This is a genomic window from Pseudomonas sp. W5-36 (assembly GCF_046540455.1).
Classification (GTDB): domain Bacteria; phylum Pseudomonadota; class Gammaproteobacteria; order Pseudomonadales; family Pseudomonadaceae; genus Aquipseudomonas; species Aquipseudomonas graminis_B.
The window spans coordinates 1-57,671 of record NZ_JAXCIQ010000012.1 but is presented as its reverse complement, the minus strand read 5'-3'; the positions used below and the strand labels follow the sequence as shown (position 1 = coordinate 57,671).

Sequence of the window (57,671 nt, the reverse complement as noted above, 5' to 3'; positions counted from 1 at the left end):
TGCCGCCCTTTACGTCTCGTTCAAAGCCTTGATGCTGAACAGCGCTCTGGTCAGTGACTTCTACGGCACCGAATCTTTCTTCACGTGGAGCTTGCCGTTTGTGCTCGGCATGTCCTTCTACCGCTATCGTCAGCACATCGAGCATCGATTTATCGGCCTCCTGCCTTTTGTCGTATTAGCCGCCTGCACGTGGCGCACAGGATATTTCTTCGAGTGCTTTGTGCTGGCCTGGACGTATCTGATCTTCTACCTCGGGTATGCAGCCCAGCCCGCGATAGACCGTTACAACCAGCTGGGCGATTACTCGTACGGGGTTTATATCTATGCCTTCCCGATTCAGGAAATAATTGCCCACCTGTTCAAAGGTCTCGGCCCTGGCAGTCTGATGCTGCTCGCCTTCCCACTGGTGTTACTGGCGGCCATATTCTCTTGGCACTTCATCGAAAGGCCATCCATGGCCCGGCGCCGTGAGCTTGCCAAGCGCTTAAGCAGTCGCTTGGACCACATGAAAACTCGTTGGAACACGACCGGGAAAGGTAACGCATGATGACCTACGCCCAGAGGGCGGATCTAAACGCATTCAGCATGGATTCAACAGGGAGTTCGCGATGAAGAGATTTCAAGTGCTGGACGGATTCAGGGGCATCTGTGCACTCAGCGTTGCGGTCTATCACATCCACATGCCACTGAGCTTTGGCGAATGGGCGTTCTTCAGAAATGCTCATTACCTGGTGAGCTTCTTCTTCGTCCTGAGCGGCTTTGTCATGGTCCACACCTACGGCCAGCGACTGGCCACGACCGATCAGTTCAGGCAGTTCTTCATTACTCGCACCTTCCGGCTGTATCCACTGCACGTCTTCGTGCTCCTGTTTGCCATCGCATTGGAGGTCGTGAAGATGGGCGCCGAGCATGCCGGTATAACGTTCAATCAAGCCAGCTTCACCGGGCAGCGAGCGCCTCAGGAAATCATCCCCAATCTGCTGCTGTTGCAATCCTGGTGGCCGGGATTCAACCCTCAGTCGTTCAACTTTCCGGCGTGGAGCATCAGTGTCGAGTACTACATCTACATGATATTCGCGGGGATACTTCTGTGTACCCCGCGCTTCGCCATGGCGATATTTCTCATGACTTCATTGATCGCTAGTGTGTGCTTGTCGTTGGGACTTGACTATCTGATGGAGCCCGCACTGCAGGGGCTGTCTTGTTTCTTTGCAGGTGTGATGACTTACCAGCTCTATCAAGTTATCCACAACAAAACCATGGCGCGCTGGCTGCACACCGTCCTGGAACTTGTCGGCATCTGTTTGGCAGTGAGCTTGCTGGTGAGTGACATTGATCATAAGCAGATCATCCTGATGGTAGTGTTCTGCGTGCTTATGTTGATTTTCTCCTTTGAGGGAGGGGTGATCTCGACGTTGCTGAAGGCTAGCCCATTCGAGAAATTGGGCACGCTGTCGTACTCGATCTACATGACTCATGCGATGGTCCTCTTCGCCTTCACCCTCGCCATGCTTCTAATAGGGAAAGTCACCGGCTTCACGATCGTGACTTATGCTGCTGCCGCCCCAGGTCCATTGCTTTCCTTTCACAATGCAGCAGCTGACCACTCCGTGCTCATCGGTCTGTTAATCGTCATCGTGGGTATATCCGCTATCAGCCATCGGTTCATTGAACTGCGCGGTATCGAATGGGGCAAACGGTTGAGCAGGAGAGGGCGGAACCCAGCGCCGAGCAGTCCGATTAAAACAGTGAGCTGAATGCCTAAACGAAAACAGCCCCAATCGATTCACATCGTTGGGGCTGTTTTATTTACGGGTGAACCTTAGAAGTCCAGGTTCGACACTGCCAGTGCGTTGGCTTCGATGAAGTCACGGCGCGGTTCGACGGCGTCACCCATCAGTGTGTTGAAAATCTGATCAGCGCCGATGGCGTCTTCGATCGTCACCTTGAGCATGCGTCGCACGCTTGGGTCCATCGTGGTTTCCCACAACTGATCAGGGTTCATCTCACCGAGACCTTTATAGCGCTGAATGGTATGGCGCTTGGTGCTCTCTGCCATTAACCAGGCCAGTGCTTCCTTGAACTCGGTAACCGCTTTCTTGCGTTCACCACGTTGAACGTAAGCGCCTTCTTCCAGCAACGTGCTGATCTGAGCACCGAGTGCAGTGACTGTCTTGTAGTCATTGCTGCCGAAGAAATCGCGGTTGAACGTCACGTAGTTGGACAGGCCGTGGGAGATCAGCTCGACCTCTGGCAGCCATACGTTACGCTCGCGGTCTTCACGCAAGCTGGCCTTGTAGACCAACCCGGACTTCTCACCCACCCGCAGGCGCTCATCAAACTTCGCCAGCCACTCTTGCATGGCCGCATGATCCGACAACTGCTCCATTGGCACAGCCGGCAGATAAACGAAGTGCTCGGTCAGCTCTTGCGGGTACAAACGGGACAGACGCTTCAAGGTCTTCATGACCATGCGGAAGTCGTGAACCAGTTTCTCCAACGCTGCGCCGGAAATGCCAGGCGCCGATTCGTTCAGGTGCAGGCTCGCATCTTCAAGGGCCGACTGAGTCATGTACTCTTCCATGGCATCGTCGTCTTTGATGTACTGCTCTTGCTTGCCTTTCTTCACCTTGTACAACGGCGGTTGAGCAATGTAGATGTAACCGCGTTCAACCAGCTCCGGCAACTGACGGAAGAAGAAAGTCAGCAACAGGGTACGGATGTGCGAACCGTCGACGTCAGCATCGGTCATGATGATGATGTTGTGGTAGCGCAGCTTTTCGATGTTGTACTCGTCACGGCCAATACCGCAGCCCAGCGCCGTGATCAACGTGCCCACTTCCTGAGACGAGATCATCTTGTCGAAGCGCGCCTTCTCCACGTTCAGGATCTTGCCCTTGAGTGGCAGGATGGCCTGGGTCTTACGGTTACGTCCCTGCTTGGCGGAACCGCCAGCAGAGTCACCTTCCACGAGGTACAACTCGGAAAGGGCAGGGTCCTTTTCCTGGCAGTCGGCCAGTTTGCCGGGCAAGCCTGCGATATCCAGCGCGCCCTTGCGACGGGTCATTTCACGTGCTTTACGGGCAGCTTCACGGGCACGCGCTGCATCGATCATCTTGCCGACGACGGCTTTTGCTTCGTTCGGGTTCTCGAGCAAGAAGTCAGAGAAATACTTGCCCATCTCCTGCTCAACCGCAGTCTTCACTTCTGAAGACACCAGCTTGTCTTTCGTTTGGGAGCTGAACTTAGGGTCGGGGACTTTGACGGAAATGATCGCTGTCAGGCCTTCACGCGCATCGTCACCGGTGGTGGCGACCTTATGCTTCTTGGCCAGACCTTCCTGCTCAATGTAGTTGTTCAGGTTCCGAGTCAGCGCAGAGCGGAAGCCGACGAGGTGGGTACCACCGTCGCGCTGTGGAATGTTGTTGGTGAAGCACAACAGGTTCTCGTTGAAGCTGTCATTCCACTGCAGGGCAATTTCAACGCCTATGCCATCTTCACGCTGGATGTTGAAGTGGAAGACCTGATTCACAGGCGTCTTGTTGGTATTCAGGTACTCGACGAATGCGCGCAGACCGCCTTCATACTTGAACAGCTCTTCTTTGCCGCTGCGCTCGTCTTTAAGAACGATACCCACACCGGAGTTGAGGAACGACAGCTCACGAATGCGCTTGGCGAGAATGTCCCAGCTAAAGTGAATGTTCTTGAAGGTTTCAGAGGAGGGCTTGAAGTGAATCTCTGTCCCCGTGGTATCACTTTCACCAACGATTTGCATTGGCTCTTGTGGAACACCGTGGACGTACGTCTGTTCCCAGACTTTTCCACTGCGGCGAACAGTCAGGTTCAACACCTCAGACAGCGCGTTCACCACTGAAACGCCCACACCGTGCAGACCGCCGGATACTTTGTAGGAGTTATCGTCAAACTTACCGCCGGCGTGCAACACAGTCATGATGACTTCGGCTGCGGAAACGCCTTCTTCTTTGTGCACATCGACCGGAATGCCACGACCGTTATCGCGAACAGTGATCGATTCATCCGGGTGAATAATGATGCTGATGTCGTCACAGTGACCGGCCAATGCCTCATCGATCGAGTTGTCTACAACCTCAAACACCATATGGTGGAGGCCGCTGCCATCGTCTGTGTCGCCGATATACATACCAGGACGCTTGCGTACGGCATCGAGCCCTTTCAGCACTTTGATGCTGGTCGAGTCGTACGTTTGGTTTTCGCTCATGCCTTCACTCCCGGTGGTCGTGGGTCTGGGTGATATTGCCGTGTTCCACGTGGAACAAAGCAACTGGCGTTTCCGTCTGCCAGCCTTCCCTCAACAATTCATGATCTACGCAGGTGATAAATACCTGGCAGCGTAATTCTTCCAGCAGGCGACATAGCGCACCGCGGTGATTCTCATCGAGCTCCGATGGCAGATCGTCGACGAGGTAAATACATTGGCCACGACGGGCCGTGCTGACTAAATGTCCCTGCGCAATGCGAAGGGCGCAGACCACGAGTTTCTGCTGCCCACGGGAAAGGATATCCGCCGCGTTGTGTCCGCCTAGCCGCAAGCGTAGATCTGCACGTTGGGGTCCCGCTTGCGTGTGACCCATCTGCTGATCGCGGTAAAGCGAAGATGCCAGCACGTCACTCAGGTTTTTTTCCTTGTCCCATCCTCGATAGTAACTAAGCGTCAGCCCATCGATCTGAACAAGCTCACTCAGGGTTTGCTCGAACACAGGTTTCAACGCTTTGATATAAGCGCGCCGAAACTCATCAATTTCATCGCTAGCAAGACACAGCTCACGGTCCCAAGCGGCCTGCGAAGCGGCGTCAAGTGTACCATGCCGAAGCCACGAGTTCCGCTGCCTCAGGGCCTTCTGGAGCCGCTGCCAAGTCGACATGAAACGAGGTTCCACGTGGAACACTCCCCAATCCAGGAACTGACGACGAATTTTAGGAGCGCCTTCAAGGAGCCGAAAGCTGTCGGGGTTGATCAGTTGCAGCGGCAGAGTTTCGGCAAGTTGCGCGGCGCTTTTGGCGTTTTGGCCGTCGATACGAATCTGGAAATCTCCTTGGCGATCGCGGGAAATGCCAAGGCTGCTGTGGCCGCCTTCGGCGAGTTCTACCTGGCCAAAGACTGTACACGCAGGTTGCTCATATTGAATGACCGGCTGCAGCCGTACACTGCGGAATGAGCGCGCCAAGCCGAGAAGATAAATCGCTTCAAGGACACTGGTTTTCCCACTGCCGTTAGCGCCATACAGGATGTTGATGCGGGGAGAAGGAGAGAAGGTCACCGGGTGCAGATTGCGCACCCCGGTGACCGAGACGCGGCTAAGAGACATTGATCAACTGCTGTTACAGACGCATCGGCATAACGACATAGGCCGAGTCGTCATTACCGGATTCCTGCACCAAAGCACTGCTGTTGGAATCAGAGAGGATCAGACGGACTTGCTCCGTGGTCATGACACCTAGTACGTCGAGCAGATAGCTCACGTTGAATCCGATCTCCAGAGAGCTGCCATTGTAGTCGACGCTGATTTCTTCCTCGGCCTCTTCCTGCTCAGGGTTATTGGCTTGAATCTTCAACTGACCGTTGGCCAGTTGAAGGCGAATGCCCCGGTACTTCTCGTTCGAGAGAATCGCGGTACGGCTGAACGCTTCCCGCAGCGCCTGACGATCACCCACGACGAGCTTGTCGCCGCCCTTGGGAAGCACTCGCTCATAGTCCGGGAATTTACCGTCGACCAGCTTGGACGTGAACGTGAACTCACCCGTGGTTGCACGAATGTGATGTTGACCCAATACGATACTGACCAGGCCATCTTGCTCGGTCAGTAACCGGGCCAATTCCAGGATACCCTTACGCGGCACGATCACTTGATGACGGTCAGCCTGCTCGATCTCGGCGGCCATGGAACACATCGCAAGACGGTGCCCGTCGGTTGCAACCGCGCGCAGAATGCCCGACTGAACCTCAAGCAGCATACCGTTAAGGTAGTAGCGAACGTCCTGCTGGGCCATTGCAAAGCTGGTGCGCTCGATTAACCGGCGCAATTTGCTTTGAACGAGGCTGAATGTAAGCGAACCCGGGCCTTCTTCGACGGTAGGAAAGTCGTTGGCAGGCAGGGTCGAAAGCGTGAAACGGCTGCGGCCCGCTTTGACGATCAGCTTCTGCTCGTCGAGCTTGATGTCGATGAGCGCATCATTCGGAATACTTTTGCAGATGTCCATCAGCTTGCGCGCAGGAACCGTGATCTCGCCATGCTCTGCAGGCTCTTCCAACTGCACGCGGCCGACCAGCTCGACTTCGAGGTCAGTACCAGTCAAAGACAGCTGCTGGCCCTCCACGACCAGTAGCACGTTCGACAGAACCGGCAAGGTCTGACGGCGTTCAACGACGCCCGCGACCAGTTGCAGGGGTTTCAACAGGGCTTCGCGTTGAATGGTGAAATGCATGGTCTAGTCCCTTGCCTTGATAAGCTGCGTCGGCATCACGTTGTCAAAGTCCGCAGCAGGTTCTTGTAGTCCTCGCGGATGTCCGCATCGGATTCTTTAAGCTCATTGATCTTCCGGCACGCGTGCAAGACCGTTGTGTGGTCCCGGCCGCCAAACACATCGCCGATTTCAGGAAGGCTGTGATTGGTCAGCTCCTTTGACAATGCCATCGCCACTTGCCGCGGTCGCGCAACAGACCTGGAGCGGCGTTTGGAAAGCAGGTCGGAGATCTTTATCTTGTAGTACTCAGCAACAGTCCGCTGAATGTTATCCACACTCACCAGTTTGTCCTGCAGCGCGAGCAAATCTTTCAGCGATTCACGGATCAGCTCGATCGTGATGTCCCGACCCATGAAGTGTGAGTGAGCGATGACGCGCTTCAGCGCACCCTCAAGCTCACGCACATTGGAGCGGATTCGCTGCGCGATAAAAAATGCGGCGTCGTGAGGCAGATCGACTTTCGCCTGATCCGCCTTCTTCATCAAAATCGCCACGCGTGTTTCAAGTTCCGGTGGCTCGACTGCCACCGTCAGACCCCAGCCGAAGCGTGACTTGAGCCGCTCTTCAAGGCCTTCGATTTCCTTGGGGTAGCGGTCACTCGTGAGAATAACCTGCTGACCGCCTTCGAGAAGGGCGTTGAAGGTGTGGAAAAACTCTTCCTGAGAACGTTCCTTGCGCGCAAAAAATTGAATGTCATCAATCAATAGTGCGTCGACGGAGCGATAGAAGCGTTTGAACTCATTAATGGCATTGAGCTGTAGCGCCTTGACCATATCCGCCACGAATCGCTCGGAGTGCAGATACACGACTTTGGCGTTCGGATTCTTCTTGAGCAGGTGGTTACCCACAGCATGCATCAAGTGGGTTTTACCCAGACCCACACCTCCGTAAAGGAAGAGCGGGTTGTACCCATGCTTGGGATTGTCAGCTACCTGCCAGGCAGCAGCCCGCGCCAGTTGGTTCGATTTACCTTCGACAAAGTTCTCGAACGTGAAGGTCCTGTTCAGATAGCTGGTGTGCTTCAGCGCTCCCTCAACCTGAACATTACGCTGCTCGGCGCGCGCAGGAGCTTGCTGAGAACTGGCGCCAGCCATCGGATCGAAGCTCGCCCTGGAAGGCTCATCCTCGACATTCAATGAGGTCTGAATCATCGGAGCAGGCGTCGCCACGGACTGCGGCGCTCGTGCTACAGCCGGTGCTTCGCTGGTGGCTGCCAACTCGGCGGCCTGAGAAGCGGCAGCCGCTGCTGCAAGCGGAGCGTTCGGAGCGGCGCGTGGAGCAGAGCTGCGCTTGCTGCCTATTAATAAGGACAGCGCCGGCGCAATTCCCTGGCCATGCTCGCCCAGCAACTCGAGCAATCGACCCAGGTACTTCTCATTCACCCAGTCCAGCACAAACCGGTTGGGCGCATACACGCGCAATTCGTCGCCTTCGGCTTCAACTTGTAAAGGTCGGATCCAGGTGTTGAATTGCTGGGCAGGCAGCTCATCGCGCAAAAGCTCAACGCATTGCTGCCAAAGTTCCACTGACACAAATATCCCCTAGATTCTGAAGCCGGCGTGGCAAAAACAAGCGGCCATTGTAACCACCCGTAGCTGACTTATCCACACGAAGGTAGAGCGCCAGCGCACGAAAGCCTGCACAAAGCGCCTAAAAAGACGACAGCCGGTGGATAGTTAAGCTCTGTGGATAACCGAGGGTTAGCTCTCTGCATAACGATGGGTTGAAGTCTGTGGATAAATCAGCTGTGGATAAGTAACGCTTCTATGCACAGCTTGTCGCCAGCCGTCGCACAGCTGCGGCACTGCTAGTGGACAGACTTTCATTCCTCTGTACATCAAGCAGTACGTGGTCTGCAGCGGTTTATCCACAGAAATCCTCTCCCTAAGCTTTTATAAGCTTTACAAAGAAGCTTTAAATACCTTCCTTCTTTATTTCTATATCTACGTCCCAAGAATGTACCGACGGATAGATCGCTGTCGACGAAATGGACCCAGGAACTAAATGCAAGAAACATTGGTTGGAAATTGACCTGCGGGCCCGCTTTCTCTAGAATCCCCGGTCTCTTAAAACGGGGGCCATTCCGGCCCGTTGTGGACGAACCAGGTAACACGCCATGAAACGTACTTTCCAACCCAGCACTATCAAGCGCGCTCGCACCCACGGTTTCCGTGCTCGTATGGCCACCAAAAACGGTCGCGCAGTTCTGTCGCGTCGTCGCGCCAAAGGCCGTAAGCGTCTGGCAGTTTGATTAATCGGCACAGGTGGTGAGTCAGGACTTCAGTCGGGAAAAGCGTTTGCTGACACCCCGGCATTTCAAGGCAGTCTTTGACTCCCCCACCGGCAAGGTTCCGGGAAAAAATCTCCTGCTCCTTGTGCGCAACAACGACCTTGATCATCCCCGTCTAGGGCTGGTGATCGGAAAGAAGAGCGTGAAGCTCTCCGTCGAGCGCAACCGTTTGAAACGCCTGATGCGTGAGTCGTTTCGCCTTCACCAGGACAACCTGGTCGGATGGGATATCGTCGTCGTTGCACGCAAAGGCTTGGGTGATATTGAAAACCCCGAATTGATTCAGCATTTCGGCAAGCTCTGGAAACGTCTGGCGCGCAGCCGGCCCGATCCCGAACTTAAAACCGAAACTGCGGGGGTAGACAGTACTGATGCGTAAACTGGCGCTCGTTCCGATCCAGTTTTACCGCTATGCCATCAGTCCTCTGATGGCCAGTCACTGTCGTTTCTACCCCAGTTGCTCCTGCTACGCGTACGAGGCCATTGAAAATTATGGTCTGGTGCGCGGTGGCTGGCTGACCTTACGTCGCTTAGGTCGGTGTCATCCGTGGAATCCCGGTGGTTATGACCCGGTTCCACCTGCTCCCACCTCCCGTTCCTCTTCGATGGCCGAGTAATCATGGATATTAAACGCACGATCCTGATCGTCGCCCTGGCAATCGTGACCTATGTCGGTGTCCTGAAATGGAACCAGGACTACGGTCAGGCTGCCTTGCCGACTCAGAATGTTGCTGCCAACACCAATACATCCGCTATTCCTGATGCTCCGCAAGGTTCAGCGGCTGCCAATGCAGACGTTCCTAGCGCTACCGGCGAAGTGGCTGCGCCGGCGGAAATGCCGGTGGCTACCAGCAAAGATCTGATCCAGGTGAAGACAGACGTCCTTAATCTGGAAATCGATCCGGTCGGCGGCGACGTGGTGCAGCTTCGTTTGCCACTTTATCCACGCCGTCAGGATCATCCCGAGATTCCTTTCCAGCTGTTCGATAACGGCGGCGAACGGATCTTTCTCGCTCAGAGCGGTCTGACTGGCGCAAACGGCCCTGATGCCCGAGCCACTGGTCGCCCGGTCTACTCGGCTACGCAGAAAAGCTACCAGTTGACTGATGGTCAGAACGACTTGGTCGTCGACCTGAAATTCAGCGACGGCGGCGTCAACTACATCAAGCGCTTTACGTTCAAACGCGGTCTGTATGACCTGACCGTTTCTTACGTGATTGACAACCAGAGCGCCCAGCCTTGGAACGGTAACCTGTTCGCACAGCTGAAACGTGATTCGAGCGCTGACCCATCCTCGACGACTGCCACTGGCACGGCCACCTATCTGGGGGCTGCGATGTGGACTCCTTCGGAGCCTTACAAAAAGGTTTCCATGAAGGACATCGACAAAGGTTCGGTGAAGGACACCGTTCAGGGTGGTTGGGTTGCCTGGTTGCAGCATTACTTCGTGACCGCCTGGATTCCGAACAAAACTGATAGCAACACCGTCACCACCCGTAAGGACAGTGCCGGCAATTACATCATCGGTTTCACAGGCCCGGCACTGACAGTCGCACCGGGCGCAAAAGCCGAGACCACTACAACGCTTTACGCCGGGCCGAAGAGTCAGGCAGTCCTGAAGGAGTTGTCCCCAGGTCTGGAATTGACGGTGGATTACGGGATTCTGTGGTTTATTGCCCAGCCTATTTTCTGGCTTCTGCAACATATCCACAGCATCGTGGGCAACTGGGGCTGGTCGATCATCTTCCTGACCATGCTGATCAAAGGGCTTTTCTTCCCTCTGTCGGCGGCCAGTTACAAGTCGATGGCACGCATGCGTGCAGTCGCTCCGCGCCTTGCCGCGCTGAAAGAGCAACATGGCGACGATCGTCAGAAGCTGTCTCAGTCGATGATGGAGCTGTACAAGAAAGAGAAGATCAACCCGTTGGGTGGATGCTTGCCGATTCTGGTACAGATGCCGGTGTTCCTGTCGCTGTACTGGGTACTGCTTGAAAGCGTCGAGATGCGCCAGGCGCCTTGGCTGCTGTGGATAACCGACCTGTCGATCAAAGATCCGTTCTTTATCCTGCCGATCATCATGGGCGCTACCATGTTCATCCAGCAGCGTTTGAACCCGACACCTCCGGACCCGATGCAGGCCAAGGTCATGAAGCTGATGCCAATCATCTTCACGTTCTTCTTCCTGTGGTTCCCGGCTGGTCTGGTGCTGTACTGGGTTGTGAACAACACCTTGTCCATTACCCAACAGTGGTACATCACCCGCAGCATCGAAGCGAAAGCCAAGAAAGCTGAAGCCTGATCTACCCTGTTAACAAGTTATTCAAAACGCCCCCTAGTGGGGCGTTTTGCTATCCGTCGGTTGTCCAGGAGTCGGTCCATGAATGTTCTGTCAGAAACCATTGCGGCCATTGCAACGGCTCCAGGACGAGGAGGCGTGGGTATCGTCCGTATTTCCGGCCCGAAAGCTTGCAAATGCGCCGAGGTGATTCTTGGCAAATTGCCAAAGCCTCGTTACGCACATTACGGCGCTTTCAAGGGAGAAAGCGGCGAAGTGATTGACGAGGGTATTGGTCTTTATTTTTCAGGACCCCACTCGTTCACCGGGGAGGATGTGCTCGAGCTTCAGGGGCATGGTGGGCCTGTGGTTCTGGATATGTTGCTGCAGCGTTGTGTGCAGCTGGGGTGCCGCCTGGCACGGCCGGGTGAATTCAGCGAACGCGCATTTCTCAATGACAAGCTTGACCTGGCCCAAGCCGAGGCGATTGCGGACCTCATTGAGGCGAGTTCTGCGCAAGCTGCGCGTAACGCCTTGAGGTCGCTGCAGGGTGCATTTTCCCAGCGAGTGCATGAGCTCACTGAGAAACTCATCAGCCTGCGCATTTACGTTGAAGCGGCCATCGACTTTCCAGAGGAGGAAATCGACTTTCTCGCGGACGGTCACGTGCTGACCATGTTGGATAACGTACGCAATCAGTTATCCACAGTGTTGCATGAGGCCAATCAGGGAGCGTTACTCAGGGATGGCATGAATGTGGTTATCGCCGGCAGGCCAAATGCCGGTAAATCCAGTCTCCTGAATGCACTGGCGGGTAAAGAAGCGGCGATCGTAACTGAGATTGCCGGCACAACCCGGGATGTCCTCCGTGAACATATCCACATTGACGGGATGCCACTTCATGTTGTGGACACTGCCGGTCTGCGTGATACCGACGATCAGGTGGAAAAGATAGGCGTTCAACGCGCGCTTCAGGCGATAGGCCAGGCAGATCGCATTTTGTTGGTGGTCGATGCAACGGCGCCCGAGGCCTGCGATCCCTTTGCACTGTGGCCAGAGTTCCTCGATCAACGGCCTGACCCGGCCCATGTCACCCTGATTCGTAACAAGGTGGACTTGAGCGACGAACCAGTGGAACTGGTGACCAGCGTCGATGGCCACGTGACCATCAGCCTGAGTGCAAAGGCCGGTGGGGAAGGTGTGGAGCTTTTGCGCGAGCATCTGAAGGCGTGCATGGGGTATCAGCAAACAGCCGAGGGAAGCTTCAGTGCACGCCGGCGCCATCTTGAGGCGTTGCACACGGCAAGTGCTTCTCTCGAGCATGGACGCTCGCAGCTGACCTTAGCCGGCGCGGGTGAGCTACTTGCCGAGGACCTGCGCCAAGCCCAGCAGTCCCTTGGCGAAATTACCGGCGCCTTCAGCTCGGACGACTTATTGGGGCGGATTTTCTCCAGCTTTTGCATCGGCAAATAGCACCACGCCCTATCCCCAGGCAGGTCAATCTCTCCGGACCTGCCTCATATCGATTCACTCATCCCATTTTTCGTGACTTCCGATCAGCGCGCCGGCGGATAAGTGCACCTCGAATTTAACCGTTCAGCACCTGAATGCTCGGATAAGCCCTGTGCATAACCGCGACTGAGCTCGGTTGATAAACAGGCGTCTGACCTGAGGACAATCGTGCCTGTGGACAACTGGTCATTTAATCCACAGGCTTAGACCCGTTATCCAAGGGGCTCTTGGTCACATGGACACAGGGTTTTGATTCTCTGTACAGCACGTAGATAAAGGCCCTCATGACTTTATCCACAGAAAGGGTGCTCAGTAGAAATAAACATAAAAACAAAGATCTTATAAATTTCTTTCTTTTTAATTTCTATAACCGCTATTCATCCACAGCTGGTTAGATTTTGCGCAACGGGTTTCTTAAGGGGGGGTAAGTCCCTATACTTGCCGCCATTCCTATTCCCCCCAATCAACAGGCACGAGGTGCGTGGTGGATTTCCCTTCCCGTTTTCAAGTGATCGTCATCGGCGGCGGTCATGCCGGTACCGAGGCAGCACTGGCGTCCGCACGTATGGGTGCTACCACCCTGCTGCTTACGCACAACGTGGAAACCCTCGGCCAAATGAGTTGCAACCCGGCCATTGGTGGCATCGGGAAGAGTCATCTGGTCAAAGAGATCGATGCGCTTGGCGGAGCAATGGCAACGGCCACTGACAAAAGTGGTATCCAGTTCCGCGTGCTCAATAGCCGCAAAGGCCCAGCTGTCCGGGCAACGCGTGCCCAGGCTGACCGGGTGTTGTACAAGGCGGCGGTCAGGGAAATTATTGAAAACCAGCCCAACCTCTGGGTATTCCAGCAGGCATGCGACGACCTGATCGTTGAGCAAGACCAGGTGCGCGGCGTAGTGACTCAGATGGGCCTGCGATTTATGGCCGACTCCGTGGTTCTCACCACGGGTACCTTTCTGGGCGGACTTATCCACATTGGTCTACAGAACTATTCAGGCGGTCGCGCCGGTGATCCGCCATCCATTGCGCTTGCACGCAGGCTCCGTGAGCTCCCGCTGAGAGTGGGCCGTCTGAAAACGGGCACACCTCCGCGCATCGATGGCCGATCTGTGGATTTCTCGGTGATGACAGAACAGCCGGGCGATACGCCGATCCCCGTGATGTCGTTCATGGGCTCCCAGGCCCAGCACCCGAGCCAGGTCAGTTGCTGGATTACTCACACCAATGCCCAGACCCACGAAATCATTGCGGCCAATCTGGATCGGTCGCCGATGTATTCTGCTGCCGGGGAGATCGAAGGGGTCGGCCCGCGCTATTGCCCGTCGATTGAGGACAAGATCCATCGTTTTGCCGACAAGGAAAGCCATCAGGTGTTTATCGAACCGGAAGGTTTGACGACCCATGAGCTTTATCCAAACGGTATATCGACCTCGCTGCCGTTCGATGTACAGCTCCAGATCGTCCGGTCTATTCGCGGGATGGAAAACGCCCACATTGTTCGGCCTGGCTATGCCATCGAGTACGACTACTTCGACCCGCGCGACCTGAAGTACAGCCTGGAAACCAAGGTTATCGGTGGTTTGTTCTTTGCAGGCCAGATCAACGGCACGACCGGTTACGAAGAAGCCGGTGCGCAAGGTTTGCTCGCCGGTGCCAACGCGGCCCTCAGGGCTCAAGGCAAGGACAGCTGGTGTCCGCGTCGCGATGAAGCTTACATCGGCGTGCTGGTGGATGACCTGATTACGCTGGGCACACAAGAGCCGTACCGGATGTTCACCTCGCGCGCCGAATACCGGCTGATTTTGCGCGAAGACAACGCGGACTTGCGTCTGACTGAACAGGGTCGGGCGCTGGGGTTGGTCGACGACGCCCGCTGGGCGGCGTTCTGTGCCAAGCGTGAGGGCATCGAGCTGGAAGAACAACGCCTGAAGTCCACCTGGATTCGTCCGGGTACCGAGCAGGGCGATGCGGTCTCGGCGCACTTCGGCACGCCATTGACCCACGAATACAATCTGCTGAATCTGCTGAGCCGCCCCGAAGTGGATTACGCCAGCCTGGTTGCGCTGACCGGCCACGGCTCGCCTGACCCGCAGGTCGCTGAACAGGTCGAAATCAAGACCAAGTACGCCGGTTACATCGACCGTCAGCAAGATGAAATCACTCGTCTGCGTGCCAGCGAAAATACTCGACTCCCTGCTGACATCGACTACACCGGGATTTCCGGTCTGTCCAAAGAAATCCAGAGCAAGCTGGGGATAACTCGTCCGGAAACCCTAGGCCAAGCCTCGCGGATTCCCGGCGTTACCCCGGCGGCGATTTCTCTGTTGATGATTCATTTGAAAAAACGCGGCGCGGGCCGTCAGTTGGAGCAAAGCGCTTGAATTCGATGGTTTCCCCGCAGCACGCAGAAGAGCTGACGCTCGGCGCTCGAGAGCTCGGCGTCGATTTGAGCGAGAGCCAACATAGTCAGTTGCTGGCGTATCTGGCCTTGCTGATCAAGTGGAACAAGGCCTACAACCTGACCGCAGTTCGTGATCCGGATGAGATGGTCTCTCGCCATCTGCTGGACAGCTTGAGCGTGGTGCGTTTCATCGAAGGTGAGCGTCAGCTGGATGTCGGCAGTGGCGGCGGGATGCCGGGTATCCCGCTGGCCATCCTGTTTCCAGAGATGAAAGTCACCGTGCTGGACAGCAACGGCAAAAAGACTCGGTTTCTGACGCAGGTCAAACTCGAGCTGGCGCTGGCCAATCTTGAAGTTATCCACAGCCGTGCCGAAGCATTCCAGCCTGAGCTGCCGTTCAACGGGATTATCTCCCGCGCTTTCAGCAGCCTGGAAGACTTTACCCAGTGGACTCGGCACATGGGCGACGGTGAAACGCGCTGGTTGGCAATGAAGGGTCTGCATCCGGTGGATGAACTGGTAGCATTGCCCGCAGATTTTCATCTGGAAAGCGCGCAAGCCTTGGCCGTACCCGGTTGCCAAGGTCAACGGCATCTGCTGATACTGCGCCGCACGGCATGACAGGGAACACACGCAAGAATGGCTAAGGTATTCGCGATAGCGAACCAAAAAGGGGGGGTGGGTAAGACCACAACCTGCATCAACCTCGCGGCTTCGCTGGTGGCTACCAAGCGTCGGGTGCTGTTGATCGATCTCGATCCGCAAGGCAATGCCACCATGGGCAGCGGTGTGGATAAGCATGCGCTCGAGCATTCGGTCTACGATTTGCTGATTGGCGAATGCGACCTGAATCAGGCCATGCACTTTTCCGAACACGGGGGCTATCAGCTGCTGCCGGCAAACCGTGATTTGACGGCTGCCGAGGTGGTCCTGCTCGAAATGCAGATGAAGGAATCGCGTCTGCGTTCGGCACTGGCGCCCATCCGCGAGAATTACGATTACATCCTCATCGACTGCCCTCCATCGCTTTCGATGCTGACGCTGAATGCGCTGGTTGCGGCCGATGGCGTCATTATCCCCATGCAGTGCGAGTATTTCGCGCTCGAAGGTTTGAGCGACCTTGTGGATAACATCAAGCGCATCGGTGAGTTACTCAACCCTCAACTCAAGATCGAAGGCTTGCTGCGGACCATGTACGACCCGCGGCTCAGCCTGATCAACGATGTTTCGGCGCAGCTAAAAGAGCACTTTGGCGACCAGCTCTACGACACCGTTATCCCGCGCAATATTCGACTGGCTGAGGCGCCCAGCTTCGGCATGCCGGCGTTGGCGTACGACAAGACATCTCGCGGCGCGCTGGCTTACCTGGCGCTTGCGGGCGAGATGGTCCGTCGCCAACGTCGCGGCAGTCGTGCCGCGGCCCAGCCCACTTAAGGAAATTCCATGGCCGTCAAGAAACGTGGACTCGGACGTGGGCTGGACGCACTGCTGAGCAGCCCCACCGTCACCGCCCTGGAAGAACAGGCGGTGAAGGCCAGTGAGCGCGAGCTTCAGCACATTCCGCTGGACCTTATTCAACGAGGCAAATATCAGCCACGTCGTGATATGGATCCCCAGGCATTGGAAGAACTGGCGAACTCGATCAAGGCGCAAGGGGTGATGCAGCCGATCGTGGTCCGTCCGATTGCTGACAACCGCTTCGAAATCATCGCAGGAGAGCGCCGCTGGCGCGCGAGCCAGCAGGCAGGGATCGAAACCATCCCTGCCATGGTGCGCGACGTGCCTGATGAAGCGGCCATCGCGATGGCGCTGATCGAGAACATTCAGCGCGAGGACTTGAATCCGATCGAGGAAGCGATTGCACTGCAGCGTCTGCAGCAGGAATTTCAGCTGACCCAACAGCAAGTGGCCGAGGCGGTGGGTAAATCGCGAGTCAGCGTCGCGAATCTGCTGCGACTGATCGCATTGCCGGAAGCGATCAAGACAATGCTTTCCCATGGTGATCTGGAGATGGGCCACGCCCGTGCGCTGCTGGGTCTACCCGAAGATCAGCAGGTTGATGGGGCGCGACACGTTGTCGCACGCGGTCTGACTGTGCGTCAGACCGAGGCACTGGTTCGCCAGTGGCTCAGCGGGAAGCAGGACGCTGCGGAGCCAGTGAAGGCCGATCCTGACATCACACGTCTGGAGCAGCGCCTCGCCGAGCGGCTGGGCTCCGCGGTGCAAATCCGCCATGGACAGAAGGGCAAAGGTCAGTTGGTTATCCGTTATAACTCTCTGGATGAGCTGCAGGGTGTGCTCGCCCACATTCGCTGAAACAAATCATGCGTAGCGCGTAGTCGGAAATCACTACCTGGCAGTTGAATAGGGGCTGAACCGCCCCTATACTCTGCGCGCATTTTGTCGGCACAATTTATGCCAAGTTATTGATTTTGGCGGCCGGCTCACGAGGAGCCCATGTGATGGAGACACGCACGCCAAACCGCTTGCCATTCCATCGCCTGGCTGTTTTCCCGATCTTGCTGGCTCAGTTGATTGTCCTTCTCGGGGCTGCGCTGGCGCTTTGGCAGTGGCATGGTGTCGTGGCCGGGTATTCGGGGCTTTGCGGAGGCCTGATAGCCTGGCTGCCGAATTTGTATTTTGCTCATAAGGCATTCCGGTACTCCGGGGCCAGGGCAGCGCAGGCCATCGTTCGGTCGTTCTACGCCGGCGAGGCAGGCAAGCTGATTTTTACGGCAGTGCTTTTTGCACTGACGTTTGCAGGAGTAAAGCCGCTGGCTCCGCTGGCGGTTTTCGGCGTATTCATACTGACCCAACTGGTCAGTTGGTTTGCGCCCCTGCTACTGAAAACAAGACTTTCGAGACCTTAGGGCGTTTGAGGCAACCATGGCAGAGCAGACAGCTTCGGGCTATATCCAGCACCACTTGCAGAATTTGACCTTTGGTCATTTGCCTGACGGCAGTTGGGGCTTCGCGCATTCTGCGGCGGAAGCAAAAGAAATGGGCTTTTGGGCTTTCCACGTCGATACCCTCGGCTGGTCGGTCGCACTGGGTCTGATTTTCGTCCTTATCTTCCGTATGGCCGCAAAAAAGGCGACTTCCGGCCAGCCGGGCGCGTTGCAAAACTTCGTTGAAGTCCTCGTCGAGTTCGTCGATGGCAGCGTTCGAGACAGCTTCCATGGCCGTAGCGCCGTGATCGCTCCTCTGGCATTGACCATCTTTGCCTGGGTGTTCCTCATGAACGCCGTCGACTTGATTCCTGTCGACTGGATCCCGCAGTTGGCAATCATGGTCACCGGTGATCACCACATTCCTTTCCGCGCCGTCTCGACAACCGATCCGAACGCGACGCTGGGTATGGCACTCTCCGTATTCGCGCTGATCATTTTTTACAGCATCAAGATCAAGGGTATCGGCGGCTTCATCGGCGAATTGACCTTGCACCCGTTCGGCAGCAAGAACATTTTCGTTCAGGCTCTGTTGATTCCGGTGAACTTCCTGCTTGAATTCGTGACTCTGGTGGCCAAGCCGATCTCCCTGGCACTGCGACTGTTCGGCAACATGTACGCGGGTGAGCTGGTGTTCATTCTGATCGCGGTCATGTTCGGCAGCGGCCTGCTGTGGCTCAGCGGTCTGGGCGTGGTCCTGCAATGGGCGTGGGCTGTGTTCCACATCCTGATCATCACCCTGCAAGCGTTCATCTTCATGATGCTGACCATCGTGTACCTGTCGATGGCTCACGAAGATAACCATTGAGACCCGCCTGGCGAGTCTGATGATCCCCTTGCTTCGGTGAGGGGGTGCCCGCGAGGGCTTGATGTAAGAAACGATTTTGCTTTACCGCTTTAATCTAAGAAAACCTAACCAATACGACGTAAAAGTCGGGAGGAAAGATGGAAACTGTAGTTGGTCTAACTGCTATCGCTGTTGCACTGCTGATCGGCCTGGGCGCACTGGGTACTGCAATCGGTTTCGGCCTGCTGGGCGGTAAATTCCTGGAAGGCGCTGCGCGTCAACCGGAAATGGTTCCAATGCTGCAAGTTAAAATGTTCATCGTGGCTGGTCTGCTCGACGCCGTGACCATGATCGGTGTTGGTATCGCTCTGTTCTTCACTTTTGCGAACCCCTTCGTTGGTCAACTCGCTGGCTGATCACTCGAATTTTCGAGTTGATTGGTGTGATGGACAACGAACGAGCGAGGTGTTGGCGTGAACATTAATGCAACCCTGATTGGCCAGTCCGTTGCGTTCTTCATTTTTGTGCTGTTCTGCATGAAGTTCGTGTGGCCTCCGGTCATCGCGGCTTTGCACGAACGTCAGAAGAAGATTGCGGATGGACTGGACGCTGCTACACGAGCAGCTCGCGACCTGGAGCTGGCCCAAGATAAAGTGGGTCAGCAACTGCGCGAAGCTAAGGCTCAGGCAGCTGAGATCATTGAGCAAGCCAAGAAACGCGGTACCCAGATTGTCGACGAAGCCCGTGAACAGGCTCGCGTCGAAGCTGACCGCATCAAGGCTCAGGCTCAGGCCGAGATCGAACAGGAACTGAACGGCGTCAAAGACGCGCTGCGCGCCCAACTGGGTAGCCTGGCAGTCAACGGCGCAGAGAAGATCCTGGGTGCCACAATCGATCAAAACGCGCACGCGGAGCTGGTAAACAAACTGGCTGCTGAAATTTAAGCGAGGGCGATCATGGCAGAACTGACCACGTTGGCCCGACCTTACGCTAAGGCAGCCTTCGAGCATGCACAGGCGCACCAGCAACTGGCCAATTGGTCAGCCATGCTCGGCCTGGCTGCTGCAGTGTCGCAAGACGACACGATGCAGCGCATGCTCAAGGCCCCGCGACTGACGAGCGCAGACAAGGCCGCCACTTTTATTGAAGTGTGCGGCGACAAGTTCGATGCCAAGGCACAGAATTTCATTCACGTCGTTGCTGAAAACGACCGTCTCCAGCTTCTGCCGGAGATCTCCGAACTGTTCGAGCTTTACAAGGCCGAACAGGAAAAATCGGTAGATGTGGATGTAACCAGTGCCTTCGCATTGAACCAAGAACAGCAAGACAAACTCGCCAAGGTTCTCAGTGCACGGCTCGGCCGGGAAGTGCGCCTGCACGCTGCGGAGGATGCTGCCCTGATAGGTGGTGTCATCATCCGCGCCGGCGACCTGGTTATCGATGGCTCAGTTCGCGGCAAACTCGCGCAACTAGCCGAAGCATTGAAATCTTGAGTTTGAAGGGGCAGCAGAGCAATGCAGCAACTCAATCCTTCCGAAATAAGTGAAATCATCAAGGGCCGCATCGAGAACCTCGATGTAGCCTCCCAAGCCCGAAACGAAGGCACTGTCGTCAGCGTGTCTGACGGTATCGTGCGGATTCACGGTCTCGCCGACGCTATGTACGGCGAAATGATCGAGTTCCCGGGCGGCGTTTACGGTATGGCACTGAACCTGGAGCAAGACTCCGTGGGTGCTGTCGTACTGGGCGCTTACACCTCTCTGGCTGAAGGCATGAGTGCCAAGTGCACCGGCCGCATCCTGGAAGTTCCGGTTGGTAAGGAACTCCTGGGTCGCGTGGTCGACGCACTGGGCAACCCTGTCGACGGCAAAGGTCCGCTGAACAACACCGAGACCGATGCGGTCGAGAAAGTTGCTCCAGGCGTGATCTGGCGTAAGTCGGTAGACCAGCCTGTACAGACTGGCTACAAGGCTGTCGATGCGATGATCCCCGTCGGCCGTGGCCAGCGTGAGCTGATCATCGGCGACCGTCAGATCGGTAAAACCGCTCTGGCGATCGACGCGATCATCAACCAGAAGAACAGCGGCATTTTCTGCGTCTACGTAGCAATCGGTCAGAAGCAATCGACCATCGCCAACGTTGCTCGCAAGCTGGAAGAAAACGGCGCTCTGGCCAACACGATCATCGTGGCGGCCAGTGCTTCGGAATCTCCTGCGCTGCAATTCCTGGCTCCGTATGCCGGTTGCACCATGGGCGAGTACTTCCGCGACCGCGGTGAAGACGCACTGATCGTTTATGACGATCTGTCCAAGCAGGCCGTGGCTTATCGCCAGATCTCCCTGCTCCTGCGCCGTCCACCAGGCCGTGAAGCTTACCCAGGCGACGTGTTCTATCTCCACTCCCGTCTGCTGGAGCGTGCATCCCGCGTTTCGGAAGAGTACGTAGAGAAGTTCACCAATGGCGCAGTGACCGGCAAAACCGGTTCCCTGACCGCATTGCCGATCATCGAAACCCAGGCTGGCGACGTTTCCGCGTTCGTTCCGACCAACGTGATTTCCATCACTGACGGTCAGATTTTCCTGGAATCGGCCATGTTCAACTCCGGCATCCGCCCGGCAGTGAACGCCGGTGTTTCGGTATCCCGTGTGGGTGGTGCCGCTCAGACCAAGATCATCAAGAAGCTCTCCGGTGGTATCCGTACCGCTCTGGCTCAGTACCGTGAACTGGCAGCATTTGCCCAGTTCGCCTCTGATCTGGACGAAGCGACCCGTAAGCAACTTGAGCATGGTCAGCGCGTGACCGAGCTGATGAAGCAGAAGCAATATGCGCCAATGTCGATCGCTGACATGTCGCTGTCGCTGTATGCCGCTGAGCGTGGGTTCCTGACTGACGTCGAAATCGCCAAGGTTGGCAGCTTTGAACAAGCGCTGATTGCTTACTTCAACCGAGATCACGCCGATTTGATGGCGAAGATCAACGTGAAGGGTGACTTCAATGACGAAATCGATTCTGGCCTGAAAGCCGGTATCGAGAAGTTCAAGGCCACCCAAACCTGGTAAGCCGCAGCGGGAGCCGCGAGGTTCCCGCTTGCTAACCTGATAGGTGTTACATGGCAGGCGCAAAAGAGATTCGCAGCAAGATTGCGAGCATCAAAAGCACGCAAAAGATCACCAGCGCCATGGAAAAAGTGGCGGTCAGTAAAATGCGCAAGGCTCAAATGCGCATGGCTGCTAGCCGTCCTTACGCGGAGCGCATCCGCCAGGTGATTGGTCATCTCGCCAACGCTAACCCGGAATACCGTCATCCCTTCATGATCGAGCGCGAAGTAAAGCGCGTCGGTTACGTCGTGGTGAGCAGTGACCGTGGTCTGTGTGGTGGCTTGAATACCAACCTGTTCAAGGCTTTGGTCAAGGACATGGCGAAGAACCGTGAAAACGGCGTAGAGATCGATCTGTGCGTGGTCGGCAGCAAAGGTGCGGCGTTTTTCCGCAACTTCGGCGGTAACGTCGTCGCTGCGATCAGCCACTTGGGCGAAGAGCCGTCGATCAACGATTTGATCGGCAGCGTCAAGGTGATGCTGGACGCTTACCTGGAGGGCCGTATTGACCGCCTGTCCGTGGTGTCCAACAAGTTCATCAACACCATGACTCAGCAGCCAACGGTCGAGCAGTTGATTCCGTTGGTCGCGACCCAGGATCAAGAACTCAAGCACCACTGGGATTACCTGTACGAACCCGACGCCAAAGAGCTGCTGGACGGCTTGATGGTCCGTTACGTGGAGTCGCAGGTCTATCAGGCGGTGGTCGAGAACAACGCGGCTGAACAGGCTGCGCGGATGATCGCGATGAAGAACGCCACTGACAACGCCGGTGATCTGATCAGCGATTTGCAGCTGATCTACAACAAGGCGCGTCAGGCAGCGATCACCCAAGAGATCTCGGAAATCGTCGGCGGCGCTGCCGCGGTTTAACGGTTCAAATATTCAGAGGATCCAGCTAATGAGTAGCGGACGTATCGTTCAAATCATCGGCGCCGTGATCGACGTGGAATTTCCACGCGACAGCGTACCGAGCATCTACAACGCGCTGAAAGTACAAGGCGCGGAAACTACTCTGGAAGTTCAGCAGCAGCTGGGCGACGGCGTAGTTCGTACCATTGCGATGGGTTCCACCGAAGGCTTGAAGCGCGGTCTGGACGTTATCGACAGCGGCGCAGCCATCTCCGTACCGGTCGGTAAAGCGACGCTGGGCCGGATCATGGACGTACTGGGCAACCCGATCGACGAAGCGGGCCCGATCGAGACCGAAGAGCGCTGGGGCATTCACCGTCCTGCGCCTTCGTTCGCTGATCAGGCTGGCGGCAACGACCTCCTGGAAACCGGCATCAAGGTCATCGACCTGGTTTGCCCGTTTGCCAAAGGCGGTAAAGTCGGTCTGTTCGGTGGTGCCGGTGTCGGCAAGACCGTAAACATGATGGAACTGATCCGTAACATCGCCATCGAGCACAGCGGTTATTCCGTGTTCGCCGGTGTGGGCGAGCGTACTCGTGAGGGTAACGACTTCTACCACGAGATGAAGGACTCCAACGTTCTGGACAAAGTAGCGCTGGTCTACGGTCAGATGAATGAGCCGCCGGGTAACCGTCTGCGCGTCGCCCTGACTGGCCTGACCATGGCTGAGAAGTTCCGTGACGAAGGTAACGACGTTCTGTTGTTCGTCGACAACATCTACCGTTACACACTGGCCGGTACTGAAGTATCCGCACTGCTGGGCCGTATGCCGTCTGCAGTAGGTTACCAGCCGACGCTGGCTGAAGAGATGGGCGTGCTTCAAGAGCGCATCACTTCGACCAAGGAAGGCTCGATCACTTCGATCCAGGCGGTATACGTACCGGCGGATGACTTGACTGACCCATCGCCAGCTACAACGTTTGCTCACTTGGACGCCACTGTCGTTCTGTCCCGTGACATCGCATCCCTGGGTATCTACCCAGCGGTCGATCCACTGGACTCGACTTCGCGCCAGCTGGACCCGAACGTCATCGGTCAGGAGCATTACGACACCGCTCGCGGCGTTCAGTATGTTCTGCAGCGTTACAAAGAGCTGAAAGACATCATCGCGATCCTGGGTATGGACGAGCTGTCGGAAACCGACAAGCAGTTGGTATCCCGCGCTCGTAAGATTCAGCGCTTCCTGTCGCAGCCGTTCTTCGTGGCTGAAGTCTTCACCGGTGCCTCGGGTAAATACGTTTCCCTGAAAGACACCATTGCTGGCTTCAAAGGCATCCTCGCCGGTGACTACGACCATCTGCCTGAACAGGCGTTTTACATGGTCGGCGGCATCGAAGAAGCGATCGAGAAAGCCAAGAAACTGTAATCCAGGCGCCCGGCAACGGGCGCTAATCAGGTTGAGGCAGGCAAATGGCTATGACAGTCCATTGCGATATCGTCAGCGCGGAAGGAGAGATTTTCTCCGGTCTGGTCGAGATGGTGATTGCACACGGTAACCTGGGTGATATCGGTATTGCTCCAGGTCACGCACCGTTGATCACCGATCTGAAGCCAGGTCCGATCCGCCTGATCAAGCAGGGTGGCGAAGCCGAGGTGTTTTACATCTCCGGTGGTTTCCTTGAGGTTCAACCGAACATGGTCAAAGTGCTTGCCGATACCGTGCAACGCGCTGCTGATCTGGACGAAGCCTCAGCTCAGGAAGCCGTCAAGGCTGCCGAGCGTGCTCTGAATGAAAAAGGCGCAGATTTCGATTATGGATCTGCTGCTGCACGTCTGGCGGAGGCCGCGGCTCAGCTGCGCACCGTTCAGCAAATTCGCAAGAAGTTCGGCGGCTAACCCCGAAGTCTCGTTGCGCGATTGAGTAAAAGGGTAGCCTCGGCTACCCTTTTTCTTTTTTCGGCTTTCTCGCCCGAATCATCAGCCTGGCTAATGTGGCCTGCTCGTCTGGAATCCCTTCATGTCTCTCGATATCGTCATTCTTGCTGCGGGTCAGGGCACTCGCATGCGTTCTGCTCTGCCCAAGGTGTTGCATCCTGTGGCCGGTAAATCGATGCTCGGTCATGTTATCCATAGCGCACGGCAGCTTTCACCCCAAGGCATTCATGTGGTTATCGGGCATGTCGCCGAGCGGGTCCGCGAGCAACTGGCCAGCGATGATCTGAGTTTTGTTCTGCAGGACAAACAATTGGGGACAGGCCATGCAGTCGCGCAAGCGCTGCCGGTATTGACCGCCGAAACCGTCCTGATTCTTTACGGCGACGTCCCGCTCATAAAAGTGGAGACCTTGCACCGCTTGCTTGCCTTGGTAAACGATCAGCAACTGGGCCTGCTGACAGTCACCCTGGATGACCCAACCGGCTACGGTCGGATTGTTCGTGACACGGAGCACCGCGTCACTGCCATCGTCGAGCATAAGGATGCAACGGAAGCGCAGAAGGCTATCAAGGAAGGGAACACCGGAATACTCGCAGTACCCGGCAAGCATCTGGCCGACTGGCTGGGCCGCCTTTCCAATAACAATGCTCAAGGTGAGTATTACCTGACCGATGTTATCGCGATGGCCGTCAGCGATGGCTTGGTAGTCGCCACCGCACAGCCTGAAGATGCGATGGAAGTGCAGGGCGCCAATGATCGTAAACAGCTTGCCGAGCTCGAGCGTCATTACCAGCAGCGCGAAGCCCGCCGACTCATGGCGTTGGGCGTCACCCTTCGGGACCCGGCGCGTTTCGACGTTCGTGGCGACGTCACCACGGGCCGCGACGTGATGATCGACGTGAACGTCATCCTTGAAGGCCGAGTGGTGATCGAAGACGACGTTTCGATTGGGCCAAACTGCGTGATCAAGGACAGCACCTTGCGCAAAGGCGCGATCATCAAGGCAAACAGTCACCTGGAAGGCGCAATCGTGGGCGAAGGCGCGGATGCGGGGCCTTTCGCTCGTCTGCGCCCAGGCAGTGTGCTCGACGCCCGCGCCCACGTGGGTAACTTCGTAGAATTGAAGAATGCTCATCTGGGCGAGGGTGCCAAGGCGGGTCATCTGACCTACTTGGGAGACGCAGTCATCGGCGCGCGCACCAACATCGGGGCAGGCACCATTACGTGCAACTACGATGGCGCCAACAAGCACAAAACGGTGACGGGCGAAGATGTGTTCATCGGCTCGAACAACTCGCTGATCGCTCCTGTGTATATCGCGTCGGGCGCGAGCACTGCCGCCGGCTCTGCCATCAATCAGGATGTACCCGCCGAACAGCTTGCGGTCGCCCGTGCGCGTCAACGCAACATAGAAGGCTGGAAGCGTCCGGTGAAAATCAAGAAAGACTAAGTTATCCACAGGTCTGTCCGGCTGCTTGCCAGACAAGCAGCCGATGCCGGGTGTTGAACGGATCCGTTCAAGCAAATCCCTGATTCCTTCTCTAGAAACGCCTCTCTCCCCCTTGACGTATATCTTTCGATGAGCTTTCATTGCGATCGTTAACTTTCGAATCGAAACTTAAGATCATCATGTCGAAACGTAATACGCCCCAGCGCCGCCATAACATCCTTGCTTTGCTCAATGAGCGGGGCGAGGTAAGTGTGGATGAGTTGGCCAAGCGCTTTGAGACCTCCGAGGTGACGGTCCGGAAGGATCTGGCTGCGCTCGAAAGCAACGGGTTGTTGCTTCGTCGTTACGGCGGCGCCATCCCGATGCCCCAGGAATTGATCGGCGAACCCGGCCAGCCCGTTTCCAGGTTCAAACAAGCCATCGCACGCGCGGCGGTTGCCCGCATTCGGGAACACGCACGGATCATCATCGACAGCGGCAGTACAACGGCTGCGATGATCCCGGAGCTGGGGTTGCAGCCGGGCCTCGTGGTGATGACCAATTCACTGCATGTCGCCAACGCGCTGGGTGAACTGGAGCACGAACCGGTCCTGCTGATGACCGGCGGCACGTGGGACCCGCATTCAGAGTCGTTTCAGGGCCAGGTGGCAGAGCAGGTGCTGCGTTCCTACGATTTTGATCAGCTGTTTATCGGTGCCGATGGCATTGATCTGACCCGCGGTACAACCACATTCAACGAACTGCTCGGCCTCAGCCGGGTGATGGCCGAAGTCGCCCGGGAAGTGATCGTGATGGTCGAGGCCGACAAGGTCGGGCGCAAGATTCCCAATCTGGAGCTGCCCTGGAGCAGCGTCCATACCCTCATTACCGATGACCGCCTGCCTCAAGAGGCACGCGAACAAATTCAGGCTCGCGGCGTAACCTTGATTTGCGCTGCTGTTTCCTAGGAGAAGACCATGTGTGGAATTGTCGGCGCTGTTGCTGAACGGAATGTGACTGCGATCCTGCTGGAGGGCCTCAAGCGCCTGGAATACCGGGGCTACGACAGCGCTGGCGTAGCGTTATTCAACAACGCCGGCGTGCTCGAGCGTCGTCGTCGAGTCGGCAAGGTGAACGAACTGGAGCGGGCTCTTGCCGGCGAACCGGTGACAGGACGCCTCGGCATTGCCCACACCCGTTGGGCGACCCATGGCGCGCCGCTGGAGCACAACGCGCACCCGCATTTCTCCAACGAGCAACTGGCGGTGGTGCACAACGGCATCATCGAAAACCATGAGCCGCTTCGCGAGCGCTTGAAGGGTCTGGGTTACGTGTTCACGTCTGACACGGACACCGAGGTCATTGTCCACCTGCTGCACCACAAACTGCGGGACACCCCTGACCTGGCCGCTGCCTTGAAGGCTACGGTCAAAGAACTGCACGGCGCGTATGGTCTTGCGGTCATCAGCGCACAGCAACCGGATCGCCTGATTGCTGCTCGCAGTGGCAGTCCGCTGGTGGTGGGTCTGGGCCTTGGGGAAAACTTCCTCGCCTCTGATCAGCTGGCGTTGCGTCAGGTTACGGACCGTTTCATGTACCTGGAAGAGGGCGACATCGCCGAGATCCGTCGCGACAACGTGCAGATCTGGGACGCCTCCGGCCGGCCTGTCGAGCGTGAGATCGTTCAGTACCATGAAGGCGCAGAAGCGGCGGACAAAGGCGAGTACCGCCACTTCATGCTCAAGGAAATCCACGAGCAGCCCAAAGTCGTGCAGCGCACCCTGGAAGGCCGTCTCGGTCAGCAGCAGGTGTTGGTGCAGGCATTCGGGCCGCAAGCGGCGGAGCTGTTCGCTAAAGTACGCAACGTACAAATCGTCGCCTGTGGCACCAGCTATCACGCCGGCATGGTCGCGCGTTACTGGCTCGAAGGCTTGGCTGGTATTCCCTGCCAGGTCGAGGTGGCCAGCGAATTCCGCTACCGCAAAGTCGTGGTCCAGCCGGACACACTGTTCGTTTCGATCTCCCAGTCCGGCGAGACGGCTGACACCTTGGCCGCGCTGCGCAACGCCAAGGAACTGGGTTTTCTTGCCAGCCTGGCGATCTGCAACGTGGGCATCAGTTCGCTGGTGCGTGAGTCCGATCTGACCCTGCTCACTCAGGCCGGCCCGGAAATCGGCGTCGCGTCGACCAAAGCGTTCACCACCCAGTTGGTCGCGCTGATGTTGCTGACGTTGTCACTGGGTCAGGTCAAAGGCACGCTGGAAGCTGGCGTGGAAGCAGAACTGGTTGAAGAACTGCGCCGCCTGCCGACCCGCCTGGGTGAAGCGCTGGCGATGGATACAACGGTGGAGAAAATTGCCGAACTGTTCGCCGAGAAGAATCACACCCTGTTCCTGGGTCGTGGCGCGCAATTCCCGGTGGCGATGGAAGGCGCGTTGAAGCTCAAGGAGATCTCCTACATTCACGCTGAAGCCTATCCGGCCGGCGAACTGAAACACGGCCCGTTGGCACTGGTGGACAGTGACATGCCTGTTGTCACCGTGGCACCTAACAACGAGCTGCTGGAGAAGCTGAAGTCCAACCTGCAGGAAGTGCGGGCACGGGGCGGCGAGCTGATCGTCTTCGCGGACGAACAGGCCGGGCTGGTCAACGGAGAGGGCACCCATGTGGTTTCCATGCCCCATATCCTCGATGCACTGACGCCGATTCTCTACACCATCCCGCTGCAACTGCTTTCGTATTACGTGGCAGTGCTGAAGGGTACGGATGTGGATCAGCCGCGTAACTTGGCGAAGTCTGTGACGGTGGAATAAGTTATCCACAGCATACTTTTATGTTTCCAAACAATAAAGGTTGTCACAAGGTAATAAAGGTTGTCACAGGCCTCTGCCCGACCGTTTGTCGGAGTAGAGGCCGCTTTCAAAATATAGGCTCACAATCCTCTAGGCACTGCTGTGACTGCAGTCCAGGCTCAACCCGCTCTTCATTTCCTAACGCGACATTCGTCCAGTGTCGTCCTGACCGAGCGGGTCGCCCTCTGATAAGCGACTCGTAAAATGACATCTCTACCAGATGCACGTGTGAAGCCCGCCACTTCGAAGCTGGTGACTCAGCTGCAAATCGATAGAAAAATTAAATTAGGGCGAGGCGAAGGGGTTAGAGAATCCTATCTCCCCTGGATCAAAATATGGGACATCAAATCGAGAGGGGTTTCCCATCTTGTACCTGGGGTGAAATTTCATCGCACCCATCATTTGCTTTCGAACGCCGAGCGTGACTATCTGATGATCCTTGAGCAAGATCCTTCCATCATCGACATCCGGGAGCAATTCCCACTTCTAACGCAATCCGACACGCGGGCGATCGCATCGAGTCTGAATTATCGCCATCCGGTTTACCCTGGTACTCAAGTCCCTTTCGTCATGACCACCGACTTTCTTATCACGTTCATCGATTCCACCGGAAAGGAAAGGTTGGCCGCCCGTTCTGTGAAGTATAGGAAGGAATTCGAGGACGCTAGTGTCAAGGAGCAAAATCGGATCGCGGAGAAGCTTGAGATCGAGGAAAAATATTGGGCGATAAGAAAGGTTGAATGGAAGTTAGTTCTTCATGAAAATCTTCCACAGTTCAAGATGGCAAACTTGGGTGTCCTTAGAACCTATGCGTTCATCCATCCCTCGCTGCCCACGGATAAGAACATAAATAATCTGCTCGAATTCATCGCTGGGTCTGAGACTGATAAACTGCCGTTAAAAGCGTTGTTAGAAAAAGCCTCGCGCGCAATATTTGTCGACTATATGGGCGTTAAACGTCTCTTTCATCACCTCCTTTGGATCGGCAGATTGGAAGCGGACCTCAACGCTGGCTTGATCAGTCTAACAAGCCCTTTACCCGTTTGGGGCAGCAAATCATTTTTCCCTGCTACACCATCCCTCGAGGTGCCGCGTCATGCTTAGTCTGGGAGTTAACTGCATCGTTTGCCCAGGTGAAGGATCAGAGCTATTCAGTAATCCGGTCAGAGTTCTGGGCTTTACTGATGATTTTGTCCTAGTAATTGAGTTGCGGACAAATCCGGCTAAGCCTCGGAAAGTTGAGAGATCCTTGCTCATCGAAGAGTTGGAAAACGGAGCGGCAGTCATCAATCTGGAGATGGTGCCGAAGCATCTGCTTCGCAGCGAGGATGATATAGGTGCGAATGAAAAAGCAAGCAGGGGAAAAAACTGGGCATTGGTGAGGGATCTGGTGGAAAACCAAGCGCCTCTCGATATTTTGTCTTCAAACTTCGGCGCACTAGTTGCTCAACACGCGATGTTGATGGGGGTTGATCGAAAACAGATTTATCGACTTCTCTACCGATACTGGAGCATGGGGCAAACACGTAATGCCTTCTTGTGGAATACAAGTGTGTGTGGAGGTCCCGGTAAGGAAAAAAGCCGTGCGTCTGGGATTATTCCGGGTCGACCTCTGAAATATCGTGGCGTGGTTGCGGATGACGGCGGTGCAATCATGCTCGAATCGCGGCATATGGCACATATCCGGCTGGCTTATGGACGCGTTGCCAGTGGCAGGTGTGGAACTTTAAAGAAAGCTCATGAATGGATGCTCAATAAGTTTTACATGTCCATCAAACCTGATGGCTCTAAGGGGAATCTAGTGCGAGGGACCTATCCGTCGGTCCATCAACTAAGTCATCACGGAAAGCTATTTTTTGATGAACTTTACAAACTTAAGACCCGTGGTGGAGCCGTTCGCTACAACAAAGATCACCGTCCGATCGTGGGGTCGGCCGCGCACGGTTTGGTCGGCGCTGGTCAACGGTACGAAATCGATTCGACAATAGCTGATGTTTATTTGGTTCATCGTGTAAACCGTTTATGGTTGATCGGTAGGCCAGTTCTGTACGTGGTGGTCGATACCTTTACTAGGATGATCGTAGGAGTGCATGTTGGCTTGGAAGGGCCCAGTTGGAATGGCGCTAGGCATGCCATTTACAATGCCTGCACGCCCAAGAAAGAATTTTGTAAGCGTTACAACGTTGAGATTGATGAGGCTGATTGGCCTTGCTCTCATCTGCCGGTCGAAATCGTTGCGGACCGCGCCGAGTTGCTCAGCGAGGCAGGGGAGACTATGACAAAAACTCTCGGTACCGCAGTTAAGATTCTTCCACCGTTTCGGCCGGATTGGAAAAGCATCGTTGAGAGTCGGTTCCGGCTGATCAATGACAGGCTTGACTTGAAGTTTGTCCCTGGCGGAGTTGATGCGCGAAAAATGGAGCGTGGTGATCGCGACTACCAACTCGACGCGATCTTCGATATTGATGAGTTCACCGAGATGGTCATCTTAGGAGTCCTAGCACACAACAACAGCCTTCGGATACCTCATCTCCTGAACCGAGAGATGATTGCCGCAGAAGTAGAGCCTACGCCAATCGCCGTGTGGAAATGGTCTATGGCCAACAGTTTGCTGAACTCAAAGGTAGTATCACCTGCAGAGCTTAAGATTGCGCTGCTGCCTTCGCAGGAATGTCGAATCAGCAGGAACGGCATCTATTTTCAGGGTGTGCAGTACACTTGTGAGACAGCCATCCGTTCAGGATGGTTGGAGCGGTCTCATAACTTTAAGACCAAGTACGTTAGGGTTTATTACGATCCAAACGCTGCGGAAAATTGTTGGATCAAGTCTGACGCAGGTTTCGAGTCGTTAACCATCGTTCCTCAGCAAAAGGCTAAGTATAGTGGACTTCGCATGGAGGAGGTCCTGGATATGATCAGTATTCTGAAGCAGGTCTCCCCTGACACCCTGTACGAGAGTGCCAACACCGGTGCTCTTCTCCAGGAACGTCAACAGGAAATCATTGACCGTGCCAAAGCCAAGCGCAAAGCTCAGGGGGACCCTAAATCCAAGGCAGAATTCAAGCGTGACAAGCGTTCGAAACGGGCGGCTGAAATTCAGAACGAGCGCGATCTCGACACTGCTGATCTTAATCAACTACGCCTTGTGGACAGCCTACCGGTTGCGGAGGACATGCCTAAGCCGTTGGCCGGGAAAACTGGTTCGGGCCGGAGTGCTGCTTTCCTGAAACTGGTGGTTAATGCAGACCACGAGGCCAATCATGAGTGACCGTAGATTTGCAACTGCCGAATACACTCCGACGGGGATCTCTCAATACGATGGAAATCCACTCATTGAGTGCCTTCCGAAGATTCTTTCAGACGTAGATGTCGTCCGACGAATCGGGAACATCCCTGCACGTCCTGATGAAGCTGAGCGGGGGCTGGACACGAAGCTCCGTGGTCATGGCTTAAATAGGTTGAAGGATGTCGTCGTACCTTTCGAGGTTCACCTGCGATTAGAGGATTTATTCAGTCAACTGATCCGGTATGGGTATACGGGGCGCAACCCGCTGGACGCATCGTCCGTAAGGCACAGGTTGCTTTCCTCTGCCGAGATCAAGGGTCATGGGTTCATGTCCACAGCAGAAACTGTGACCCTGATCGGATTGAGCGGAATGGGTAAAACAACCGCACTCAACTCCATTGCAAAATTGTATCCACAGGTGATCAGCCACAGAAAGTATAAACAGCAGATTCTCATTGAGACGCAGGTGGTATGGCTCAAGATCGAATGCCCACATGATGGCTCGCTACGAGGCTTTTGTGCTGCATTCTTCTCTTCTCTGGATGCAGCCTTAGGCGTCGAGAAATACTCAACCAAGAGAGCCACAGGTCGCAGCATCAGTGTGATGCTCCAACACATCAGTCAGCTATGTAAGACGTACTACATAGGCGCACTCATCATTGATGAGATGCAGCATCTCTGCTCTTCCCGAGGTGGTCAGGACCGCGAAAAGCTGCTCAACTTTTTCGTAACGCTATCAAACGACGCTGGTGTGCCGATGGTCTACGTTGGTACCAACGCTATGCTTCCGTTGTTTTCCGGGGTTTTGCGTAACGCTCGGCGAGCTGCAGGGATGGGGCCGATCACGTTCGACAGGTTCTCTGGGGATGACCCGTTTTGGGTTCATCTTGTGTCACAGCTTTGGGCCTACAACTGGACTAATGTTCCGGCTCCATTGACATTAGAACTTCACGCCAAGATCTATGACCTCACACAAGGAAACACTGATTTTCTGGTGAAGCTGCTCATGCTTGCTCAGCGCCATGCCATTTGGGAGAACATCGATTCGGTGACGCCGGGAGTATTGCAGCAGGTGTACGACAGCCAGATGAGGCTCCTGCACAAGCCCATTGAGGCGCTACGCAGTGGTGATCCACTGCAGATTGCTGATTTCGAAGACATGATGCCCACGAAGGACCAGATCGTTCAGATGATGAATTACGATCTAGCGCGCCGCGCAAGCCGAGCGCATCTTTCGTTGATTACGCAAGCCTCAGTGGAGCCAGTTGAGGCTGTAGAAAAGGCCGCAGCAGAGCTTGTCAGCAAACCGGTGGTCCCAGTTGCCAATGACTATGCTCCAAGCGCCTTTTTTTCTGAAAACGATGACGTGCAGACTCAGCTTGAACGGCGTGGCTGGGTGAACAAAGATGCCAGCTGGTGACTCGAATCGCGGGAGCTCAGATCAATGGAGCGCTTGTTGTTTTTTCCCCAGCCCTACCCCGATGAATCGCTCTACAGTCTGGCGGTTCGGTACCACAAGCTGATTGCGCACGAGAGCTACCGCCAGACTAGCCAAGAGCTGTTTGGCGGGTATTCTAGGACCTGTGGCTCCGTATTGCCGTGTTGTTTAGGTTCGTTATCGCAAAGACTAGACGCAGCGTACTCTGTTGATGAATTGATTGAACGCTTCACGCTCTTCCCGCTCTACCGGCCGTTCATAGACGAACCGAAGAACCGAGTCGTCAGGGCGACGATGGCTGGCAACTCCGGTTCGGGTTTGAAAATGAGCTTGGGTATCACAGCGTCGCGATTTCTCAAGCACGACTCATTCCGTTACTGTGAGAGCTGTACACGGGAGGACATTCAGAAATACGGGGTGCCTTACTGGCATCGGATTCACCAAGCCATTGGGAATTGCAGCTGCCCCCATCACGAGGAGGTACTTCACGCAATAACGTTTCCAGACAGGGCTGACTGGCGTTGCATGATGTTTCCGACCGAGGCGCACGGAGTGCCGGTAATGGAATCTGCTTGCGATGCAGCATCTATAACCATTTCGAAGATGCAGCTCTGGGGGCTAGAGCACCCATCGGAGGTTCAAGCTCTTCTGGCAGGAAGTTTTCTAAGTCACCGTCTGCATGACTTGGGGTTTACACGGGCCGGACGAATCAGGGAGACCGCACTGAAAGCATTCGTCACTGGACGACTCCGGTGCTGCCCTCTAGTGAATGAGTTTCAGGAAATCGCCCAATCCTGTGACTGGGTCCTACGACTGTTGCGCCCGCGCGGTAATGTCGTACAGCCGTTTAAATATTATGCTCTTTGCTGGCTGCTGGGTGCAGATCTGGAACAACTCAGACACTTCCACCCTGGACTTGATCCTGATCCATCATTTAAAGACAGGTCGAGGGACGATTATGGGATTAGCGGCGTTGACGAGATCGCTGTTGAGGCGCATCGATCAGCCTTTTTGAGGGGTACTGAACCCAAGTGTCATGACAAGCCTAGCTATACTTGGCTTTACCGTCACGATAGAGACTGGTTATCGCAATATGTGGAGGCTCATCCAATTCTCAGAATACGAGGACCTTTAGTCGATTGGAGAGCGAGAGACTCAGTCTTAGCACGAGACCTGGCGGAGGCAAATGATCTACTGCGGTCCGCTGAGGGTAAACCGCAGAAGATAACCCGCGCCGCGTTAGCCCGACAGGTACCGAATGACCACGATTTTTTGAGGCGGCCAGCTCTATTTCCAATAAGTATCAATCTGTTGAACGACCTCGTCGAATCTGACCATGATCACCAAATAAGAAAAATACAGTGGGCAGCTACAAACTATCAATTGACTATGGAGTGCGCGTTGAGCGTTGTATTCCGTTTTGCTGGAATTAGAATTCCCCGCGTTTCCAACGCCGAGATTTATCACATTCTCTCGTATGCGCGGTAGTTGATTTTAGGGAATTAAAGCTGTCGCAGGACCCGGTGGGATCTCACCAAACGGCTCTTGCCTAGCCTGTCGTCACCCATATGTGTGGACACCGATGTTGAATTGACCCAGTTGCCGAGGAGGTCCAGACCCAGTCTGATACTTCCTGAACCATCAGCTGTACTGAGGTTATGCGCTTCTGGTGGAGGGTCAACCTTGCTCCAGCACATGGGTCAATTTGGCACCAGCGCGAACATGCAAGCCAGATATTGGTTCGCTGGCCGCCCATGTAACGAATGCTGCACACAGCATCCTGGTTATGCTCGGACCGGAATCGCTTGAGCGAGCGCAGCGCCGGCAAGTTGTGCAGTGACTAATAGTCGATCCAAGCGTTGACCGTGACGTGCGCTGGCCGAAAGGTCCGGCATCGTGGTGCTGCCGAAGTCTGTCAACCGGTCAGCTTCTTGTTGGTAGCGTTCGGCGACAGTGTTTCTAATCACCTCTTGCGCAGCGCTATGGAGGCCGCAAGAGCAGCCTCCGGCGCTTCTATGTCGTTGCATCGAGTGCTTTCAACCATCATACAGCCAGTGGCTGGCGGATCGGTGACGTAAGCACGCGCGACTTGCTCCAATATTTGAGAGAGCGAAATGTCAACGGCCGGTCTGCCCAAGTATTGCCCAAGCGGCCGTTGCTTGCGGCTATAACATCGTTATTGCCACTGACCTATTGAGGGGGTTCAGACGGTTCAGATAAGTGGGACACTCGGGCCGCGGCTGCCTGAGCTTTTCCGCTCAAAGACTTTCCAGCAAACGCGGTCGTCTCAACGGTACCGAACGCCTCAACTGCAGATTCCTTGAAGAAGCTATTGTAGCCAGGCGATTGCTGGATTTTTTTTAGCTTTGCACGCGCAGCCGACTTTACTTTTTCACTTTCTTTCGTAGCCATGCCCATTACCCAAGGTTGCCCCACTTGTGCTTAGGTTAGCCTTCGCGGTCGGCATGTCAACGTGTCACGGCGTTAGTGATGTCGGTCCCGACTTTGCATCAACAGCTGACTTTGCGCTTGTACGTCCATCAAGCATCGGCTTGAGCGCTATGTGCTGGGCAATCAACGAGATACTCGGCGCATCAATAGAAAGAGGGTTTATGCTTTCGAAGTGGTCGTAATGACGTCCCAGCTACCATCCCGCGGCCTGACATTTCAGAGTAGTCAGCACAGCTCCGGTCATTGCGACAGATTCGCTCTTGGCTGACGGGATGAGGCCATCCGATGCATCGCTAATGCCTCGCTGAAATCAACACGCTATCAGTTCGTCTTCGACATGAATTCGTTGAATGCGTCCGGGTCGAATGGGATAGGTTCGCCGCTGTCCTCGCCGGCTATCAGTGCAGAGCGGATCGCCTCGGTAATATCAGATCGCTCCTGGTCACGGTGGATGAGCGCACGGATGCATTCGCTGTAGCTCGCGTACCGACCGGACTCAATCTGAGTCTTTATCCAGCGGTCTTGTGCATCTGATATGACGATGTTTTTGCGCACAGCAGCCATTTTAGAGCCTCCTGGTGAGGTACTGAGATGCTAACCCAATCATACCAGTGGCGCCTTTCGGTGATGTTCCCTTTTGATGCCGTGCTCACAAGTTGCCCCATCACTATACGTGCACGACGTTCTCGCTTTTCAAACGACCGATTTTGGCCGACTGCAGACGCGCTTAGTAGCCGTGGGCTATTGGCTATACAGTGAGTATTGTCGGCATCGAACTGTCTCTCCTCGGTAGTTGCAGAACTACCCGCGTCCTCCTCACATTTCAGCTGGAATAGCGTGGGCGAGGGCAACACTGGCCAGTTGGGCGGTGGCCAGGAGACGATCCAGGCTTTGTCCGTGACGCGCGCTGGCTGAAAGGCCAGCCATCGTGGTGCTGACATAATCCGCTAGCTGGTCAGCCTCTCGCGGGTAGCGCTCGGCAATGATGTTTTTGATCACATCCTGTGCAGCGACATGGAAGGTGCAAGCGGCCTCGCGCGCTTCCACATCGTTGCATCGAGTCCCCTCCAGCACCATACAGCCGGTGGCTGAAGGATCGGCAGCGTAGGCGCGCGCGGCTTGCTCCAACACCTGCGCAAGCGAAACAGCCAGCGGTCGACTCGTTCCGAGTATCTCCAATAACGGAATGGCGCCGGTCAGGGCATACCGATCAAGCACCCTTCTGTACAACTGCGCTTTGCTGCCAAATGCCGCGTAAAAGCTCGGCGGATTGATCCCGAAGGCTTTGGTGAGGTCGGCGACGCTTACGTCGTCATAGCCTCTGGCATGGAACAGGCTCTGGGCGGTAGCAATAGCCTGGTCAGGGTCGAACCGGCGAGGACGCCCACGTGCGGGTTTATCTGTAGTCACTATTACAAAATCCTTTGACAGGGTGGCGATTAATAAATGTAACATGCGCTACATTAATCAAGGGGTGCGTTCATGTCGAATTTCAAGAACAAGTCAGTGCTGGTGCTTGGCGGAAGCCGTGGAATTGGTGCAGCTATCGTCAGACGTTTCGCCGCCGATGGTGCCAAAGTAGCTTTTACTTATTCAGGTTCGCCGGAAGCGGCACAATCACTGGCTACCGAAACCGGCGCCAGTGCTTACTTAACAGACAGTGCCGACCGTGATGCCGTCATCGCTCGTGTTCGCGACAGCGGTCCGTTGGACATATTGATCGTAAATTCCGGCATTGCCATCTTCGGCGACGCGCTCGAGCAGGACCCGGACGCGATTGATCGGCTGTTCCGCATAAATGTGCAAGCGCCTTACCACGCCTCGGTGGAGGCAGCGCGACAGATGCCTGACGGCGGACGGATCATCGTAATCGGTTCGGTGAATGGTGACCGCATGCCGATTCCCGGCATGGCGTCCTACGCGTTGAGTAAATCCGCCCTTCAAGGAATGGCCCGGGGGCTATCCCGTGATTTCGGCCCGCGTGGAATCACGATAAATATTGTGCAGCCAGGGCCCATCGATACTGAAGCCAATCCAGCGAACGGTCCCATGAAAGACCTGATGCACAGCTTCATGGCGATCAAAAGACACGGTCGCTCTGAGGAAGTAGCGGGAATGGTGGCCTGGTTAGCCGGTCCGGAAGCAGGCTTTGTTACCGGCGCAATGCACACCATTGACGGCGCCTTCGGCGCCTGACATGCAGCCAGGCAGGTTCAACTGCCCGGCCTACTACGCGCTCAGCCTCCACAGTCGCCAGCGAGAGGCTGATTTGCTGGCGCGGTGTTGGCAGTCCTGATGACTGCTTTCGGCCAAGAGCAGACACTCGACGCATCCACTACACTGGAGGCGATTCAATCTGTGGCAAGAATCTCAAGACCACCAGGGTGGGAATGGATCAATGATCAACCAGATAGACATCGCAAACTTCGGTAGCTTTTGCGGGCTAGAGTGGAAGAAATCCGTTAAGGACAGCGGAAAAAACGTTAAGACCTTCCAGCGTCTCAATATCCTCTACGGACGCAACTACTCGGGCAAGACGACCCTTTCTCGTGTCTTTCGCGCATTGGAGACGCATAGACTTCCTTTGAACTATCTTGACTCGTCCTTCACCGTTACCGGAGACAAAGGGCTAGTCAACTGCTCGGACCTACTAACCCACCACTATGACGTGAGGGTCTACAACCGCGATTTTGTCACTGATAACCTCAGCTTTTTGGTCAATCAGGATGGCGGTGAGATCAAAACCTTCGCCATAGTCGGTGAGCGGAACAAGGAGATTGACGACGCTATCGCTTCCATCGAGACGAAGCTTGGTAGCGTTGAGGCCAAGACTGGCATCCGCTTTGACCTTGAAGCAATGAGAAAAGCGCGCGACCGGACCAAGACCGAACACAGTACTGCTATCACTGCACTGGAAAGCAAGCTGCGTTCGCATGCTGCTGAAAAGATCAAAAAGAACCTCCAGTACGGCGTTCCCGTGTACAACATCGACCACATCAGACGTGACATTGCAGCTTCTAGAAAAGTTGAATTCGTCCTGCCGACGCTTCAGGAGCAGGCTGGCAAGCTTGCACTGCTCAAGCAAGAAGCTTTGCCTGACATAACGGACACGATTGTTATTACCCTCAAGTTTGATTCCCTGAAAGGCCAAGTTGAGCCAATTCTGTCCAAAGTGATCACGCCGACCAGGCCCATTCAAGAACTAATTAACGACAGCGTATTACAACTGTGGGTCAAGCAAGGTATCGCACTTCACCGTGACAAACGCGAAATCTGTGCCTTCTGCCGACAGAGCTTGCCTCATGAAGTTTGGCAGACGTTAGACGAGCACTTCAGCAAGGAGTCCGGTGATCTTGAAACCGCTTTGGACAATGCCATTACCTCAATTAATGCCGAGATTGCCGCCGTCGGTGGGTTTGTCCCGCTGAGCAGTGATCAGTTTTACACGGAGGAACGTTCTGACTTTTACACGAGCAGCAAGGCGCTTGCCGATGCATTGGGCGTCTATAAGAACGATGTGGAAACACTCAAGAAGTCGCTGGAAACGCGAAAAAGCAATCTGTTCCGTGCCGTTGCATTTCCGCCGTCACTGCACGACCCCGATGAAATTCAGAAGCATGTGGATGCCATCAATAATTTGATTGCCAAAAGCAATGGGAAGACAAAGACCCTAGAAAAAGACAAGACTGCCGCCAGAGATGCGCTCCGCTTGGCTGACGTGTTTGCTTTTGCGGACGCTATTACCTATGAAACGGAATCTGCCCGCATAGCGACCCTCAAGACCAGCGCCGATACCGCAGGCACGGCATATACGGACGCAGAAAAGGAAATTCGTGACGCAGAGAAAGAAGTCCAAACCCTAAGAGCCAGACAGAAGGACGAGCGTAAAGGGGCCGGGCGAGTTAACTCACTGCTCAACAACTTCTTCGGTCACGACGGCCTCAAGCTTGAGCCTCGTGACGGTGCTGACAAGGTAACTGTCAAGTTCGAGATCACACGAGACGGCAAGGCCGCGTACAACTTAAGCGAGGGCGAATGCAGTTTGATTGCCTTCTGCTACTTTATTGCTAAATTAGACGATCCAGAAAGCAAAGATAAACAACTGATAATCTACATTGATGACCCAATATCAAGCCTTGATAGCAATCATATATTTTTTATGTTCAGCCTGATTGAGAGCTTGATCGCTAAGCCAATAAAACAGCCCGATGGTTCAAACGGTTATCGCTACCAGCAGCTTTTCATTTCAACACATAATTTGGATTTTCTGAAATACCTCAAGCGTCTATCCATTCCAACAAAGAAAATACCTGCGGGTGAAGGTAAGACCAAAAGTGTTTACGATCACGAGCATTTCATGATTGAGCGCAACGGAGCCGCAAGCAACATCTTACTTATGCCGTCTTACCTCAAAGATTACATCACTGAATTTCACTACCTGTTTCATCAGATCTATAAATGTAAAGACCAGTCTGCTGCACAGATTAGTCACGAACCTTTCTTTGGTTTCGGCAACAATTTGCGAAAATTTCTAGAAGCTTTTCTTTTCTTCAAGTACCCATATCATGATGACAGAAGTGACGCTTTTGAACGGATAAAAAAGTTCTTTGGAGAGGAGGATACGGCCATTGCTCTTGTTAATCGTCTTAACAATGAGTTTTCTCACCTAGAAGCTGTTCCAGACAGAAGCTTTAAGCCAGTAGAAATCCCTGAGATTGCTAAAGTAGCAAAATATGTATTGGATAAAATATATGCTTCCGATGCGGTCCAATATAATGCCCTATTAAAAAGCATTGGTGAGCCCGAACGAGTAGCTTGATGTGAGAGAATGCTAGACCATATACGATTTAGGGTGCAAAGCATATCTGAAATATTATAGCGTGGGCCGTGACTCGACCTAATTTTGTAGATTCCTTCGAGGGTCTGCTTTTGGCCCAGAGTGTGTAAAAACGTATTCGATTAGCAGCATCGTAAGGCGCTGGGTCAAACCACGTTCTGTGTAGATGCCCGACAGACCGAAAACCATCGAACGATGGGATCGTCTAAAACCAGTGCTCGTTCATTTTCGAAAGAAACTCTGGGTTAACCGGCGCGCTGGATGCTGAGCCGATGACCGCGTCAATCCCACACTTCGGACACAAAGCGGTGGTATCCAGATCGACCCACTCTGTGATTCCTGCGGACGAAAACACACTTAAGCAGTAAAAACAGCCACAACGATCACTTGCTTCAATTTGGGCTCGGTGATTTTTACAAAATCGGTGCGCTGAAATTACATCCATGGGTATGCCCTTCAACTTCAAATTCAGTAGCATATCGTGCTTACGTCAGAGTACGTGAAGACCCGGCTAACGTTGCTATGATTACCCAAAGTGTTAACGCAGGATTGCCCATGAAACGTTTCATTCAAGGTGAGCATCGCGGCCGAAGCACTTTGCTTCCCGAAAGCCTTGACGACTACGTCAGTGACACAAATCCGGTGCGAGTAGTCGACGTTTTCGTCGACGAACTCGACCTGGTCAATCTACGTTTTGAAGGCGTCATTCCAGCTGATACCGGCCGACCTGCTTACCACCCCGCAATCTTGCTGAAGATCTACATCTACGGCTATCTCAACCGCATTCAATCGAGCCGGCGTCTTGGACGAGAAGCCCAACGCAACGTCGAGTTGATGTGGCTGACAGGGCGTTTGATGCCCGATTTCAAGACCATCGCCAACTTCCGAAAAGACAACAGCAAGGCCATCCGAGGCGTCTGTCGCCAGTTCGTAGTGCTATGTCAGCAGTTGGGATTATTCGGTGAAAATCTGGTTGCCATTGATGGCAGCAAGTTTAAAGCCATCAACAGCCGCGACCGAAATTTCACCAGCGCCAAACTGAAGCGGCGCATGGAAGAAATCGAATCGAGCATCAACCGTTACCTAACGGCACTTGATAATGCGGATCGGCAAGAGCCCACATCCTCTGGAGCCAAGACGGTGCGGCTGGAAGAGAAAATCGCCAAGCTCAAAGTGCAAATGAAGCAGCTTCAGGCTGCTCGCACTGGTAGTAATCGCGGAGAAACCATGAGCAATGCTGAGGCCTGGCACTGGGCTGCAGTGCATTCGTGGGTTGCGCAGATGCCGAAACATCGCCGAGACAGGGTCTAGACTGTTAGCAAGCCACTCGCAGAGCGGCACGGTATTGTCCAGGTGCAGTAGTCGCACGCTTAGAGGATCAGCTCAAATCTCGCAGGGTGTTTCAATGCACCAACGGAGTAGGCCGGCGGGCTTTCAAGATTGCACTGAACAAGAATGAATAGTCAGCTGACCCCATTGGGACCCTCCAGCACCTGCCGTACCTTCTTCGCCAGGTCGGTGGGCACGTAGGGTTTGGATATCACATCAAACTCGTTGCCCCCGGCATCCGTACGCTCTAGCGAGTTCTCGGAATAACCAGTTGTCAGCAGCACCTTTAAGGTGGGGCAAAAGCGCTTGGCTTCCCGGGCCAGCATCACGCCGTTCATTCCACCAGGCATGATCAGGTCGGTAAAAAGCAGATCAAATTGTTCTCCTTTGAGAATGGCAAGTGCTTCCTGGCCGCTGTAGGCCAGTCCGCACGTATAGCCATATTCTTCCAAGACCATTCTGGCCAGTTCCGCGACGTCCGGACGGTCTTCCACAATCAAAACCCGTTCTCGGCCTGATTGCTCGACGATCGCCTCCATGACGGGCAGGGTGTAGAGCTGGCTGTCATCCGCGGGGAAATACATCCGAATGGTTGTGCCGATGCCCTCTTCGGAATAAATCCGGGCCGTTCCTCCGGATTGCTTCATAAATCCGTACACCATGGAAAGCCCTAATCCGGAGCCCTTTCCTTCATCTTTTGTGGTGAAGAAGGGGTCCATCACCCGGCTGACGATGGAAGCCGGCATACCAGCGCCGTTGTCAGTAATAGCCACGCTGACATAACGTCCAGGCATCAACCCGTCATATGACATTGAGGCGAGGTTCTGAATTTGTACGTTCTTGGTCTCCATGGTCAGGAGTCGCTGCTGTCGTGATTCCATGGCATCACGGGCATTGATGAATATATTCAGCAACGCGACCTCTGTTTGGGTCGTGTCCACCCTGCAATTCCATAGATCGCTTGCCAGAGCCAGCCTGATGTCGGTACTTATCAACGTGCGCTCGGCCATCTCCTGCGATGAGGTGATAATGGCATTCAGGTTCACCACACGGCCCTGAAGCTTCTGCTTGCGCGAAAAGGCGAGCAGCTGTTGAGTGAGCGTTTTCGCCCGTTCAGCAGCGTCTCGTGCGTTACCTGCGCTGCGCAGAATCCGCTGCTGATCGTAATGCGGTTTATCGGCGGTACGCTGGATCATGTCCAGATAGCCAATCATCACCTGCAGCAGATTGTTGAAGTCGTGTGCAATACCGCCCGTGAGCTGGCCCAGCGCTTCCATTTTCTGAGCCTGGCGCAACCCGTCCTCGGCATCACGCCGGCGGCTGACATCCAGCTGCGAGGCAAAAAAATAGATCAGCTCACCGGACTCGTTGTGCACCGGCGAAATAAAAAGCGCGTTCCAGAAGGCTGAACCGTCTTTCTTGTAGTTCACCAGCTCCACAGCCACTTCGACATTGGAAGCAATGGCCTCACGGACCTGCTTGACGGCAGCTGGATCGGTTTCGGGCCCCTGCAGAAATCGACAGTTAGAGCCCACGATTTCATCGCGGCTGTAACCGGTCATGTCGATGAATGCGTTGTTCGCGAAGATTATCGGGTTATCAGGCCGTTTGGGGTCTGTGACGATCATCGGCATGCGCGTGGTCTCCACGGCAGCGAAGAAGATGTTGTGATCTGATCCGCTGATGTCTCCGGTGGAGCTATCGTTTACACGTGTTGGGTGACTCGCCATCGCTGCTCCGGCCTGTATCAAACAGTACGCTATCTGTGAATAGTCTGTATATATGAACAGTCTTTAATGCTGTGGTGCAAGTTTTTGACAGATCGCGTGCAACTGATCGATTTCAAACGGTTTGGGTAACCAGTGCACGCGATGATCAGCCAGTGATTCAGCAGTGGAGTGGTAGCCGGAAGCGACGACAACGGGCGTCGAAGGCTGAAGCCGACGGACGCGCCTAACCAACTCAATGCCATCAATCTCTCCTGGCATCTGCAGATCCGTAATCAGTAGCCGCGGAGGATAGCCGCAGTTTTCGATAAATCTCCAGGCAGCATCGGCATTGCTGAAAGGCGTAGCCGTGTAGCCATACATTTCCAAAACGTCGATTACCAGATTCAGGATCAGACGCTCGTCTTCAACAACCAGGATGGAGTCCATTCGCAGTAGCTCTACAGAAGAGTGTTTCTGCTCCGACAGAATCTTCAGTGGTTGATTCCTAATAATCGAGTGGAATTTGCCGGCCGGTCAGTCCAGTGCTGCGGTTAAACTCATGGAGTTCCGACAGTCCGGATGCCTGTATAGAAAAAACGGTTACCGACTTATGCACGGCGGGTCAGTCAGTTAGGCTAAGGCATTTTCCGTTCAGTCTCTTTGCTATAGAGAGAAGCGCTATGGCCAACCGTCTGCTCAACTCAGCCTCCGATCCGCAGCGTCTCATTCGTGCTTTGAGGCTGAAGCAAGACCTACAGCAGGGACTGCTTACGTGTCTGGAGCAAATCTGGTCTGCGGACTCCATTATCGGTCTAAGTCAAGCTCATGGCCGCGCCCTCGGTGTCAGCACTGGTCTCGTTTAGCGCATGCTGTAACTCCGGAGCAGTTCAAGGTATTAGCTGAAGCCTACTCGCGAGCTTTCGACGTTCGTCTTGCAGTGTTCATGTACTAAAGCTCACGTCCGTCGCTGGGAGGTACTTGCGAACTTTATACTGTCTGAAAACAACTGCCTTTCAAGGTTTTTTTCAGGTTGTCGATAGCCTTGAATATCAACGCGAGCGGCCTTTATGTTCAATAACCGGTTAAAAAATAAAATCCAGCAATTGGAGAAACGGCTGGTGGCTCTGGAGCAGATAAAGGCCACTCTGGATCTCGAAACCGTGTCCGTTAGTTTGGACGCGGCAGGTGTCATCCTGCAGGTGAACGCCTTGTTCGAGAAAGAGTTGGGATTCACCAGGGCAGAACTGTCCGGCCGTACCCTCCGTGAACTCAGTCCCTCTGAACTGCATGGAGATGTACATCAGCGCCGGGCTCTCGACGCAATTGCCCAAGGCAAGCATTACAGCGGCACGTTGCGCCTTTGCAGCCGGGATGGTCGACATGTCTGGCTAAGGACAATGGTGATGCCGTTTACAGGTGCAAGTGGACGTGCCTAGCAGATCGTTTTGTATTCCAGTGTGCTGACAAGGACCATTGAAGCCTCAAGGGAGAATGAGGCGCTGGTGGGAGCAGTGATGCGCTCCACAGCTGTCATCGAGTTTTCCCTGGACGGAATCGTGGTGACGGCCAATCAGAATTTTCTGAGCGCTATGGGCTACACGCTTCCCCAAATCCAGGGCCAGCATCATCGGATCTTTTGTCTGCCGTCCGATGCTGAATCAGGAGAATATGAGCAGTTTTGGCATACCTTGCGACAGGGGGCGTATGTCACAGGAAGGTTTTGCCGAGTGGATAAACTTGGCAAAGAGGTATGGCTGGAGGCTTCCTACAATCCAATTGTGGACGCTAATGGCAAGCTCTACAAGATTGCCAAATTAGCCACCGTTATTACCGACCAGGTCACCCGTGAGCGTGCTGTCTCTGAAACAGCCAGCATGGCCCACGGCACCTCGGTTCAAACCAATGCCAGCGCACAGCAAGGCCGAGAAGTTATTCAGAATACCGTCACGACCCTCAATACTCTTTCGGCTTTGATGCAAGACGCTGCCCATGGCATTGAAGCATTGAATACCCAAAGCCAGGCAATCGGCACCATTGTCAAAACCATCGGCAGCATCGCGGACCAGACCAATCTGTTGGCCTTGAATGCAGCGATTGAAGCGGCACGCGCCGGGGAACAAGGCAGGGGTTTTGCTGTTGTCGCCGACGAGGTCAGAAATCTGGCCCTTCGAACCACAAAAGCAACTGGAGAAATCGTCGAGGTTGTGAAGAACAATGAGCTTTTGGCTTCCAACGCCGTGACGATGATTGGTAAAAGCAGGCAGCAGGCCAAGGCGGCATTGGATTTAGCAAGCGAGGCGGACGAGGTGATCAAGGACATTCAGCAAGGTGCCAACAGCGTTGTTGCCGCTGTAGAGCAGTTCTCCGGTCAAGCTCGCTAGTCTTGATTCTGCGATCGTGATCCTGCTCCCTGATGGAAATTCGGGGCTTCGCGCACATCTGGTAAATACCCTTGCGCAGCAACACGCGGTGTTCAGCAGCTCGCTTGCACGGCAGTCGCTCAGCGTAATCTTCCCTAGGCTCTTTAGGCAGTGAGATCGGGGGGCCGGTGGCAGGGATTCGCCTGTTCCCAAGGGCATCTTTCACTGCACGTTTTGGGGACGAAACTTTCTGGCTATTAGCGTTATCAAATAGCCACTATGGCTCTGAGCATTCGAGCGCTATGGATGCTGATAATCAGACGAGCCACATCTTAGCTGAGCTAAGCCGCAGTCTTGCCCTGCGCAATCAACGAGAGTCGAACATGTCCTACCAGATCAAACAGCCCATGGGCTTTCCAAGTCTCCCACCCAGCCACATCAACGCTCTGGAGCTCGCCCCGGAGCTGCACAGCATGGCAGATACTCTGCTGTACAAAATCCAGATGGCAGACTCGCTCGAGCAACTGAAGTGGACGCACGGTCGAGCGGATGGCTTTGCTTTGGGACTAAATGTGGCCGGGCGGTTAACCCTTTGGCAAGCCGACTATCTAGTAGCGTGTTATGCCGCTGCACGTGAAAAATGCGAGGTTCAGTTCAAAGCTAAAGCCGATGCTAACCAGCGTCAGGCTGCAGTTTTTTCTGGAGAGGCCGTGCCTAACGCCGCTATCTGAGAGGTGTAAGCCTCAAGCCCTCCACGGCCGTCTCCAACTTGGCTAGGGCTTCTTCGCATTCGTGAGCGCATCAGTACTTCTTACGAGCTTGAGGCCACTTCCTGGCTCAGAGATCCTTCTTGGCTTCCTTGTCTAAATGCTTGTCGGCCTTATGGCGTTCGTCATTGTCATGTTTCACGCCTTTATCAACCTCACTGGCGTCGTTCTTGACGCCTTTATCGACTTCCCCAGCGTCGTGGTCGACGCCTTTGTCCAGCTCTCGGTTGTCATGGCGAATACCTTTGGTCACATCGTCTTCGGCAGATGCAAATGGGATAAGAGAGCCGGTTAGTAGAAAGGCGATCATGGCAGATGAAACGAGCTTGCGCATGGTGAAACTCCTGAGTGAAAGGCGAGGTTTCCAAAACCTCATCGCTTTGAGGCTAGACGATTGTGCTAAAACGAAAGGTCTTTAGTTCGTCAGGCACTTCAACCCGTTGGCACTGATCACGACAAACTGCTCAGTCCCAGCGGGAAAGCTGTCCATGTTGTGAATCTCTTAAAAATGGCTGTTTGGCACTGCCGGTGAAGGGGATTTTGAAATAAAGTCTGGATAAGAGGCCAAGGCTATACGCGAAAACGACGGGTTTGTTCGTTGAGTCCGAACGCCAGTTCCGACAATTGCTGGCTGGCCGCTCGCGTCTGTTCAGCCCCGGCTGCCGCCTGGACCGAGAGACCACGAATTCTAACCAGGTTGCGGTCAACCTCGCGGGCCACCTGAGCCTGCTTTTCGGCCGCGCTGGCGATCACCAGGTTTCGGTCGTCAATACCTGACAAAGACTGGGCAATGGCGGCCAGAGCAAGGCGTTTGTGCAAGTAGAGAGATGCAGCGCGAGGGTTGTACGATAGATGGAGATCAGCCGTCGTAAGGATCCCCTTTGTTGGATCAGGCTAATGGGCCCAACAGACCGAGAGCAACAGCAACTCCACCGAGGTGCTCAAGTAACCGTCGCATTTTCGCGAATGTCCACACCTAGACGACAAGCTGATCCACGAAATCGTCTAGAGGGTTAGCTTCCACCAGCAAACCTCGAGAAATCACCGCTGGGCAGATTCTGGTGGCTCAACGTTCGCGGCAAGGTAGAATGGTGGCTTATAGCCATCACCAAGGCTTCACTAGTGCAAGCTGTGGAATCCCTATGTTAGACGCTAGCCAGATTGACCGAGAACTCGAGAAAAAACCCAGCGCTGTACGCTTCTCCGATCAATTGGAACTACGTTATCAGAGCGATATCCATGCTACCCGCCGGCGCCACCTGATCTTATGCTTGATCTTGGGAGGATTCACATTCAGTAGTTTTTCACTATGGACAGCTGTCATAAATCCAAAGGAACTGGTATCAGCAATTTTGCAGATGGTCGGAACATGTGTACCTAGCACTCTAATGGGGGTGTTGCTTCTAAAGAAATTATCTGAGCGCTGGAGAGAGTACGCCTCCATGTTGCCGTCATACACAGGATTTATAGTTGCCTACAACGTAGTGGTCAATGGTGAACAGCCTGCTTCGGGCGAGCAGTCACTGTTTATGTTCTGCTGGCCGCTGATGCTTATGTATGTTAATACGTGCATGAAAAGCCCTTTCAATGTGGCCTTAGTCTATAACATATTTTGCTTGATCATCACGGCTTGGGGAGTGCATACAGCCCCGATTTCCCTGAGTGCCGGGGGCCTGATAATGACCGCTATAGGCTCTTCATCTTTTTTCTCATTGCTTGGTAACTACTGGTCCAACGCCGAAGCCAGACGACGTTATCTTTATTGGCTCCGTGAGGAAACCAGAGCCTCTAGTCTCACCGATGCCAACAGTGACTTGCAACGTCTTTCAGAGACCGACTCGCTGACAGGACTGGCTAACCGTAGGCACATACAACCGCAACTGGACGCAATTACGACAAACCATTTGAATCGACAGTCCGAGGGTGCAGTATTATTGATCGATATAGACCATTTTAAACGCTATAACGATCATTATGGACATCTCCTTGGCGATGAGTGCCTGAGAGTTGTTGCCACTGCTCTAGGCAGTTGCTTCATATCGCCCTGTACCGTAGCACGATTCGGCGGAGAAGAGTTTATTGCCGTTTTGCCAGATACCTCTCATGATGAGGCCCGTAGGATCGCTCACCATGTACTGCAGACCATACGTGAACTAAACATCGCCCACCTCGGACGTACAGACGGCATCTCCATTATCACTGTCAGCATCGGATTAGCGCACAGTGCGAGTATCGAGCTAACCGATAGCTCCTCACTCCTGGATCAGGCTGACAAAGCGCTGTATCGAGCTAAAAGAGGTGGCCGTAACCGTTTGGAGGACACGGGATTTATATTTTCACAGAACGATGAATCGCTTCTGACCCCGGAGGATATCCGAGAGGCTTTAGCAACAGACCAATTCTGTTTGTACTTCCAACCGCTGTATCAGCTCGAACCTTATCAGCTCACTGGATACGAAAGCCTTATTCGCTGGCAGCATCCCAAGCTCGGAAATGTTCCGCCTGATCTATTCATCGCAATGGCAGAGCGTAGCGGATTGATTCATGCTGTAGGTGACTGGGTTCTGGATAAAGCCTGTGAGCACGCCAGCCGGTGGCACGACGCTGTGAGCATATCGGTAAACCTTTCACCTATACAGCTTGCCAACCCTGATTTTCCAATGAAAGTGGCGGGTGCATTACTCAAGCAGGGTCTTGCAGGGCATCGCCTCATATTGGAAATAACCGAAGGAGTGCCTTTGCGCATAGATGATCAACTATTGAAAACAGTTTCAGGCCTCAGCAACTTGGGCGTGCGACTGGCTCTGGATGACTTCGGTCAAGGTCATGCCAACCTGGCTTATCTCCTGAAGCTTCCATTCCATTCTTTGAAGGTTGACCGTCAGGTATTGAGAATCGAAGACAAATCCCAGCGCGAGCAGGTGTTGATGGCTCTTTTGAAATTAGGGCATGCTTTTGGTCTCAAGGTGCTGGCTGAAGGCGTTGAGACCGCCCAGGATCTCGAATTACTGCGTGATATAGGCTATGACTACGCTCAAGGCTATTATCTTGGACGTCCTCAACCCAATACATTTTCATGTAACACGTTGCCGCCCACCCAAACCCTGGACCCCTACTGTCATCTTCATATAGTTTCGGGCAACTGACTGGACTTGCTCTTACAAAACCGGAAACCAACTACCCATTAACTTGAATGGTCCTAGACGCTTCTTCGCAGCGCAGCCCGTAATAAAGATGTACAGCTAATATCGCCCGACTCGCGCAGTGTTGGATTCAGCTTCCTGCCGCTGATCCGGATGACTGCTGCTTGCTTTGAACACTACGTGTTTTCCTCGGACAAAGCGTAGGAGCGGCTTGTGCAGCGCCTGCCACCACATTCGTCGAGATAGCTGCACCCATCGAGGATTCACCATGCGTTCGTCCCACCCAATACGTTGTGCATTGGTTGCTACCGTAACTGCCGTCAGCTTGGCAACCTTGGCCGGTTGCGCTCGCGATCCGGAAAAACCTACCTTGTCGGAATTAGCTGTCAGCTCGACCAAAAGCATGTTCCGCACTGACAGCGACATGCAGAAAGTGCTTAACGCCCAAGCGGCGTTCGATCCTAAAGCTATTGAAAAAACCACGCCGGAGGAAGCCCGTAAACAGCCTACTGTGGCTGATGGCGTAAAGCGGGTACTGGCCGACCAGAAGCGTGACAGCAGCCCCACAGCACTGGTCCCGGGCGTGGCAACCCATGAGATCACGGTAGCCGGTGCTGCAGGGAACTTGCCAGCAACCGTCTATACCCCTGCTGGTAACGGACCATTCCCGGTAGTGCTGTATTTCCACGGCGGCGGTTGGGTGATCGCGGACCGCACCGTGTATGACGGTGGCGCCCGCGGCCTGGCCAAGCAGGCCAATGCTATCGTGGTGTCAGTGGACTACCGTCGCGCGCCTGAATATAAATTCCCGGCAGCGCATCTAGACGCTGTTGCTGCCTACCGCTGGCTCACTACCAACGCTGCTAGCATTGGCGGAGACCCTAAACGCCTAGCGTTGGCCGGCGAAAGCGCCGGCGGCAATCTGGCGCTCGCCACTGCTGTGGCAGCACGCGATCAGGGCCTGACCTCGCCTAAGAGTGTGATTGCTGTGTACCCAGTGGGGCAGACCACGACCAACACCGAGTCGTACTTGAAGTACGCTGACGCCAAGCCACTCAATCGCCCCATGATGCTTTGGTTCGTGGCCAATGTGACCAAAAGCTCTGCCGATCTGAAGGATCCACGTCTGGATCTTGTGCACGCCAACCTTCACGGTCTGCCGCCAGTGACTCTGATCAATGCCGAGATCGACCCGCTGCGTGATGACGGTGCGCAACTGGAGCAGGCGTTGCGAAACCAGGGCGTAAGCGTGGAGCGCAAGCTGTATGACGGCGTGACCCACGAGTTTTTCGGCACCGCTGCGGTGGTGGAAAAGGCTCAGGAAGCACAGGCCTATGCCGGCGCTCGCCTGAAGGCAGCATTCTAACCAGCCCTCTGGCTGCTGCGATGTCAAACCGTAGCAGTCAGCACCTTGGCTTACAGCTGGGTAAGATCGTAGCTACCATATGAGTCGCCTCCGGTTTCATAGACACCTCCAAGCCTCATCATGAGGCCCAAACAGGAGGTGCGATGAACTGGCGCTCGAAGGCTACCTGACGGGGCAGTTGAACAGCCCCAACCTGGTGTTCACGGCCCCCACCGTCGAAGGAACGGCCGGCAGGGACGTGATCATAGGGACCGCTACGTCGGAAGTCATTTACGGCTTGGCCGGCAAGGACCATATCGACGGCGGCATAGGCTCGGATCTGATCATCGGAGGCACAGGTGCTCACCTGTTGATCGCCGGCGGCGACCCCAATCTCTCGGTCTATCGCCGCAATGGCACCAACGACGCTGACGTGTTCCGCTACACGGCGGCGACTGACAGCTACCGGAGAGCCAGAGCTTTGTGGATCTGATTGCCCGGTTCGCCGACAACGATGACAAGGCCGAAGCTGGCAATCACTCTTGCGGGATTGTGGGAGGCCGGGGAGGGGTACCCAAGGTGTCGCTCCTCTTGCTGGCCGCTGTAATCCAGGGCTCAAGTGTCCTTGGATTACAGCGATTACTCGGACATGGGAAAATGCTGGGGTCAGACGCGTTCAGTAGCAAATGTCTACTTTTTCTTTTTGTCTGGGGTTTGAGTCAGTGCCGAACCAGCGACTGATTTTTCTGCAGCAGAAGATTTATCGTCCTTCAATTGCTTACCTGCTTTTGACGCTACGCCTTTGCTGGTTTTTTCATTGCTAGCCATATTGAGCCTCCAGTAGGTGTGCCGGTGATGGCACTGTTTCTCTTCTAATGTATAGCTGAGCGGCTGGCTTTGGGCGAATCATAAACAGGACTTTTTGGAAACTGCTTACATCAGCAGGTGCTGGCACCACTGTTTTCCTCTATTAGTAGTTAGCCTTTTTAGAGTCGGTAATCCGGTCATTCCTCCGTCGGTTCTACCGGCAATCGTAGATTCGCGCCGTGGTGATATTGGCAAGGGGCAAACTGCGTAGCAAATGCACAAGGATACTGATGCACCTACGATCATCCTTGGCTTGATATCGTGCAGCAGCCCCGGCTGGTGGCTGCTTACGGTCGAAAGCGGTCGGTCATGGGTGACCGCTTTCGCCCCACAGCTGCCGTTCAGCACGCACACCGTAGCGGTTGCGTAAGCTAAAGTTGCGTGCTGATAGCTCAGTTGCTCAGGCAGCGTTAGCCCACGTGGTCAATGTCAATAGTGGCGTGGCCAATGAGGACCACCTCTGCCTTATCAGCAACCACCAAATCGGCATTGGTGATCAACTGCGTGTAGTCGAATCCGGCTAGCGTGACCTGGAAAGCGTGCCCATCGGCCCCCGCTTCGCTGCTGCGCAGGTAGGTACGATCAGTGTTTTCATCGTAGGTCATGCGCAAGGTACCGTCACGGCCGTCTCCCAAACCGGTCACGCCGAGCGCGGCGACGTCGAGCTTGTCCTGGCCCCAGATGAAGTCAGTGATCAGGTCGCTGCTACCGGCATAGCTGTCGGCGCTGCTCGTGAACACGAACCGGTCGTTGCCTGTACCGCCAGTGAGCTTGTCCGCGCCTAACCCACCGGTCAGCACATCGTCGCCGGCGTTACCCTCCAGCGTGTCGTTTCCGGCGCCGCCGGCCAGCGTGTCGTTTCCCCAGTAGCCATACAGGATGTTCGCCTTGTCGTCGCCGGCCAGATTCACGGGTGTGATCGGCTGCGGGGTGGTCACGGTGGTCGCGTCACTGGGCGGGGCGAACAGCACGGTGCTGGCATTGAGCTCACTGACGTGGTTCCCGCTGAGCAGAACTTCGAAGCGGTTGCCGTTGGCATCGGGCTCCAGCGATTTAAGCGCGGTGGTATCGCCGGCCAAGTTGAGGACCACCTTCAGCGTACCATTGTAGCCGTTGCCCAGCCCGGTGAAGCTCAACGCTGACACGTCGATCATGTCATGGCCGCTGCCACTGAAGTCGGTGATTAGGTCGCGGCTGCTGTAGCTACCACTGGCATCATTACGGTAGCTGTCGCTGAGCCGGGTATACACGAAATTGTCGGCACCTGCTCCGCCGCTCAGGGTATCGCCGCCGGCGCCGCCGAATAGCCGGTCATTGCCCGCACTTGCTTCGACGGTATCGCGGCCAGTGCCGGCCTTCAGGGATTCGCTGGCGTGTGTGCCTTCGAGCAGATCGTTGTGCGAAGTGCCGTTGATCAGCGGCTGGAAGTTGGCATCGGTAATAAGGCCGCTATTGGCCAGAAACTGCACGGCAAAATGTTTGCCATTACCGTCTCGCTCGTAGCTTTCCAAAATGTAAATGCCGCGCAGAGGCTCGCTACTGATGTGCAAGGTATCGCCATAACCATTGCCTAAATGGCTATAGCCCAGAGCCGACACGTCGAGGATATCGTGGGCGGGATCGAAATAGTTGATGGTGTCGGTATACTCGCCTCCGTCCTTGATATAGCTGTCGCCGAGGCGGTCGAAGCGGAATACATCATTACCGGCGCCGCCGTCCATACCGTCGTATCCGGCACTGGAGACCATCACATCGTTGCCCCCCCCGCTGACTAGCTGGTCATTGCCCTCGGCGGCTTCGCATACGTGCAGCTAGGGAAGCTGCGTGGCACCGAGCAGGACATCGAAAAGAACTGGCTGATCAGCGTGCAGACCGCCGACGACATCCAGATCGCCCTGCTCGGCGCGCGCCTAGAGAGCATCCGTCTTCTGGCGACTTCGAATCCCCAAGAGCAAGCGACCGCCGTGCAGCACCTGGAAGACGCTAAGCGCATGCTCAACGAGCGCACCGACTTCTACCGCAATAACCTCATTTCCGACCCAGAAGAAGGGGCCAAATTCGAGGCCGCAGCGGCGCTGATGAAGACCTATCTTGATGGACTGCAACGCGTCGTCGATCTTGACGCTACCCAGCATGAGCAGGCCGTGACATTCGCCAACACTGAACAACGCGACCGTGCCGCAGCGTACCAGGTCAAACTCAATGAGTTGCGCCAGCACAATACCGACGGCGCTGCAGCAGCAGGCGTGACCGCCACTGAGGTGTATGCCCACAGCATCACCATCGTCGATAGTGTGGTACTCGCCGCGCTGGTGCTGACGCTGGTGCTCGCCACCCTGCTGACTCGCAGCATTGTCCAGCCTATGAGCGCCTCGCTGAAAATGGCCGAGGAAATCGCCGACGGCGACCTGCGTCTTATCCTGGAGGTTAAGGGTAATGACGAATCTGCGCGGTTGATGCGCGCGCTAAACACCATGCAAGGCAACCTGCGAAGCACCATAGAGCAGATCTCCGATGCTTCCGCACAGCTCAGTTCCGCCGCAGTAGAGATGACTTCCATCACCGAGAGCGCCAGCCTCACCCTGCAGCAGCAGAACAGTGAGATCGAGCAGGCCGCCACGGCGGTAAACCAGATGAGCGCCGCCGTCGATGAGGTCGCGCTTAACGCTAACTCCACCTCCGAAGCGGCCAAGGACTCCACACGCGCTGCCGCCACCGGTAACCAGAAAGTCGGCGAAACCCTACATGCCATGCGCAGCCTAACGGACCGCGTGGAAATGACCTCTGAACAGGTGCAGGGCCTCGCTGGTCAGGCGCAGGACATCAGCAAGGTGCTGAGCGTGATCCGTGCCATTGCAGAACAGACCAACCTGCTGGCCTTGAACGCCGCGATCGAAGCGGCCCGCGCTGGTGAGCAAGGCCGAGGCTTCGCCGTGGTGGCTGATGAGGTTCGGGCACTGGCTCATCGCACACAAACCTCAACTCTGGAAATCGAACAGATGATTTCAAGTATCCAAGCAGGCACGTCACTGGTTGTGGATTCGATGAGCAGCAGCACCATCGAGGCACACAACACGCAGCGCACTGCCGACGAAGCCGGGATGTCACTGAAAGTCATCGCCGACTCGGTGCAACTGATCAACGACCGCAATCAGCAGATCGCCGCTGCCGCGGAAGAGCAGGCTCATGTAGCTCGCGAAGTAGACCGCGCGCTCGTGAGCATTCGCAACTTGGCGCTGCAGAGCAGCGAAGGCACGCAGCAAACCCTGGCCGCCAGCAATGAGCTTTCGCAGTTAGCGGTGAACTTGAATCAGATGGTAGCGCGCTTCAAGACCTGAAATTAGCGTTTAATCTAGTATGGAAAATTGACCGATCAACGATCGGAACTTCATTCCTAGAGGCGCTGACAATGTGGTCGCTTTTCGAGTTAGCTCCGATCTTTCGCCAAGGCCAGAGGCTCCAAAGAAACCCAAGTTGACGATCGTCCGGCAGTCGCCGAGCATGAAAGAATGTGCGTGCTGGGCTTATAGACAGGGAAGTATCGAATCGCGAAATGCCACGCCTCAATCGGCCTCAAGCATCGTCACAGACGGCTGCGGGTCGAAAGCAGTGATCCACGGCCGACCGCTATCGATCCAAAGCGTCGCTCAGCCCTTCGGCATCTTGCTGCGTCTTGACTGCGTGTAACGGATGAAAAGTTAAATAGGCCCCCGGACTTTCCCACCGTCCGGGGGCCTTTTTCATGCCTTTCGGACACCGATTTACGGTAAACGGGAAACCGATTTAGGCTAAGTCGGTTTCGGGTGCAAGCCTGCCCCCCATCAGCAAAGGACAAAGGATGAACACAGATCTGTATGAAGTCAGTCTCTCTGGTGACCACCCTGGTTATCAGAGCGTGAGTCTGCGGTGCCGCCCAGGCTACGATAACCATGTGGTTGTCATGGTTGATGTACAAAAGTTGATTCACTATTCGGATCAGCACGAACACCAAAGCTTTGTCGTCTCACCTGTAGAGGAATGGGACCAAGATAAACGCCAAGGCATCTTTGAATTTCTGGCACCACCTAGTCCGAAGGAGCGGCACGTCGAAATGCCGATCGTTTCTTTCAACGAGGTTAAAGAAGAGTCCAAACAGCCTATCTTGAAAATATTGGGTCGTAGGTCTGAGCGCGTGTCGCGCTGGGTCGGCTACACCAATGGTCGTCATCGCACGCGCTATCTTCACTTCGCGGGTGCGCAAGAAATGCCGGTCATGTGTCACAAGGACCAGGTGGCACTTCTTGAGCAATATTGCGGCGTTTAGCTGCTGCTTAGCGCATACGTAATCATTTTCCGTGAACACCGCGCCGGGCCTGCCTGTAAGCTATTCAGGAGGCCTGCTGGCTACTCTCTCCAGATTCATCGCGATTCCCGCGGCATCCTGACAGAGAGCCCGTATGACTCCCCGCCATGCCACTTCGCTACGCCCTGGGCAATTCAAACACCTTATTCGCGTTGCATCCGTCACTGGCGGTCTGGCGACGACTATAACGGGGCGAAAGCGTGGGTCGCTGTTGACCCCGATCAGGACTAGGAAAAGCCATGGGCATTATCAAGATCGAGCAGGACAACCCCAAAACCGTGATGCGCATTCGTGACAGGATTTCCGCCGTCAGCGATGCGCCCAGCGATCTTTTGGTGAGTTACTACCATGCTTTGGCCCTAGGCTGGATTATGGCCTTGGGCCTAGAAAACGTGATCAGCCCAAGCATGAGAAACACCTTGGAGACCGAGCTGAAACAGACACATCAGGCTAGGCAGACTCAGGTCCAGCCGATCAGGCCGAGTATCTAGGAAAAGGGTGGCGGCGCAGTAACAGTAGCCTCCCTGTTTTTCTGAATGAATACCTTACGTGGCATGTCTCATGCGCTGACGGCTCCATTCCGGCGCCGGCATTGCCAGGACTCCCCACATGACTTCACCTCTTAACGTCGTCGCGATCATGAAAGCCAAGCCAGGCAAGGAAGCGCAACTGAAAAACCTACTGCAATCCGCCCTGCCGCAATTCCAGCACGAGCCTGGGTGCCAGGCCTATGCGCTGTTGACGGATCTCGAAGACCCCACCCGCTTTGTTTCCTACGAAAGCTGGGACGATGAAGCGGCATTGCAAGCGCACATGAAGGCCCCGACCCTGACAAACGCTATGCCGGTTCTGGAAAATATCCTAGCCGAGCCCATGCAGCAGATTCGCCTTAATCAATTGCCGGGCAGCACCG

At 54.9% G+C, this 57,671-nt stretch carries 51 protein-coding genes and 2 pseudogenes (1 of these 53 running past the window's edge); 41 read left to right on the top strand and 12 right to left on the bottom strand.

Annotated features, from left to right (window positions below):
- Positions 1-547: the 3' portion of an acyltransferase family protein gene (locus SLW74_RS18730; RefSeq protein WP_410929747.1), read on the top strand. The gene continues 569 nt to the left of window position 1, outside the view; 547 of the gene's 1,116 nt are visible here — the last part of the coding sequence; its start codon lies beyond the left edge, outside the window; its stop codon occupies positions 545-547.
- 61 nt (positions 548-608) lie between these two features.
- Positions 609-1,757 carry an acyltransferase family protein gene (locus SLW74_RS18725; protein WP_410929746.1) on the top strand — a complete coding sequence of 383 codons (1,149 nt, stop codon included), beginning with the start codon at positions 609-611 and terminating at the stop codon, positions 1,755-1,757.
- A 65-nt stretch (positions 1,758-1,822) separates the two neighbouring features.
- Here the strand turns inward: SLW74_RS18725 and gyrB are convergent, their stop codons facing one another.
- Genes gyrB through dnaA form a run of 4 tightly spaced genes read right to left on the bottom strand, consistent with a single transcriptional unit; the run spans position 1,823 to position 8,036 of the window.
- Positions 1,823-4,240 carry a DNA topoisomerase (ATP-hydrolyzing) subunit B gene (gyrB, locus tag SLW74_RS18720; RefSeq protein WP_065988041.1) on the bottom strand — a complete coding sequence of 806 codons (2,418 nt, stop codon included), beginning with the start codon at positions 4,238-4,240 and terminating at the stop codon, positions 1,823-1,825.
- Positions 4,241-4,244: 4 nt separating this feature from the next.
- Positions 4,245-5,348: a DNA replication/repair protein RecF gene (gene recF / locus SLW74_RS18715; RefSeq protein ID WP_065988043.1), complete on the bottom strand. Its 1,104-nt coding sequence runs from the start codon at positions 5,346-5,348 to the stop codon at positions 4,245-4,247.
- A gap of 13 nt (positions 5,349-5,361) precedes the next feature.
- The gene (gene dnaN / locus SLW74_RS18710) at positions 5,362-6,465 is read right to left on the bottom strand and encodes a DNA polymerase III subunit beta (protein WP_410929745.1); all 1,104 of its coding nucleotides are present in this window, start codon (positions 6,463-6,465) and stop codon (positions 5,362-5,364) included.
- Positions 6,466-6,500: 35 nt separating this feature from the next.
- Positions 6,501-8,036, bottom strand: a complete 1,536-nt coding sequence (gene dnaA, locus SLW74_RS18705) for a chromosomal replication initiator protein DnaA (RefSeq protein ID WP_410929744.1) — start codon at positions 8,034-8,036, stop codon at positions 6,501-6,503.
- A gap of 584 nt (positions 8,037-8,620) precedes the next feature.
- Here dnaA and rpmH point away from each other — a divergent pair.
- From rpmH to SLW74_RS18580, 25 genes are all read left to right on the top strand, one after another.
- Positions 8,621-8,755 carry a 50S ribosomal protein L34 gene (gene rpmH, locus SLW74_RS18700; RefSeq protein WP_002551315.1) on the top strand — a complete coding sequence of 45 codons (135 nt, stop codon included), beginning with the start codon at positions 8,621-8,623 and terminating at the stop codon, positions 8,753-8,755.
- Between the two features lie 16 nt (positions 8,756-8,771).
- Complete coding sequence (rnpA, locus tag SLW74_RS18695; RefSeq protein WP_065988273.1) at positions 8,772-9,173, top strand: ribonuclease P protein component; 402 nt, start codon at positions 8,772-8,774, stop codon at positions 9,171-9,173.
- On the top strand, positions 9,166-9,411 hold the full coding sequence (gene yidD / locus SLW74_RS18690) for a membrane protein insertion efficiency factor YidD (RefSeq protein WP_074886126.1): 246 nt from the start codon (positions 9,166-9,168) through the stop codon (positions 9,409-9,411). The genes rnpA and yidD overlap by 8 nt, the downstream gene beginning before the upstream one ends.
- A gap of 2 nt (positions 9,412-9,413) precedes the next feature.
- A complete protein-coding gene (gene yidC, locus SLW74_RS18685) occupies positions 9,414-11,093 on the top strand; it encodes a membrane protein insertase YidC (protein WP_410929743.1) in 1,680 nt (559 codons plus the stop codon).
- Between the two features lie 78 nt (positions 11,094-11,171).
- Entirely contained in the window at positions 11,172-12,542 is a 1,371-nt protein-coding gene (mnmE, locus tag SLW74_RS18680) for a tRNA uridine-5-carboxymethylaminomethyl(34) synthesis GTPase MnmE (RefSeq protein WP_410929742.1), read from the top strand.
- A 523-nt stretch (positions 12,543-13,065) separates the two neighbouring features.
- Entirely contained in the window at positions 13,066-14,964 is a 1,899-nt protein-coding gene (gene mnmG, locus SLW74_RS18675) for a tRNA uridine-5-carboxymethylaminomethyl(34) synthesis enzyme MnmG (RefSeq protein WP_410929741.1), read from the top strand.
- A 5-nt stretch (positions 14,965-14,969) separates the two neighbouring features.
- A complete protein-coding gene (gene rsmG / locus SLW74_RS18670) occupies positions 14,970-15,605 on the top strand; it encodes a 16S rRNA (guanine(527)-N(7))-methyltransferase RsmG (RefSeq protein WP_192130998.1) in 636 nt (211 codons plus the stop codon).
- An 18-nt stretch (positions 15,606-15,623) separates the two neighbouring features.
- A complete protein-coding gene (locus SLW74_RS18665; protein WP_065988051.1) occupies positions 15,624-16,418 on the top strand; it encodes a ParA family protein in 795 nt (264 codons plus the stop codon).
- Between the two features lie 9 nt (positions 16,419-16,427).
- The gene (locus SLW74_RS18660) at positions 16,428-17,300 is read left to right on the top strand and encodes a ParB/RepB/Spo0J family partition protein (protein WP_065988052.1); all 873 of its coding nucleotides are present in this window, start codon (positions 16,428-16,430) and stop codon (positions 17,298-17,300) included.
- 146 nt (positions 17,301-17,446) lie between these two features.
- Positions 17,447-17,854 carry a F0F1 ATP synthase subunit I gene (locus SLW74_RS18655; RefSeq protein ID WP_065988054.1) on the top strand — a complete coding sequence of 136 codons (408 nt, stop codon included), beginning with the start codon at positions 17,447-17,449 and terminating at the stop codon, positions 17,852-17,854.
- Between the two features lie 16 nt (positions 17,855-17,870).
- Positions 17,871-18,740: a F0F1 ATP synthase subunit A gene (atpB, locus tag SLW74_RS18650; protein ID WP_065988055.1), complete on the top strand. Its 870-nt coding sequence runs from the start codon at positions 17,871-17,873 to the stop codon at positions 18,738-18,740.
- A 137-nt stretch (positions 18,741-18,877) separates the two neighbouring features.
- Positions 18,878-19,135, top strand: coding sequence for a F0F1 ATP synthase subunit C (gene atpE / locus SLW74_RS18645; RefSeq protein WP_002555987.1), 258 nt, complete (start codon positions 18,878-18,880; stop codon positions 19,133-19,135).
- A 57-nt stretch (positions 19,136-19,192) separates the two neighbouring features.
- Positions 19,193-19,663 (top strand): F0F1 ATP synthase subunit B, encoded by a 471-nt coding sequence (locus SLW74_RS18640; protein WP_065988056.1) that lies wholly within the window; start codon positions 19,193-19,195, stop codon positions 19,661-19,663.
- Positions 19,664-19,675: 12 nt separating this feature from the next.
- The gene (locus tag SLW74_RS18635) at positions 19,676-20,212 is read left to right on the top strand and encodes a F0F1 ATP synthase subunit delta (RefSeq protein ID WP_037016920.1); all 537 of its coding nucleotides are present in this window, start codon (positions 19,676-19,678) and stop codon (positions 20,210-20,212) included.
- Between the two features lie 21 nt (positions 20,213-20,233).
- A complete protein-coding gene (gene atpA / locus SLW74_RS18630; RefSeq protein ID WP_410929740.1) occupies positions 20,234-21,778 on the top strand; it encodes a F0F1 ATP synthase subunit alpha in 1,545 nt (514 codons plus the stop codon).
- Between the two features lie 50 nt (positions 21,779-21,828).
- Positions 21,829-22,689, top strand: a complete 861-nt coding sequence (atpG, locus tag SLW74_RS18625) for a F0F1 ATP synthase subunit gamma (protein ID WP_037016916.1) — start codon at positions 21,829-21,831, stop codon at positions 22,687-22,689.
- Between the two features lie 28 nt (positions 22,690-22,717).
- Complete coding sequence (gene atpD / locus SLW74_RS18620) at positions 22,718-24,094, top strand: F0F1 ATP synthase subunit beta (protein ID WP_065988059.1); 1,377 nt, start codon at positions 22,718-22,720, stop codon at positions 24,092-24,094.
- A 44-nt stretch (positions 24,095-24,138) separates the two neighbouring features.
- A complete protein-coding gene (locus SLW74_RS18615) occupies positions 24,139-24,564 on the top strand; it encodes a F0F1 ATP synthase subunit epsilon (RefSeq protein WP_037016911.1) in 426 nt (141 codons plus the stop codon).
- A gap of 121 nt (positions 24,565-24,685) precedes the next feature.
- Positions 24,686-26,053, top strand: a complete 1,368-nt coding sequence (glmU, locus tag SLW74_RS18610; protein WP_410929739.1) for a bifunctional UDP-N-acetylglucosamine diphosphorylase/glucosamine-1-phosphate N-acetyltransferase GlmU — start codon at positions 24,686-24,688, stop codon at positions 26,051-26,053.
- Positions 26,054-26,229: 176 nt separating this feature from the next.
- On the top strand, positions 26,230-27,000 hold the full coding sequence (locus SLW74_RS18605; RefSeq protein ID WP_208600742.1) for a DeoR/GlpR family DNA-binding transcription regulator: 771 nt from the start codon (positions 26,230-26,232) through the stop codon (positions 26,998-27,000).
- Between the two features lie 9 nt (positions 27,001-27,009).
- Positions 27,010-28,845 (top strand): glutamine--fructose-6-phosphate transaminase (isomerizing), encoded by a 1,836-nt coding sequence (glmS, locus tag SLW74_RS18600; protein WP_410929738.1) that lies wholly within the window; start codon positions 27,010-27,012, stop codon positions 28,843-28,845.
- Positions 28,846-29,088: 243 nt separating this feature from the next.
- A complete protein-coding gene (locus SLW74_RS18595; protein WP_346631409.1) occupies positions 29,089-29,988 on the top strand; it encodes a TnsA endonuclease N-terminal domain-containing protein in 900 nt (299 codons plus the stop codon).
- Positions 29,981-32,152 carry a transposase gene (locus SLW74_RS18590; protein ID WP_410929737.1) on the top strand — a complete coding sequence of 724 codons (2,172 nt, stop codon included), beginning with the start codon at positions 29,981-29,983 and terminating at the stop codon, positions 32,150-32,152. The genes SLW74_RS18595 and SLW74_RS18590 overlap by 8 nt, the downstream gene beginning before the upstream one ends.
- On the top strand, positions 32,145-33,590 hold the full coding sequence (locus SLW74_RS18585; protein ID WP_410929736.1) for an ATP-binding protein: 1,446 nt from the start codon (positions 32,145-32,147) through the stop codon (positions 33,588-33,590). Before SLW74_RS18590 ends, SLW74_RS18585 begins: the two co-directional genes overlap by 8 nt.
- Positions 33,591-33,614: 24 nt before the next feature.
- Positions 33,615-35,096: a TnsD family Tn7-like transposition protein gene (locus SLW74_RS18580; protein WP_410929735.1), complete on the top strand. Its 1,482-nt coding sequence runs from the start codon at positions 33,615-33,617 to the stop codon at positions 35,094-35,096.
- 1,284 nt (positions 35,097-36,380) lie between these two features.
- On the opposite strand, the gene SLW74_RS18575 is transcribed toward SLW74_RS18580, so the two are convergent.
- Both SLW74_RS18575 and SLW74_RS18570 read right to left on the bottom strand, forming a co-directional pair.
- A complete protein-coding gene (locus SLW74_RS18575) occupies positions 36,381-36,623 on the bottom strand; it encodes a type II toxin-antitoxin system ParD family antitoxin (protein ID WP_346631406.1) in 243 nt (80 codons plus the stop codon).
- A 252-nt stretch (positions 36,624-36,875) separates the two neighbouring features.
- Positions 36,876-37,469: a TetR/AcrR family transcriptional regulator gene (locus SLW74_RS18570; protein ID WP_410929734.1), complete on the bottom strand. Its 594-nt coding sequence runs from the start codon at positions 37,467-37,469 to the stop codon at positions 36,876-36,878.
- A gap of 72 nt (positions 37,470-37,541) precedes the next feature.
- Here SLW74_RS18570 and bdcA point away from each other — a divergent pair, with 72 nt between their 5' ends.
- The 3 genes from bdcA (at position 37,542) to SLW74_RS18555 (ending at position 42,207) form a co-directional block, all read left to right on the top strand.
- Positions 37,542-38,255 (top strand): SDR family oxidoreductase, encoded by a 714-nt coding sequence (gene bdcA, locus SLW74_RS18565; protein WP_122535771.1) that lies wholly within the window; start codon positions 37,542-37,544, stop codon positions 38,253-38,255.
- A 202-nt stretch (positions 38,256-38,457) separates the two neighbouring features.
- On the top strand, positions 38,458-40,878 hold the full coding sequence (locus tag SLW74_RS18560) for an AAA family ATPase (protein ID WP_346631403.1): 2,421 nt from the start codon (positions 38,458-38,460) through the stop codon (positions 40,876-40,878).
- A 573-nt stretch (positions 40,879-41,451) separates the two neighbouring features.
- Positions 41,452-42,207 (top strand): DUF6555 family protein, encoded by a 756-nt coding sequence (locus SLW74_RS18555; RefSeq protein WP_410929733.1) that lies wholly within the window; start codon positions 41,452-41,454, stop codon positions 42,205-42,207.
- A gap of 152 nt (positions 42,208-42,359) precedes the next feature.
- On the opposite strand, the gene SLW74_RS18550 is transcribed toward SLW74_RS18555, so the two are convergent.
- Together SLW74_RS18550 and SLW74_RS18545 are read right to left on the bottom strand one after the other, a co-directional pair.
- On the bottom strand, positions 42,360-43,955 hold the full coding sequence (locus SLW74_RS18550) for a histidine kinase famiy protein (protein ID WP_346631402.1): 1,596 nt from the start codon (positions 43,953-43,955) through the stop codon (positions 42,360-42,362).
- Positions 43,956-44,018: 63 nt separating this feature from the next.
- Positions 44,019-44,381 carry a response regulator gene (locus SLW74_RS18545; RefSeq protein WP_133777124.1) on the bottom strand — a complete coding sequence of 121 codons (363 nt, stop codon included), beginning with the start codon at positions 44,379-44,381 and terminating at the stop codon, positions 44,019-44,021.
- A gap of 620 nt (positions 44,382-45,001) precedes the next feature.
- Here SLW74_RS18545 and SLW74_RS18540 point away from each other — a divergent pair.
- The 4 genes and pseudogenes from SLW74_RS18540 (at position 45,002) to SLW74_RS18525 (ending at position 47,025) form a co-directional block, all read left to right on the top strand.
- The gene (locus tag SLW74_RS18540) at positions 45,002-45,370 is read left to right on the top strand and encodes a PAS domain S-box protein (protein ID WP_410929732.1); all 369 of its coding nucleotides are present in this window, start codon (positions 45,002-45,004) and stop codon (positions 45,368-45,370) included.
- Positions 45,371-45,448: 78 nt separating this feature from the next.
- Positions 45,449-45,778: pseudogene (locus SLW74_RS18535) on the top strand (PAS domain-containing protein); the annotation flags it as partial.
- A gap of 30 nt (positions 45,779-45,808) precedes the next feature.
- Positions 45,809-46,315 carry a methyl-accepting chemotaxis protein gene (locus SLW74_RS18530; protein ID WP_410929790.1) on the top strand — a complete coding sequence of 169 codons (507 nt, stop codon included), beginning with the start codon at positions 45,809-45,811 and terminating at the stop codon, positions 46,313-46,315.
- 362 nt (positions 46,316-46,677) lie between these two features.
- On the top strand, positions 46,678-47,025 hold the full coding sequence (locus SLW74_RS18525; RefSeq protein ID WP_346631401.1) for a hypothetical protein: 348 nt from the start codon (positions 46,678-46,680) through the stop codon (positions 47,023-47,025).
- A 106-nt stretch (positions 47,026-47,131) separates the two neighbouring features.
- Here SLW74_RS18525 and SLW74_RS18520 read toward each other — a convergent pair whose 3' ends face one another.
- The gene (locus SLW74_RS18520; RefSeq protein WP_346631400.1) at positions 47,132-47,395 is read right to left on the bottom strand and encodes a hypothetical protein; all 264 of its coding nucleotides are present in this window, start codon (positions 47,393-47,395) and stop codon (positions 47,132-47,134) included.
- Positions 47,396-47,631: 236 nt separating this feature from the next.
- Positions 47,632-47,865 (bottom strand): annotated as a pseudogene (locus tag SLW74_RS18515) (methyl-accepting chemotaxis protein); the annotation flags it as partial.
- A 338-nt stretch (positions 47,866-48,203) separates the two neighbouring features.
- On the opposite strand from SLW74_RS18515, the gene SLW74_RS18510 reads away from it, so the two are divergent.
- The 3 genes from SLW74_RS18510 (at position 48,204) to SLW74_RS18500 (ending at position 52,042) form a co-directional block, all read left to right on the top strand.
- Positions 48,204-50,207 (top strand): putative bifunctional diguanylate cyclase/phosphodiesterase, encoded by a 2,004-nt coding sequence (locus SLW74_RS18510; RefSeq protein ID WP_410929731.1) that lies wholly within the window; start codon positions 48,204-48,206, stop codon positions 50,205-50,207.
- Between the two features lie 367 nt (positions 50,208-50,574).
- Positions 50,575-51,570, top strand: a complete 996-nt coding sequence (locus SLW74_RS18505) for an alpha/beta hydrolase (protein ID WP_369305662.1) — start codon at positions 50,575-50,577, stop codon at positions 51,568-51,570.
- A 178-nt stretch (positions 51,571-51,748) separates the two neighbouring features.
- Positions 51,749-52,042 (top strand): hypothetical protein, encoded by a 294-nt coding sequence (locus tag SLW74_RS18500; RefSeq protein ID WP_244656991.1) that lies wholly within the window; start codon positions 51,749-51,751, stop codon positions 52,040-52,042.
- 197 nt (positions 52,043-52,239) lie between these two features.
- On the opposite strand, the gene SLW74_RS18495 is transcribed toward SLW74_RS18500, so the two are convergent.
- On the bottom strand, positions 52,240-52,377 hold the full coding sequence (locus SLW74_RS18495; protein WP_166650636.1) for a hypothetical protein: 138 nt from the start codon (positions 52,375-52,377) through the stop codon (positions 52,240-52,242).
- Between the two features lie 449 nt (positions 52,378-52,826).
- Complete coding sequence (locus SLW74_RS18490) at positions 52,827-54,137, bottom strand: M10 family metallopeptidase C-terminal domain-containing protein (RefSeq protein ID WP_410929789.1); 1,311 nt, start codon at positions 54,135-54,137, stop codon at positions 52,827-52,829.
- 84 nt (positions 54,138-54,221) lie between these two features.
- Between SLW74_RS18490 and SLW74_RS18485 the strand changes: the two genes are divergently transcribed.
- From SLW74_RS18485 to SLW74_RS18470, 4 genes are all read left to right on the top strand, one after another.
- Positions 54,222-55,754 carry a methyl-accepting chemotaxis protein gene (locus SLW74_RS18485; RefSeq protein WP_410929730.1) on the top strand — a complete coding sequence of 511 codons (1,533 nt, stop codon included), beginning with the start codon at positions 54,222-54,224 and terminating at the stop codon, positions 55,752-55,754.
- Positions 55,755-56,254: 500 nt separating this feature from the next.
- Positions 56,255-56,719 carry a plasmid fertility inhibition factor family protein gene (locus SLW74_RS18480; protein WP_410929729.1) on the top strand — a complete coding sequence of 155 codons (465 nt, stop codon included), beginning with the start codon at positions 56,255-56,257 and terminating at the stop codon, positions 56,717-56,719.
- 278 nt (positions 56,720-56,997) lie between these two features.
- Positions 56,998-57,249 carry a hypothetical protein gene (locus SLW74_RS18475; protein WP_192174986.1) on the top strand — a complete coding sequence of 84 codons (252 nt, stop codon included), beginning with the start codon at positions 56,998-57,000 and terminating at the stop codon, positions 57,247-57,249.
- Between the two features lie 118 nt (positions 57,250-57,367).
- Positions 57,368-57,671, top strand: a 304-nt coding sequence (locus tag SLW74_RS18470; RefSeq protein ID WP_410929728.1) for a putative quinol monooxygenase, incomplete at its 3' end; no start/stop codon positions are given.

Bases quoted from the DNA above. Each gene is read 5' to 3' on its own strand.
- SLW74_RS18560 (WP_346631403.1), top strand. From the start codon at position 38,458: ATGATCAACCAGATAGACATCGCAAACTTCGGTAGCTTTTGCGGGCTA.
- bdcA (WP_122535771.1), top strand. From the start codon at position 37,542: ATGTCGAATTTCAAGAACAAGTCAGTGCTGGTGCTTGGCGGAAGCCGT.
- SLW74_RS18660 (WP_065988052.1), top strand. From the start codon at position 16,428: ATGGCCGTCAAGAAACGTGGACTCGGACGTGGGCTGGACGCACTGCTG.
- atpG (WP_037016916.1), top strand. From the start codon at position 21,829: ATGGCAGGCGCAAAAGAGATTCGCAGCAAGATTGCGAGCATCAAAAGC.
- SLW74_RS18530 (WP_410929790.1), top strand. From the start codon at position 45,809: ATGGCCCACGGCACCTCGGTTCAAACCAATGCCAGCGCACAGCAAGGC.
- SLW74_RS18595 (WP_346631409.1), top strand. From the start codon at position 29,089: ATGACATCTCTACCAGATGCACGTGTGAAGCCCGCCACTTCGAAGCTG.
- SLW74_RS18545 (WP_133777124.1), bottom strand. From the start codon at position 44,381: ATGGACTCCATCCTGGTTGTTGAAGACGAGCGTCTGATCCTGAATCTG.
- SLW74_RS18525 (WP_346631401.1), top strand. From the start codon at position 46,678: ATGTCCTACCAGATCAAACAGCCCATGGGCTTTCCAAGTCTCCCACCC.
- SLW74_RS18540 (WP_410929732.1), top strand. From the start codon at position 45,002: ATGTTCAATAACCGGTTAAAAAATAAAATCCAGCAATTGGAGAAACGG.
- gyrB (WP_065988041.1), bottom strand. From the start codon at position 4,240: ATGAGCGAAAACCAAACGTACGACTCGACCAGCATCAAAGTGCTGAAA.
- SLW74_RS18550 (WP_346631402.1), bottom strand. From the start codon at position 43,955: ATGGCGAGTCACCCAACACGTGTAAACGATAGCTCCACCGGAGACATC.
- SLW74_RS18635 (WP_037016920.1), top strand. From the start codon at position 19,676: ATGGCAGAACTGACCACGTTGGCCCGACCTTACGCTAAGGCAGCCTTC.
- yidC (WP_410929743.1), top strand. From the start codon at position 9,414: ATGGATATTAAACGCACGATCCTGATCGTCGCCCTGGCAATCGTGACC.
- SLW74_RS18665 (WP_065988051.1), top strand. From the start codon at position 15,624: ATGGCTAAGGTATTCGCGATAGCGAACCAAAAAGGGGGGGTGGGTAAG.
- SLW74_RS18490 (WP_410929789.1), bottom strand. From the start codon at position 54,137: ATGGACGGCGGCGCCGGTAATGATGTATTCCGCTTCGACCGCCTCGGC.
- SLW74_RS18655 (WP_065988054.1), top strand. From the start codon at position 17,447: ATGGAGACACGCACGCCAAACCGCTTGCCATTCCATCGCCTGGCTGTT.
- atpB (WP_065988055.1), top strand. From the start codon at position 17,871: ATGGCAGAGCAGACAGCTTCGGGCTATATCCAGCACCACTTGCAGAAT.
- SLW74_RS18725 (WP_410929746.1), top strand. From the start codon at position 609: ATGAAGAGATTTCAAGTGCTGGACGGATTCAGGGGCATCTGTGCACTC.
- atpE (WP_002555987.1), top strand. From the start codon at position 18,878: ATGGAAACTGTAGTTGGTCTAACTGCTATCGCTGTTGCACTGCTGATC.
- SLW74_RS18495 (WP_166650636.1), bottom strand. From the start codon at position 52,377: ATGGCTAGCAATGAAAAAACCAGCAAAGGCGTAGCGTCAAAAGCAGGT.
- rsmG (WP_192130998.1), top strand. From the start codon at position 14,970: ATGGTTTCCCCGCAGCACGCAGAAGAGCTGACGCTCGGCGCTCGAGAG.
- SLW74_RS18520 (WP_346631400.1), bottom strand. From the start codon at position 47,395: ATGCGCAAGCTCGTTTCATCTGCCATGATCGCCTTTCTACTAACCGGC.
- SLW74_RS18475 (WP_192174986.1), top strand. From the start codon at position 56,998: ATGGGCATTATCAAGATCGAGCAGGACAACCCCAAAACCGTGATGCGC.
- SLW74_RS18575 (WP_346631406.1), bottom strand. From the start codon at position 36,623: ATGGCTGCTGTGCGCAAAAACATCGTCATATCAGATGCACAAGACCGC.
- atpA (WP_410929740.1), top strand. From the start codon at position 20,234: ATGCAGCAACTCAATCCTTCCGAAATAAGTGAAATCATCAAGGGCCGC.
- atpD (WP_065988059.1), top strand. From the start codon at position 22,718: ATGAGTAGCGGACGTATCGTTCAAATCATCGGCGCCGTGATCGACGTG.
- recF (WP_065988043.1), bottom strand. From the start codon at position 5,348: ATGTCTCTTAGCCGCGTCTCGGTCACCGGGGTGCGCAATCTGCACCCG.
- rpmH (WP_002551315.1), top strand. From the start codon at position 8,621: ATGAAACGTACTTTCCAACCCAGCACTATCAAGCGCGCTCGCACCCAC.
- SLW74_RS18555 (WP_410929733.1), top strand. From the start codon at position 41,452: ATGAAACGTTTCATTCAAGGTGAGCATCGCGGCCGAAGCACTTTGCTT.
- SLW74_RS18590 (WP_410929737.1), top strand. From the start codon at position 29,981: ATGCTTAGTCTGGGAGTTAACTGCATCGTTTGCCCAGGTGAAGGATCA.
- SLW74_RS18580 (WP_410929735.1), top strand. From the start codon at position 33,615: ATGGAGCGCTTGTTGTTTTTTCCCCAGCCCTACCCCGATGAATCGCTC.
- SLW74_RS18510 (WP_410929731.1), top strand. From the start codon at position 48,204: ATGTTAGACGCTAGCCAGATTGACCGAGAACTCGAGAAAAAACCCAGC.
- SLW74_RS18480 (WP_410929729.1), top strand. From the start codon at position 56,255: ATGAACACAGATCTGTATGAAGTCAGTCTCTCTGGTGACCACCCTGGT.
- SLW74_RS18615 (WP_037016911.1), top strand. From the start codon at position 24,139: ATGGCTATGACAGTCCATTGCGATATCGTCAGCGCGGAAGGAGAGATT.
- glmU (WP_410929739.1), top strand. From the start codon at position 24,686: ATGTCTCTCGATATCGTCATTCTTGCTGCGGGTCAGGGCACTCGCATG.
- SLW74_RS18585 (WP_410929736.1), top strand. From the start codon at position 32,145: ATGAGTGACCGTAGATTTGCAACTGCCGAATACACTCCGACGGGGATC.
- glmS (WP_410929738.1), top strand. From the start codon at position 27,010: ATGTGTGGAATTGTCGGCGCTGTTGCTGAACGGAATGTGACTGCGATC.
- mnmE (WP_410929742.1), top strand. From the start codon at position 11,172: ATGAATGTTCTGTCAGAAACCATTGCGGCCATTGCAACGGCTCCAGGA.
- yidD (WP_074886126.1), top strand. From the start codon at position 9,166: ATGCGTAAACTGGCGCTCGTTCCGATCCAGTTTTACCGCTATGCCATC.
- dnaN (WP_410929745.1), bottom strand. From the start codon at position 6,465: ATGCATTTCACCATTCAACGCGAAGCCCTGTTGAAACCCCTGCAACTG.